48 protein-coding genes, 2 rRNA genes and 1 pseudogene (1 of these 51 running past the window's edge) are annotated in these 57,671 nt (G+C 63.0%); 19 read left to right on the top strand and 32 right to left on the bottom strand.

Features of this window, described 5'->3' with window-relative positions; translation table 11 throughout:
• Positions 1–684: the 5' portion of a 5-dehydro-4-deoxyglucarate dehydratase gene (gene kdgD, locus DOD19_RS20690; protein ID WP_024979000.1), read on the bottom strand. The gene continues 255 nt to the left of window position 1, outside the view; the window shows 684 of its 939 coding nt (coding positions 1–684); the start codon lies at positions 682–684; its stop codon lies off the left edge, out of view.
• A 183-nt stretch (positions 685–867) separates the two neighbouring features.
• Positions 868–1,929: an SMP-30/gluconolactonase/LRE family protein gene (locus DOD19_RS20685; protein WP_239498063.1), complete on the bottom strand. Its 1,062-nt coding sequence runs from the start codon at positions 1,927–1,929 to the stop codon at positions 868–870.
• Positions 1,930–2,047: 118 nt separating this feature from the next.
• On the opposite strand from DOD19_RS20685, the gene DOD19_RS20680 reads away from it, so the two are divergent.
• The 5 genes from DOD19_RS20680 to DOD19_RS20660 all read left to right on the top strand — a co-directional run bounded on the left by DOD19_RS20680 (position 2,048) and on the right by DOD19_RS20660 (position 6,966).
• A complete protein-coding gene (locus DOD19_RS20680; protein ID WP_024979002.1) occupies positions 2,048–2,944 on the top strand; it encodes a LysR substrate-binding domain-containing protein in 897 nt (298 codons plus the stop codon).
• A gap of 54 nt (positions 2,945–2,998) precedes the next feature.
• The gene (locus tag DOD19_RS20675) at positions 2,999–3,364 is read left to right on the top strand and encodes a hypothetical protein (RefSeq protein ID WP_112187961.1); all 366 of its coding nucleotides are present in this window, start codon (positions 2,999–3,001) and stop codon (positions 3,362–3,364) included.
• 256 nt (positions 3,365–3,620) lie between these two features.
• Positions 3,621–4,280 (top strand): cysteine dioxygenase, encoded by a 660-nt coding sequence (locus tag DOD19_RS20670; RefSeq protein ID WP_024979012.1) that lies wholly within the window; start codon positions 3,621–3,623, stop codon positions 4,278–4,280.
• Positions 4,277–5,917: a rhodanese-related sulfurtransferase gene (locus tag DOD19_RS20665; RefSeq protein WP_112187762.1), complete on the top strand. Its 1,641-nt coding sequence runs from the start codon at positions 4,277–4,279 to the stop codon at positions 5,915–5,917. The genes DOD19_RS20670 and DOD19_RS20665 overlap by 4 nt, the downstream gene beginning before the upstream one ends.
• 161 nt (positions 5,918–6,078) lie before the next feature.
• Complete coding sequence (locus tag DOD19_RS20660; protein ID WP_024979014.1) at positions 6,079–6,966, top strand: EamA family transporter; 888 nt, start codon at positions 6,079–6,081, stop codon at positions 6,964–6,966.
• 15 nt (positions 6,967–6,981) lie between these two features.
• On the opposite strand, the gene DOD19_RS20655 is transcribed toward DOD19_RS20660, so the two are convergent.
• From DOD19_RS20655 to DOD19_RS20640, 4 genes are all read right to left on the bottom strand, one after another.
• Positions 6,982–8,994, bottom strand: coding sequence for an EAL domain-containing protein (locus tag DOD19_RS20655; RefSeq protein ID WP_112187759.1), 2,013 nt, complete (start codon positions 8,992–8,994; stop codon positions 6,982–6,984).
• Positions 8,991–9,563: a YfiR family protein gene (locus DOD19_RS20650; protein ID WP_112187757.1), complete on the bottom strand. Its 573-nt coding sequence runs from the start codon at positions 9,561–9,563 to the stop codon at positions 8,991–8,993. Before DOD19_RS20650 ends, DOD19_RS20655 begins: the two co-directional genes overlap by 4 nt.
• Entirely contained in the window at positions 9,560–11,530 is a 1,971-nt protein-coding gene (locus DOD19_RS20645; protein WP_239498075.1) for a TonB-dependent receptor, read from the bottom strand. Before DOD19_RS20645 ends, DOD19_RS20650 begins: the two co-directional genes overlap by 4 nt.
• Before the next feature lie 300 nt (positions 11,531–11,830).
• Complete coding sequence (locus DOD19_RS20640) at positions 11,831–12,250, bottom strand: F0F1 ATP synthase subunit epsilon (RefSeq protein ID WP_045204000.1); 420 nt, start codon at positions 12,248–12,250, stop codon at positions 11,831–11,833.
• A 201-nt stretch (positions 12,251–12,451) separates the two neighbouring features.
• On the opposite strand from DOD19_RS20640, the gene DOD19_RS20635 reads away from it, so the two are divergent.
• On the top strand, positions 12,452–13,387 hold the full coding sequence (locus DOD19_RS20635; RefSeq protein ID WP_112187756.1) for a LysR substrate-binding domain-containing protein: 936 nt from the start codon (positions 12,452–12,454) through the stop codon (positions 13,385–13,387).
• 45 nt (positions 13,388–13,432) lie between these two features.
• Positions 13,433–14,116 (top strand): HAD family phosphatase, encoded by a 684-nt coding sequence (locus tag DOD19_RS20630; protein WP_112187754.1) that lies wholly within the window; start codon positions 13,433–13,435, stop codon positions 14,114–14,116.
• Between the two features lie 60 nt (positions 14,117–14,176).
• Here the strand turns inward: DOD19_RS20630 and DOD19_RS20625 are convergent, their stop codons facing one another.
• From DOD19_RS20625 to DOD19_RS20600, 6 genes are all read right to left on the bottom strand, one after another.
• Positions 14,177–15,397 carry a TIGR03364 family FAD-dependent oxidoreductase gene (locus DOD19_RS20625; RefSeq protein ID WP_112187752.1) on the bottom strand — a complete coding sequence of 407 codons (1,221 nt, stop codon included), beginning with the start codon at positions 15,395–15,397 and terminating at the stop codon, positions 14,177–14,179.
• A gap of 3 nt (positions 15,398–15,400) precedes the next feature.
• Positions 15,401–16,426 carry a putative 2-aminoethylphosphonate ABC transporter substrate-binding protein gene (locus DOD19_RS20620; protein WP_112187750.1) on the bottom strand — a complete coding sequence of 342 codons (1,026 nt, stop codon included), beginning with the start codon at positions 16,424–16,426 and terminating at the stop codon, positions 15,401–15,403.
• 55 nt (positions 16,427–16,481) lie between these two features.
• Positions 16,482–17,360: a phosphonoacetaldehyde hydrolase gene (gene phnX / locus DOD19_RS20615; protein ID WP_112187957.1), complete on the bottom strand. Its 879-nt coding sequence runs from the start codon at positions 17,358–17,360 to the stop codon at positions 16,482–16,484.
• Positions 17,361–17,423: 63 nt separating this feature from the next.
• A complete protein-coding gene (locus DOD19_RS20610; protein WP_112187955.1) occupies positions 17,424–19,196 on the bottom strand; it encodes a putative 2-aminoethylphosphonate ABC transporter permease subunit in 1,773 nt (590 codons plus the stop codon).
• Positions 19,197–19,203: 7 nt separating this feature from the next.
• Positions 19,204–20,361, bottom strand: coding sequence for a putative 2-aminoethylphosphonate ABC transporter ATP-binding protein (locus DOD19_RS20605; RefSeq protein ID WP_239498062.1), 1,158 nt, complete (start codon positions 20,359–20,361; stop codon positions 19,204–19,206).
• Positions 20,362–20,422: 61 nt separating this feature from the next.
• Positions 20,423–21,289 (bottom strand): LysR family transcriptional regulator, encoded by an 867-nt coding sequence (locus DOD19_RS20600; protein ID WP_112187748.1) that lies wholly within the window; start codon positions 21,287–21,289, stop codon positions 20,423–20,425.
• 324 nt (positions 21,290–21,613) lie between these two features.
• Here DOD19_RS20600 and DOD19_RS20595 point away from each other — a divergent pair, with 324 nt between their 5' ends.
• The gene (locus tag DOD19_RS20595) at positions 21,614–23,317 is read left to right on the top strand and encodes a hypothetical protein (RefSeq protein ID WP_112187746.1); all 1,704 of its coding nucleotides are present in this window, start codon (positions 21,614–21,616) and stop codon (positions 23,315–23,317) included.
• A 153-nt stretch (positions 23,318–23,470) separates the two neighbouring features.
• On the opposite strand, the gene acnB is transcribed toward DOD19_RS20595, so the two are convergent.
• Positions 23,471–26,056, bottom strand: coding sequence for a bifunctional aconitate hydratase 2/2-methylisocitrate dehydratase (acnB, locus tag DOD19_RS20590; protein ID WP_024979027.1), 2,586 nt, complete (start codon positions 26,054–26,056; stop codon positions 23,471–23,473).
• A gap of 276 nt (positions 26,057–26,332) precedes the next feature.
• On the opposite strand from acnB, the gene DOD19_RS27565 reads away from it, so the two are divergent.
• Entirely contained in the window at positions 26,333–26,803 is a 471-nt protein-coding gene (locus DOD19_RS27565; protein WP_162634413.1) for a hypothetical protein, read from the top strand.
• A gap of 141 nt (positions 26,804–26,944) precedes the next feature.
• Here DOD19_RS27565 and DOD19_RS20575 read toward each other — a convergent pair whose 3' ends face one another.
• Positions 26,945–27,892 carry a LysR family transcriptional regulator gene (locus tag DOD19_RS20575; RefSeq protein WP_112187740.1) on the bottom strand — a complete coding sequence of 316 codons (948 nt, stop codon included), beginning with the start codon at positions 27,890–27,892 and terminating at the stop codon, positions 26,945–26,947.
• Between the two features lie 132 nt (positions 27,893–28,024).
• Here DOD19_RS20575 and DOD19_RS20570 point away from each other — a divergent pair, with 132 nt between their 5' ends.
• A complete protein-coding gene (locus DOD19_RS20570; RefSeq protein ID WP_343226199.1) occupies positions 28,025–28,738 on the top strand; it encodes an SDR family NAD(P)-dependent oxidoreductase in 714 nt (237 codons plus the stop codon).
• Positions 28,739–28,902: 164 nt separating this feature from the next.
• On the opposite strand, the gene DOD19_RS20565 is transcribed toward DOD19_RS20570, so the two are convergent.
• Positions 28,903–29,229 carry an EthD family reductase gene (locus DOD19_RS20565; protein ID WP_024979031.1) on the bottom strand — a complete coding sequence of 109 codons (327 nt, stop codon included), beginning with the start codon at positions 29,227–29,229 and terminating at the stop codon, positions 28,903–28,905.
• A 657-nt stretch (positions 29,230–29,886) separates the two neighbouring features.
• Here DOD19_RS20565 and DOD19_RS20560 point away from each other — a divergent pair.
• Both DOD19_RS20560 and DOD19_RS20555 read left to right on the top strand, forming a co-directional pair.
• Positions 29,887–30,573, top strand: a pseudogene (locus tag DOD19_RS20560) (SOS response-associated peptidase family protein); the annotation flags it as partial.
• 820 nt (positions 30,574–31,393) lie between these two features.
• Positions 31,394–31,726 (top strand): hypothetical protein, encoded by a 333-nt coding sequence (locus DOD19_RS20555; RefSeq protein ID WP_162634412.1) that lies wholly within the window; start codon positions 31,394–31,396, stop codon positions 31,724–31,726.
• Between the two features lie 176 nt (positions 31,727–31,902).
• On the opposite strand, the gene DOD19_RS20550 is transcribed toward DOD19_RS20555, so the two are convergent.
• From DOD19_RS20550 to DOD19_RS20540, 3 genes are all read right to left on the bottom strand, one after another.
• Positions 31,903–32,313 carry a hypothetical protein gene (locus DOD19_RS20550; RefSeq protein WP_112187736.1) on the bottom strand — a complete coding sequence of 137 codons (411 nt, stop codon included), beginning with the start codon at positions 32,311–32,313 and terminating at the stop codon, positions 31,903–31,905.
• A gap of 10 nt (positions 32,314–32,323) precedes the next feature.
• A complete protein-coding gene (locus DOD19_RS20545) occupies positions 32,324–34,444 on the bottom strand; it encodes an RHS repeat domain-containing protein (RefSeq protein WP_239498061.1) in 2,121 nt (706 codons plus the stop codon).
• 724 nt (positions 34,445–35,168) lie between these two features.
• Positions 35,169–35,954, bottom strand: a complete 786-nt coding sequence (locus DOD19_RS20540) for a DNA adenine methylase (RefSeq protein WP_112187734.1) — start codon at positions 35,952–35,954, stop codon at positions 35,169–35,171.
• Positions 35,955–36,378: 424 nt separating this feature from the next.
• Between DOD19_RS20540 and DOD19_RS20535 the strand changes: the two genes are divergently transcribed.
• Both DOD19_RS20535 and DOD19_RS20530 read left to right on the top strand, forming a co-directional pair.
• Positions 36,379–36,837, top strand: a complete 459-nt coding sequence (locus DOD19_RS20535) for a lysozyme inhibitor LprI family protein (RefSeq protein WP_112187732.1) — start codon at positions 36,379–36,381, stop codon at positions 36,835–36,837.
• 79 nt (positions 36,838–36,916) lie between these two features.
• Positions 36,917–37,318, top strand: a complete 402-nt coding sequence (locus tag DOD19_RS20530) for a hypothetical protein (protein ID WP_162634410.1) — start codon at positions 36,917–36,919, stop codon at positions 37,316–37,318.
• Positions 37,319–37,531: 213 nt separating this feature from the next.
• Here the strand turns inward: DOD19_RS20530 and DOD19_RS20525 are convergent, their stop codons facing one another.
• The 5 genes from DOD19_RS20525 to DOD19_RS20505 all read right to left on the bottom strand — a co-directional run bounded on the left by DOD19_RS20525 (position 37,532) and on the right by DOD19_RS20505 (position 40,708).
• A complete protein-coding gene (locus DOD19_RS20525) occupies positions 37,532–37,990 on the bottom strand; it encodes a lysozyme inhibitor LprI family protein (protein ID WP_239498074.1) in 459 nt (152 codons plus the stop codon).
• A 19-nt stretch (positions 37,991–38,009) separates the two neighbouring features.
• Positions 38,010–38,474 (bottom strand): hypothetical protein, encoded by a 465-nt coding sequence (locus DOD19_RS20520; protein WP_162634409.1) that lies wholly within the window; start codon positions 38,472–38,474, stop codon positions 38,010–38,012.
• A gap of 61 nt (positions 38,475–38,535) precedes the next feature.
• Entirely contained in the window at positions 38,536–39,450 is a 915-nt protein-coding gene (locus DOD19_RS20515; RefSeq protein ID WP_112187724.1) for a PhzF family phenazine biosynthesis protein, read from the bottom strand.
• A 10-nt stretch (positions 39,451–39,460) separates the two neighbouring features.
• Positions 39,461–39,970, bottom strand: a complete 510-nt coding sequence (locus DOD19_RS20510) for a lysis system i-spanin subunit Rz (RefSeq protein ID WP_112187722.1) — start codon at positions 39,968–39,970, stop codon at positions 39,461–39,463.
• A gap of 264 nt (positions 39,971–40,234) precedes the next feature.
• Complete coding sequence (locus DOD19_RS20505) at positions 40,235–40,708, bottom strand: hypothetical protein (protein ID WP_112187720.1); 474 nt, start codon at positions 40,706–40,708, stop codon at positions 40,235–40,237.
• Positions 40,709–41,190: 482 nt separating this feature from the next.
• Between DOD19_RS20505 and fdxA the strand changes: the two genes are divergently transcribed.
• Positions 41,191–41,529 carry a ferredoxin FdxA gene (gene fdxA / locus DOD19_RS20500; RefSeq protein ID WP_024979044.1) on the top strand — a complete coding sequence of 113 codons (339 nt, stop codon included), beginning with the start codon at positions 41,191–41,193 and terminating at the stop codon, positions 41,527–41,529.
• Between the two features lie 30 nt (positions 41,530–41,559).
• A complete protein-coding gene (locus DOD19_RS20495) occupies positions 41,560–42,387 on the top strand; it encodes a crotonase/enoyl-CoA hydratase family protein (protein WP_112187718.1) in 828 nt (275 codons plus the stop codon).
• Between the two features lie 15 nt (positions 42,388–42,402).
• Here DOD19_RS20495 and DOD19_RS20490 read toward each other — a convergent pair whose 3' ends face one another.
• Complete coding sequence (locus DOD19_RS20490) at positions 42,403–42,936, bottom strand: Mpo1-like protein (protein ID WP_112187949.1); 534 nt, start codon at positions 42,934–42,936, stop codon at positions 42,403–42,405.
• 149 nt (positions 42,937–43,085) lie between these two features.
• On the opposite strand from DOD19_RS20490, the gene DOD19_RS20485 reads away from it, so the two are divergent.
• Together DOD19_RS20485 and fusA are read left to right on the top strand one after the other, a co-directional pair.
• Complete coding sequence (locus DOD19_RS20485) at positions 43,086–43,817, top strand: Crp/Fnr family transcriptional regulator (protein ID WP_024979047.1); 732 nt, start codon at positions 43,086–43,088, stop codon at positions 43,815–43,817.
• Positions 43,818–43,945: 128 nt separating this feature from the next.
• Positions 43,946–46,048: an elongation factor G gene (gene fusA, locus DOD19_RS20480; protein ID WP_024979048.1), complete on the top strand. Its 2,103-nt coding sequence runs from the start codon at positions 43,946–43,948 to the stop codon at positions 46,046–46,048.
• A 53-nt stretch (positions 46,049–46,101) separates the two neighbouring features.
• Here fusA and DOD19_RS20475 read toward each other — a convergent pair whose 3' ends face one another.
• On the bottom strand, positions 46,102–47,007 hold the full coding sequence (locus DOD19_RS20475) for a LysR family transcriptional regulator (protein ID WP_112187711.1): 906 nt from the start codon (positions 47,005–47,007) through the stop codon (positions 46,102–46,104).
• A gap of 129 nt (positions 47,008–47,136) precedes the next feature.
• On the opposite strand from DOD19_RS20475, the gene DOD19_RS20470 reads away from it, so the two are divergent.
• Positions 47,137–47,970 carry an aldo/keto reductase gene (locus tag DOD19_RS20470; RefSeq protein ID WP_112187709.1) on the top strand — a complete coding sequence of 278 codons (834 nt, stop codon included), beginning with the start codon at positions 47,137–47,139 and terminating at the stop codon, positions 47,968–47,970.
• Here the strand turns inward: DOD19_RS20470 and DOD19_RS20465 are convergent.
• The 7 genes from DOD19_RS20465 to DOD19_RS20435 all read right to left on the bottom strand — a co-directional run.
• Entirely contained in the window at positions 47,967–49,124 is a 1,158-nt protein-coding gene (locus tag DOD19_RS20465) for an anion transporter (protein ID WP_112187707.1), read from the bottom strand. The genes DOD19_RS20470 and DOD19_RS20465 overlap by 4 nt on opposite strands.
• Positions 49,125–49,265: 141 nt before the next feature.
• Positions 49,266–49,799: a helix-turn-helix transcriptional regulator gene (locus tag DOD19_RS20460; RefSeq protein ID WP_024979052.1), complete on the bottom strand. Its 534-nt coding sequence runs from the start codon at positions 49,797–49,799 to the stop codon at positions 49,266–49,268.
• A 525-nt stretch (positions 49,800–50,324) separates the two neighbouring features.
• Complete coding sequence (locus tag DOD19_RS20455; RefSeq protein WP_112187705.1) at positions 50,325–53,564, bottom strand: error-prone DNA polymerase; 3,240 nt, start codon at positions 53,562–53,564, stop codon at positions 50,325–50,327.
• Positions 53,565–53,571: 7 nt separating this feature from the next.
• Positions 53,572–55,152 (bottom strand): DNA polymerase Y family protein, encoded by a 1,581-nt coding sequence (locus DOD19_RS20450; protein WP_112187703.1) that lies wholly within the window; start codon positions 55,150–55,152, stop codon positions 53,572–53,574.
• A complete protein-coding gene (gene imuA, locus DOD19_RS20445) occupies positions 55,085–56,041 on the bottom strand; it encodes a translesion DNA synthesis-associated protein ImuA (protein ID WP_037032359.1) in 957 nt (318 codons plus the stop codon). The genes DOD19_RS20450 and imuA overlap by 68 nt, the downstream gene beginning before the upstream one ends.
• 321 nt (positions 56,042–56,362) lie before the next feature.
• Positions 56,363–56,475 (bottom strand): 5S ribosomal RNA (rrf, locus tag DOD19_RS20440).
• Between the two features lie 117 nt (positions 56,476–56,592).
• Positions 56,593–57,671, bottom strand: a 23S ribosomal RNA gene (locus DOD19_RS20435); the annotation flags it as partial.

Genomic DNA, 57,671 nt, shown 5'->3' with positions numbered 1-57,671 from the left:
TAGCGCGAACTTCGGCACGAAGTTGAAGATGGCCGACGAATACGTCGACACACCCATCGTCAGGTACGGCAGCGCAAAGGTCTCGGCGGTCGGCAGGCCACCCACGTACGTGAAGCGATCGCCCAGGCGGGCGTAGATGCGCGTCATCAGTTCCAGGTCGCCCACGCCGTCCTTGAAACCGACCAGGTTCGGGCAGCGGTCTGCCAGGCGTTCGAGGTGGTTCTCGTCGAGGATCTGGTTAGCGCGGTTGTAGACGATCACGCCCAGCTTGGTCGATTTGCAGACCTGCTCCACGTGCGCGGCCACGCCGTCGGCGGAGGCTTCGGTCAGGTACGGCGGCAGCAGCAGGATGCCGTCGGCGCCGGCAGCTTCAGCGGCCTTGCAGTATTCGATCGATTCGGCCGTGCCGCGGCCAGCGGGGGCGATCACCGGAATCTTGCCGGCAGTTTCAGCCACTGCGGCGCGCACCACGCGGTCGGTTTCAGCCGCGGTGAGCGAGAAGAATTCGCCCGTGCCACCGGCGGCAAACAGGCCGGCTGCATCGTGGCTGAACAGCCAGCTCAGGTTGGCGCGATACGCTGCCTCGTCGAACGACAGGTCCGACGCCTTGAAGTGCGTGACCGGGAAGGACAGCAGACCAGAGCCGATCTGTTGGGCGAATTCTTTGGGGCTGTATCGGGACATGTCTCGCTCGCGATGAATGCGTGTTGTTGATGAACGAATTCTTGCACCCGGATCGATTCAAGTCCAAGCCAACTGCTGACTCGATTAATACAGAACTTGTATTGATACAGGGTCTTCCCTAAGTCTCCGATTTCGATGCTGCAGCCGCACGTGACGGCGCGGCCGCGTCTGGTCAGTGGCGCGTCACACCGCGCCCTCGGCCTCCACGTAAAGGGCGTACAGCGAGTGCGAACTCGCCATGTAAAGGCGGTTGTTCTTCGGCCCGCCGAAGGTCAGGTTGGGGCAGCGTTCCGGCAGGTGGATGAAGCCGATCGGCTTGCCGTGCGCGTTGAAGATCTTCACGCCGTCGTAGTCGGCTGAATTGATGCCCAGGCGCCCGTCCGAGCCCCAGCCGCACCAGAGATTGCCGTCCTTGTCGACGCGAAAACCATCCAGCGCCCCCGCGCCGTTGGCGTCGATCAGCTTGGTCTTGTTGGACGCCGTGCCGTCGGGCGCGATGTCGTAGCTCCAGATGCTGCGCGACGGCGTGCCCTTCCACTCAACCACGTAGAGTTTCTTCTCGTCGGGCGAGAACGCCAGGCCGTTCGGGTTGACGAGGTCGGTGATGATCGCGCGGATGCTGCCGTTCGGGTCGATCCGATAGACGTTGGTGGTGGCCTGTTCGGGCTGCGCCTTGAAGCCCTCCCAGTTGCCGTTGATGCCGAACGTCGGGTCCGTGAACCAGATGCTGTCGTCGGACTTGACCACGATGTCGTTAGGCGCGTTCAACCGCTTGCCCTGGTATTGATCGGCCAGGACGGTGATGCTGCCGTTGAATTCGGTGCGCGTGATGCGACGCGTCACGGAGTGCTCGCACGTGACGAGGCGCCCCTGCCGGTCGCGCGTGTTGCCGTTGGCGTAGTTCGACGGCTCGCGGAACACACTGAACGCACCGTTCGTCTCGTCGTATTTCATGATGCGGTTGTTCGGAATGTCGCTCACGAGCAGGTAGCGCCCGGCGGGAAAGTAGACGGGCCCTTCGGCCCACCGCATGCCGGTGGCAAGTTGCTCCACCGAGCTGCTGTACAGGCGGTATTTCAGAAAGCTCGGGTCGAGCACTTCCACCGCCACGTCGGGGTAACGTGCGTTCGGCTTGAACCCTTCGATCTTCTGTGCGGCGGCCAAGCCGCTGGCCGCTGCAAGCCCTGCGCCTGCCACGCTCCTGAGAAACCTGCGGCGGTCAACTTCCGCGCTTTCCATGGACATACTCGTCTCCTGATGGTTGTTATTGGCCCTTCAAACCGAAGGGGCGAGCCGATTCTTGCACCGGCGATCTTTCCCATTCAAGATAAGCACTGACTCAATCCATACAGGTTTTGAATCGATGTTTGAACTCAGCCAACTCCGCTGCTTCGTTGCCGTGGCCGAAGAACTGCACTTTGGGCGCGCGGCGGAGCGTCTTCACATGACGCAGCCGCCGCTGTCACGCCAGGTGCGCCTGCTCGAACACCAGGTCGGTACGGAGCTGCTGGAGCGCAACAGCCGCTCGGTCAAGCTGACGGCTGCCGGGCGCAGTTTTCTGCCCGATGCGTCGCGCATCCTGCGCCTGGCCGATGAGGCGGCCGCCACGGCCCGACGAGTGGCGACGGGCGCTGCAGGTCAGTTGGCGATCGGCTTTACCGCATCGGTCGGCTACGGGAAGTTGCCTTCGCTGGTGAGCGCCGTGCGGGCAGCTTCACCCGGCGTGCGATTGACGCTCAAAGAAATGGTGAGCGGTGCGCAACTCTCTGCGCTGGATGCGCGCGAGATCGACGTCGGCCTGCTGCGCCCGCCGGTGGAGCACGGTGAACTGATTGCCGTGCCGTGCTCGCAGGAAGCGCTCGTCATCGCCCTGCCGGAAGCCGTGGCCGACAACTGGCCGCAACGCCCCAGCCTGCGCGATTGCGAGGGCCAGCCCCTGCTGATGTATTCCCCATACGAGGCGCGCTATTTCCATCAGATGGTGAGCAGCCTGTTCGAGCGTGCGGAGGTGCTGCCCGACATCGTTGAATACGTCAGCCAGATCCACTCGATGCTGGCGCTGGTGCGTGCAGGCATTGGCGTGGCGCTTATCCCGGCGGCGGCGGCGATGCTGCAGTTCGAGGGCGTCGTCTATCGTCCGGTGCGCACCACGCCGGCCAAGCCGGTCGAACTCTGGATGGCCTATCGCAAGGACAACGACAATCCGGTGTTCAACCTGCTCAAGACGGTGCTGCACAACTCGCTTGCCGAGGGGCGCTGAACTCACGCGGCACCGCACTTGCTGAACCATGGCGATCCCGACCAGGAGACCGCCATGCCGCAAACACGCCAGAACATTCGACGCTCCGCCATAGGGTCTGCCGCAGTGGCCATCGGTTTGACCGTGGTTGCGCTGCCGCACCCCGCCCACGGCAAGCTGCCACCGCCCACGCCGGCCGAACAAGCTGCCGCTGCCAAACAGGCCGAGACCGAGCGTGCTCAGAAAGCGCAGGAGCAGGCGCAACTGACCGAAGTGCAGGACCGTTTGGCGGCGCGCTTTGGCAAGGGCGGCAACAACGCGCCAGACGCCACCACTCCGGCCTCCAATCTGCCTAAGAACGTCGCGGAGGCGCCCGGTACCGCTGGCCCGCATGGCGGATCACGGCCGAGTGCGGAATCGCATTCTGGCAACGCTCGCTAAGCCACAAGCGGAAACCCTCGCATCAAAGGTGGAGGCTGCCCCGCGGCAATTTCGGCCATCGCCGTAATACGGCTCCCACGTTGACCAGCCACGTCTGGGGGATCGACACGACCGCGACGTGCTGTGCAGCCGAATCCTCGCTCCGCACGACGACTCCCACCTGCTTGCTGCCGGCCGCACTGCACTCGGGGTTTAGCTAGACGCCTCCGCCCAAGTCCAGCAAGATGCACCAAAACCCCACATCAGGAACTTGCCGATGAGCACGCCCGCCCGCGCTGCCGTTTCCGCTGCGTTTTCCTCTGCGGCAGCCGCACAAACCCAGTCCACCGTGCCGCTACGCGATTTCGTGACCGCACTGTCGCGCCTGCTGGATCAGCAGCCGACCGAAGCCGAGATCCTCTCGCGCGCCGGTGCCCTGCTCGGCGTGCTCGTCGCCCGCGATGACTGGCTGCCTGCTGAATACGCACAGCCCCACCCCGAGCACTTCCAGCAGTTCCTGCTGCATGCGGATTCCGGCGAGCGCTTTTCCATCGTCAGCTTTGTCTGGGGCCCTGGCCAACGCACGCCCATTCACGACCACACGACCTGGGGCCTGATCGGCATGTTGCGCGGCGCCGAATACTCGCAGCCATTCAAGCTCGACGCACAAGGCAAGCCCCAACCCGACGGTCCGGCCATCCGTCTGGAGCCCGGCGCTGTGGAGCACGTCTCGCCGCGCATAGGCGACATCCACCGCGTGCACAACGCCTTTGACGATCGCACGTCGATCAGCATCCACGTGTACGGCGGCAACATCGGCGGCATCCACCGCTCCGTCTATACGGAAGACGGCGAGCGCAAGCCCTTCGTCTCTGGTTACTCGAATACCCATCTGCCCAATCTCTGGGACCGTTCCAAGGACACACCCGCATCATGAGCAGCCCTATCGACGCCATCGAATCGCCAGTCGCTGCGCCGCTGGCCGAAACCCACGTCCCGACGCTCACGTATGCCGACGTGCGCGCCGCCCTGCTGGCCCGCAAGGAGATCGCGCTGGTCGACGTACGCGAGGAAGACCCGTACGCGCAGGCGCATCCGCTGTGGGCAGCCAACCTGCCGCTCTCCCGGCTGGAGCTGGAAGCGTGGTCGCGCATTCCACGCCGCGATACGTTGATCGTGCTGTATGGCGTGCACGATGGCGTGGACCTTGCCCCGCAAGCGGCCGCCAAGCTGGCCGAACTCGGCTATACGCGCGTGTACCTGCTCGAAGGCGGCCTCGATGGCTGGCGCGCTGCCGGTGGCGAAGTCTTCCAGGACGTGAACGTGCCCAGCAAGGCCTTTGGCGAATACGTGGAGGCGCACCGCCACACGCCGTCGTTCAGCGCGCAGGAGGTGAAGGCGCTGCTCGATGCCAAGCGCGACGTGGTCATCGTCGACGCACGCCGTTATGAAGAGTTTCAAACCATGAGCATCCCCACGGCGACGAGCGTGCCGGGAGCCGAGCTGGTGCTACGCATCCGCGAGCTGGCGCCGGACCCGAGCACGCAGGTCATCGTCAATTGCGCCGGGCGCACGCGCAGCATCATCGGCACGCAATCGCTGGTGAATGCGGGCATTCCCAACCCGGTGGCGGCACTGCGCAACGGCACCATCGGTTGGCTGCTGGCCGATCAGGTGTTGGACCATGGCGCCAGCCGCCGTCATCCGCAAGACGTTGCTGCCGACACGCGCGCACAGGCACAAGCCGATGCGCGCGCTGTGGCCGAACGCGCCAACGTCCCGCGCGTAGCACTCGCAGACGTTGCCAAGCTGGAGGCGCCCGACCGCACGCTCTACAAGCTCGACGTGCGCACGCCAGAGGAATACGCCGCCGGCCACCTGCCCGGCTTTGCCAGCGCGCCAGGCGGGCAGCTTGTGCAGGAAACCGATCACACTGCCGCCGTCCGCGGTGCCCGCATCGTCCTGGCCGATGATGATGGCGTGCGCGCCGACATGTCCGCCTCGTGGCTCGCACAAATGGGCTGGGAGGTCTATGTCGTCGATCCTGTCGACACCAGCGAGCGCAGCGCCACGGGCGCGTGGCAGACACCTGCCCCGCAACCACCCGCCGTGCGCACAGTCGACGCCCGCGCTCTGGCCGGCTGGCTGGAAGCCGGCGACACAGCCGTCATTGATGTCACGCGTAGCGCCAATTACGTCGCACGGCATATTCCGGGCGCTTGGTTTGCCGTGCGCTCCGACTTGCCCGCCGCGCTCGCGCGCATCCCGGCTGCACGCCGCTATGTGCTGACCTGTGGCTCCAGCCTGCTCGCCCGCTTTGCCGCCGCCGACCTTGCCGCGCTGACGCAAGCCGAAGTGTGGGTGCTCGACGGCGGCACCGCAGCATGGGTGGCTGCCGGCCTGCCCGTTGAAACCGGGGAGACTCGACTCGCCTCGAATCGCATCGACCGCTACCGCCGTCCGTATGAAGGCACGAGCGCCCCGCGCAAAGCCATGCAGGCCTATCTCGATTGGGAGTTCGGGCTGGTGGAGCAGTTGCGACGGGACGGAACGCACGGTTTTCGGGTGATCTGATCGCTGCCCGCCGTTCGGAACGTGGGGCCTGGCGTTTGGAACACGCCCCACGCCTTGGCTCACTTGCTTGCTAACGGCGCTCACAACGAGCGATAGCAAAACTCGTTTTGCGCGTCAGCTTCCCTTGAGTAGCATCGGGACTTCCTCGCAGAGGTTCCCTCATGTCCCCCTTCATCGCCCTGTGCCTGCTCATCACCTACGTGGTGTGGGGCACAACGTATCTCGCCATCCGCTTTGCGCTGACCGATCTGCCGCCCTTCCTGATGATGGGCTCGCGCTTTCTGGCTGCGGCATTGCTGCTCGCTCCGCTGGTCATCCTGCGCCAGCGCGGGAAGCCGGAAGATCGGCCGACCGCACGCCAGGTGCGCAACTGCGCGCTCATCGGAGCGTTCATGCTGGTGGGCGGCATGGGCATGACGGCGGTGGCGGAGCAGACCATCTCATCGGGTGCCACCACGGTGATGATCGCGTCGATGCCGCTGTTCTCAACCCTGTGGACGCTGCTGGCCGGCGGCCGCCTGCGTGCGTATGAGATTGGCGCCATTGCGCTGGGCAGCATCGGGATTGCGGTGCTGTTTCGCGGGGCGGAGTTCCAGGCCAGCACGGCAGGCGTGCTGGCACTGACCATCGCCATTGCTTCGTGGTCATTCGGCTCGCAACTCTCCAAGCGCATCGACATGCCCAAGGGCACGACGGCCTTCGTACTGGAGATGGCTTTTGGCGGCGTAGCGCTCGTGCTGCTCAGCCTGATCACCGGCGAAGCGTGGCCGAAGCACATCGGCATGCATTCCGCGCTTGCATGGGGCTACCTCGTGGTGTTCGGCTCGGCCATTGCCTTCACGGCTTACATGGCGCTGGTGGAGCGCGTGTCCACCGTGATGGCGACAAGCTATGTGTACGTGAACCCGCCCATCGCCCTGTTGATGGGCGCGTGGCTGGCCGATGAAGTGGTCGCGCCACAGACGTTGGGTGCGACGGGCATCATCCTGGCGGCGGTGGTGGTGCTGACGGCCGGGGCTACGCGGGCGGCGCGGCGGGCGGCAGCCTGAGGGCCTGCATGACCTTCAACCCGCCAACGACGACGGCAACGACGCGCTCGGCACCGCGTCCTCTTCGGCACACGCAGCGGCGCCGCTGTCCGCAGCGTTGTCCAGCCGGTTGAGCCACGCCATCAACGCGTCGGCATGCTGCGGGCGCGAGAACAGATAGCCCTGCCCCAGGTCGCATCCGGCGTTGCGCAGCAACGCGAGCTGCTCGGGGTCTTCCACGCCTTCGGCCACCACTTGCATGCGCAGGCTATGCGCCATGGCGATCACCGCGCCGGCAATGGCCTCGCCGTCGCCGGGCATGCGTTGCACGAAGCTGCGGTCGATCTTGAGCTTCTGGATCGGGAAACGCTGCAGATACGCCAGCGACGAATACCCGGTGCCGAAATCGTCAATCGACAGGCTGATGCCGGCCGCGTGCAAGGATTCGAGCAGCGCGATGTTGTCTTCGATGTCTTCCATCAGCACGCTCTCGGTAATTTCGAGTTCGAGCTGATGCGGCGGCATGCCGGTTTCGCGCAGCACGTCCATGACGTTTTCCACGAGCGCCGGGTCGCGCGTTTGCCGCGCCGACAGGTTGACGGCCACCCGCAGCGTGACGCCGTCCTCACGCATCCAGCGCACGGCTTGTTCGCACGCGGTGCGCAGCACCCACAGGCCGAGCGGCACGATCAGGCCAGTTTCTTCCGCCACGGCGATGAACTCACCGGGGCCGATCAGGCCGATCTCCGGATGGCGCCAGCGCACCAGCGCCTCCACGCCGTAGACGTTTGCTTTGCAGATCACCGAATCGTGTGCGCCTTCTGTGCACAGGCGCACCTGCGGCTGGTAGGCCAGCAACAGCTCTTCGCGGTCGAGCGCGCGGCGCAGATCGGCTTCCACACGCAGGCGGCGGCGCGCCTGCTGGTCCATCTCCGACGTGAAGCTGGCGGCCGCGTTCTTGCCGTGGTTCTTGGCGTGGTACATCGCCGTGTCGGCGTTGCGTGTGAGCACCTGCACGTCGCGTGCGTCATGCGGATACAGGCTCACGCCCACGCTCGCCGTTACGTAGATCTGATGCAGGTCGAGCGCAAACGGCGCCGCCAGCGCGGCAAGAATGCGCTTGGCCAATCCGTCGGCCAGCGTTGCCGCTTCCGTGTCGGCGATCTGCGCCCGGCCGGACAGCTCAGCGATCACCGCAAACTCATCCCCGCCGATGCGGCACAGCACGGCACGCAAGTTGGCTTGGTCGATCACGTCGTTCAGCCGCCGCGCAACTTGGCGCAGCAGTCGGTCGCCGTTGTTGTGGCCCAGCGTGTCGTTGACGACCTTGAAGTTGTCCAGATCCAGCAGGAGCAGCCCCACTGCACCCGTCTGGCCCGCGCGCTTGAGCGACACCTGCAAGCGTTCGTTGAAGGCATGCCGGTTCGGCAGCTCCGTGACCGAATCGATGTGGGCGAGGTAGTCCAGGTGCGCCTCTGCCTGCAGCACCGCGCGGCGCATGCGGGCGATCACCAGATACGCGAGGCCCATCGCGCCGATGCCCACCGACACCGTGAGCACGGCGTAGCCAAGTAGTTGCATGTACAGCTCGGTCAGGCTGGAGCGCACCACCACATAGCCGATCACGCGGCGTTCCGATTCCACGGGCTCCACCACCTCCAGCGTGGTCAGCGTGGACACATCCGACTCGCGGAGCATGGCGGCATCGGGGGCGCGCACCGGTGCGGCATCGCCGTGCTGATACAGCGCCAGCGGCTTGCGCAGCGCGCTGAAAATGCCGGCCGCACGCAGCGAAGGTGACGCTCCCAGCGCGCCCAGGGTTTCTTCCGCCGCGCGACGGTCATTGAAGAGCAGCGCGGCCACGCTGTTCGCGCCCACGATGCGCGCCTGCACATGCACGTCCCGCACCAGCGCCGCATGCAGCGCGATGAACTGGAACACGATGAGCAGGAAGCCCGCGATTGTCAGCGCCGCACCGGCACCGGCCATGTTGGCCCGCACCATGGAGTGCCCCAGGCGGGGTTGAGGGGTCGTAATGGACAAGCTCATTGCACGGTCCTAGCCAGGCGCAGCAGTTGTGAGCTGAGCTGAAGATGGGCTTGCCGCGCAGCCACTGCATCGATGTCGAAGACCACGCGATCGTCATGCAGGGCCAACGCGATCATCGGCTCCGGGTTGCCGGCTGCGCGCTGGCTCTTTGGGCTGTCGGACACTGTCAGCACGGGCGCGGCCGGATCGACGCGCACACCGTTCGGGGTACGTGCATCAAACACGAGGACATGGCAGCCGGCAACGGTGCTGTCGTTGAGCTTTCGGATTTCCAGGCGATGTCCGCGCACGGGTTTTCCTATCAGTTTTTCCAAGGCCGCCTGCAACGGATGCTGTGCGGTCACGCACACCACCATCGGGGCGTCGGCCTGCATGACATCGGCCGGCCAGTTGGTGAACAGCGCAAAGTTGTAGATGAACGCCGCCTTGACCTGCACCTCGCTGGCCTGCATCTGTGCGTGCGTGGCACCCATGCATGCCACGCACGCCAGCACGGCGCCCAGCACCGCGCATAACCTGCGCGGGCCGGATCTTCGAGCGCGTCGGACGGTGCCGTGCGGGGTGTTCATCGGAAGGTGTAGGTGAATTTCACGCGAAAGGCACGGCCATCCTGCTCGATGGACGGCTGCGGTAGCTCCGGACCAGCCGGATCCGCATAGCGCCGATCGAACAGGTTGTAGACGCTGGCCGACATCTCCAGGTTGGGCGCCAACCGTGCCGCCAGCAACGTCAGGTTGGCGATCCAGTAACCGCCCACCTGGCCTGCTGTCGTCAGCCGGTTGCTGATGTACTGCGCTTCCACCCCAGCACGCCAGTCGCTGCGCCACACAGGCGCGGTGGCGTTGACCTTGAGCATGTGACGCGGCGAGTTGCTCAGTGTCTGGCCGGTATCGACATCTTCGGAACGCTGGAAGCTGTAGCTCGTGCGCAAGCGCGTGCCGCCCGGCCAGTTCTGCTCGTAGCCGAGTTCTGCGCCGCGCGTGCGCACACGCGCTACGTTGCTGAAAAAGAGCAGCCCGGTGTTCGGGTCTTCGCTCTGGCTGATCAGGTTGGAAACGTTGTTCTGAAACACCGACAAGGTCGCTTTGCCGCCCGCGGCAACTTGTTGCTCGACCACCGTTTCATACGTACGTATGCGCTCGGCCGACAACCCATTGGTGACCTGCTGGCCGCCGGGCGCGCTGGTCTGATAGTTCAGCTCGTAATCGTTCGGCGCGCGATAGGCCATGCCGTAGATCGCCTTGACGGTGGTCGTTGGGGCGGCATGCCAGATCAGGCCCACACGCGGGCTGAAGATGCCCGATGCGAAGCTCGTGTGGTCGTAGCGCAGGCCCGTATCCAGCACCCAGTCCCGATGGAGCAGGAATTGGTCCTGCACGTATACGCCCACACGGTTGTTGCTCCGATGGTCGTCGAGGTAACTGGCATACGGCACCGTATCGAAATTGCGCATTGCATCACGGTAGTCGCGTTGCAGTTCCGTGCCGATGACCAGCGTGTGGCGTTCGATGCGGCGCGTCACGAGCTTGAGTTCGGTGCCGTACCACGCGGTGTCGAATACGTCGCGGTTGATGCCGGCCGGAGGCGGGTTGTATGCGTAATCGCCCTGCGAGACATAGCGCCCCCAGAACAGCCGTGCCGACACGTCGGTCGTGTCGTCCAGCGCGTGCTGCCAGGTGCCGTTGAACATCTGCCGCGTGTCGACAGTGCGGGAGCGCGGGTCGTTGAAGCTCTGGTCGTACGGCGCCGTCGGCACGCCCTTCGTGCGATCGACGTAGCCGAAGGTCAGCCCGAACTCGCCAAAACTGCCCTTGGCAAACAGGCGCTTGGCGCGGTCGTAATCCATGCCGCGGGCCACGCCGTCGCTCACGCCGGGCTGGTTGAACTCGGGAAAGTAGAGGTCGCGGCCGGGGGCATCGTTCACGCTGGCCGACAGCAGCCATTCGGCGCCGTTCTCCGCCCGCTTGCCCCACGTCACACGGGCATCGCGCGGATTGGCGCTGCCCGTCGATCCGCTGGCCTGCACGCCGTCAATGTCACGGCCGCGCTTGGTGATGATGTTGATCACACCAAACAGCGCGTTCGATCCGTACACCGCCGAGCCAGCTCCGGGCACGTACTCCACCCGCTCGATGAGGTCGACGTTGAGGATCGCTTCGGTGCCGACGGCCGCCTGGTCGAAGATGGGGTCGTTGGTGCGATGGCCATCAATCAGCAACAGGAAGCGGGTGTCGTAGTCGCCCGCGCGCAAGAAACCGCGTGCGCCCAGCGTGGTGTAGTTGCGGTCGTAGTTGGTGTAGAGCCCCGGCAGACTGCCCAGAATGTCGCCCAGCGTGCGCCAGCCATAGGCTTTGATGTCAGCTGCGGTGATGACCGATACGGTGGCGGGCGCCTCGTTGGCAGCTTGGGCGTACTTGGATGCACCCGTCACGACCTGCACCTGCATGAGTTGCTCGATGGGCAATGCAGTCAGGTCAGTCACGTCTGCCTGTGCCAGCGCTGCGGTGGAAAGCAACGTACCCGCCACCGCAAACATTTGCGCGCATCGCTTAGGGCCGAGCGGCGTGCGTGGCAAGCGCACAGACACTGCGATCGAGAGCGCGAAACTCGGATGTTTCCGGTAGCCCTGCGCGAGCGCACGGGCAATCACAACAAGGGGCGGCATCAGCGGAACCGGCAGAACCGATCACGTCTCTGAGGGACGTTCAGCGGGAATTCGATAGTTCTGCTTTAAAACGGAGAACCGGCGCGGTTCTTTACCCCTCCACTGCTGGGGCGACACGTCAGCGCCGTTGTGGTGTGGCGGCAGCACGTGCCATTTTGTGACGGCCAAGGCTCAGCGGCGGCGCTTGCGCAAACGTTCGATGGCGACCAGTTGCGCGACAGCTTCGGCCAGCTCCGCCTGTGCACGTGCGTAGTCGAATTTGCTCTTGCTGTTCTGCATGTGTTCCTCCGCCGCCTTGCGGGCCTGCTCGGCCTTGGCCTCATCCAGGTCGTGCGCGCGCACAGCGGTGTCTGCCAGCACGATTACCTGCTCGGGCTGCACGTCAACAAAGCCGCCCGCCACAAAGAGGATCACCTCTTCGCCGTTCTCCTGCGTGACCCGGACAGTGCCTGGACGCAGCCGCGTAAGCAGACGTTCATGGCCGGGCAGGATGCCCAGTTCACCCTCGGTGCCGGGGATGACCACAAACTTGGCGTTGCCTTCGTACAGCCGTTCTTCTGCCGTGACGACATCGACCTTCAGCACCGGCATGGTGTCTCCTCTATTACGCGCATAGGTTCACAAGGTAGCACGATGTGCGCCCGGCGCCCTCCTCGGAACTCGCTCCGATTCGGGCCAGCGCCGACGCGTGCAGCCACGGCTGACCGTAAGGTTTCACAGTATGTAACGTCACAAACGCTGCCTAGACTTGTCTGCCAGACCTTCAAAAAGACATATCAGGGAAACACAAGCATGCTGGGCGATCTATTGATGTCGTTCTTCGAGGTGGCGCGCCAAGGCAGCGTCACCTCTGCTGCCAAGCACCTGCGCCTGTCGCAGCCCACTGTGACCGGACGCATCCGCCAGTTGGAAGAGATGTACGGCGTGGAGTTGTTCCACCGCCGCGGCAGCCGGCTGGACCTATCTGATCTGGGCGTGAGCCTCATGCCCATCGTCGAGCGCCTTGCGCAGCAGGAAGGCGACGTCGATTTTCTCCTGCGCAATGCGGGCGATCTGCGCACTGGCAACCTGCGCGTGGGCGCCACGGGCCCTTACTACATCCTGCCCAGCGTGGCGGTGTTTCGCGCGCGGCATCCGACCATCGAGATCACCATCGAGTTCGGCAATTCGCAGCAGATGCTCGAAGCGCTGTCAGAGGTGCGCATCGACCTGGCTGTGTCGTCTCATGCCGTGGATGACGAGCGCCTGCATCGCATCACGCTGGCAGAAGACACCATGGTGCTGGTCGTGCCGCTGGACCACGCGCTTGCACGGCGCCCTAGCATCACGTTGGATGACGTTGCCGGCTGCCAGCTGTTGATGCGCGAACCGGGCTCCGTCACCCGCCGCGTCACCGAAGACGCGTTCGCTGCGGCCGGCATCGAGCCTGCCAGCACGAGCATCATCGGCAGCCGTGAAGCCATTTACGAGGCGATCAGCCTGGGGCTGGGCTGCAGCATCGTTCCCGCGCGTGAAGCACCGCGCCGGCCCGACGTGCGCGTGCTGCCGTTTGCAGACAACGCGCCGGTCATCCACGAATACCTGTACTTCCTGAAGGAGCGCAAGGACGCACGCCTGGTACGCGCCTTCCTTGACTGCCTGAACCCGGTGCTTGCGCAGGCGCCAAAGAAAAACGCCGATGCGTTCATCGCCAAAGTTATGGCGATGGACACAGCCGCGACGCGCTAGGGCCGTAACCTCGCGGTTTTTCAACCGCCCCTGTCCGCCCGCTGTATGCAATCGCTTGCCCTGTTCGACCTGGACCACACCCTGCTGCCCGTTGACAGCGAATACGAATGGGGCCGCTTCCTGGTCGCCCAGGGCGCCGTCGATCGAAGCGTCTTCGAGCAAGCCAACGAACGCTGGATGCGGGAATACCGCGACGGCACGCTCGACTTTGCGCGGCACGTGCGCTTCTCGCTCGGCCTGCTGGCCCAGCACCCGCGCACACGGCTCGACGCCTGGCGTGCCACGTTCCTGCGCGAAGTCATCACACCCGCCATGCTGCCGCGCGCGCGGCAACTGGTCGACACACACCTGCGCGCCGGCGACCTTTGCTGCATCGTCACCGCCACGCACCGCTACCTGACCGAGCCGATTGCCGCCGCCTTCAACGTGCCGCATCTGCTGGCGGTCGAGGGCGAGACCATCAACGGTCAGAGCGATGGCGCATTCACGGGCAACCCGCTCGGCACGGCCACGTTTGGCGCAGGCAAGATCGTACGCGTGACGGAATGGCTCGCGCAGCGCGGCCAGCGCATGACGGACTTCTCGCGCACCGTGTTCTACAGCGATTCACGCAACGACCTGCCGCTGCTCGAAGCCGTTTCGCACCCGGTGGCCGTGAGCCCCGACACCACCTTGCGGGCCGTGGCCGAGTCGCGCGGCTGGCCCATCGTCGAACTCTTTGCTGCCTGAAAACAAGAACGCCCGCGCGGCGTCAACCATGCGGGCGTCTTTGCACTGAACGAAGCTGCGTCAGGCAGCCACCGTTGCGGGCACGCTTGCCGGCGGCGTCCACTGCGGCAGTTCGGTGCCGTCGACCAGCGCATCCATATGCCGATGCGCCAGCGCCGGACCCACGCTCATACCAATGCCACTGTGCATCAGCGCGACGGTGGTGCGGTCATCGATGCGGGTGATCGAGAACGCGCCGCTGCCGGGTACACGGCACTTGGCGCCGTACACGCCCTGCCAACGCTCCACCACGCGCAACTTGCTGCCGAAGGTGTCACGCGCGAGGTCGAGCATGATGTTATCGACCGACTCGGCGTTGAACGGGCGAGCGTCCTGACCGTAGTCGTGCGAATCGCCGACGATCCAGTCGCCATAGGGTGTCGGGCTGACTAACAGGTGAATGCCATGACGCGCCAGCTCGGGGCGCTGATGCTCGATCTGCATGGCCAGCGCCTGGGCGGTCGGCAAGTCCGCAAATGCCCCGTAGTGCGTGCATGACAGCCCGGTCAGCACGGCGTGCTCCAGGCGGAAGCCATCTTCGGGTGTGACACGCAGCATCTGCAGGCGGCAAACCTGCGGTTGCAGCGCGCGAAGCTGGTCCGCACACAGCGTCTGGTAATCGTGACCGCTGCAGACGATCACACGCTGGGCGTTGCACACACCGGCGGTTGTTTCCAGCCGGCCGCCTTCAACATGGCGCACGAGCGTACCGAAATGGAAACGCACACCTTGCGTGGCAAGCCATGACGCCAGCGCCGGAATGGCTTCGCGCGAATAGAGCTGCAGATCATCAAAGCCCTGGAGCGCTGCTCGGTGGCGCATGAAGCGTCCATCGTAGAGGTTCGCCAGGTCTGCGCTGCGCAACAGCTTTACGTTGTAGCCGAAAGCCGGTGCGCGCGTCGCCATGAACTCGTCCAGCACGGCTTCTTCCGCGGCATTGCGGGCAAATAGCAGAGCACCGTTGGCGCGCGCAAAGATGCCGGCCCTATCGGCCCAGTCGAGATACAGCGCGCGGCTTTCGCGCGCGAGGTCCAGCATGATGCCGGGCGGCTGGCCGGTCACCAGCATCTGACCGAAATTGCGAATGGACGCGCCGACGGCCATATCGCTGCGCTCGAATACCGTCACGCGCAGGCCGCGTTTGACGGCAGCGGCTGCGTGCGCCAAGCCCAAAATGCCAGCCCCGACGATGGCGACGTCGGTGCTGGCATCCAGGCCCCCTTGAGTTACGGGAGCTTGCATCGCTTACTTCTTCTCCGACTTGCCGTCGTAGCGCTTCGTCCACTCAGCGAGGATACGGTCGCGGTTGCTGCTGGCCCACGTGAAGTCATTCTTGATCAGACGCTTTTCGTAGTCGGCCGGCAGCAGCGGATCCGGCTTGGAGAAGCCGGGCGTGGCGACCACGGCAAAGTTCTTCTCATACAGCGCCATTGCAGCCGGGCTTGCCGAGAAGTCAGCCAGCTTCTTGGCGGCGTCCAGGTTCTTCGTGCCCTTCATGATGCCGGTGGCTTCCACGTCCCAGCCCAGGCCTTCGGACGGCAGCACGATGTCGATGGGTGCGCCTTCCTTCTTCGATTTCACGGCACGGTATTCAAACGCGATGCCGATCGGGAATTCACCCGAGGCAGCCATCTTGCAAGGCTTGGAGCCCGAGTGCGTGTATTGGCCGATGTTCTGGTGCAGTGCGTCCATGTAGGCCCAGCCCTTCTGCTCACCCAGCATCTGCAGCCATGCGCTGACGTCCAGGTAACCCGTGCCCGACGAGGCAGGGTTCGGCATGACGATCTTGCCAGCGTAGACCGGCTTGGTCAGGTCGGCCCACGAAGTCGGCTTCGGCAGGTTCTGCTTCTGTGCTTCGACGGTGTTGAAGCAAATGGCCGCGCCCCATGCATCCATGCCGACCCATGCCGGCGGGTTGGCCTTGTCGCGGTACGTGGCGCCGATCTTCGACAGATCCGCCGGTGCGTACGGCGTCAGCATGCCTTCCTTGTCCAGGATGGCCAGGCTCGATGCGGCCAGGCCCCACACCACGTCGGCGCGCGGGTTGTTCTTCTCGGCCAGCAGCTTGGCGGTGACAACGCCAGTGGAGTCGCGCACCCACTTGATCTCGATGTCCGGATTGGCCTTCTCGAAGGCCTCCTGGTACGCCTTCACTTGGTCAGCTTCCAGCGCCGTGTATACGGTCAGCGTGGTCTTGGCAAAAGCCGACGTGGCGAAAGCCATCGCGGCCGAAGTGACTGCGGCGGCCAGCAGGGAAAGACGTGCGGTCATGGTTTCCTCGGTATGGTGTGATGCAGCGGAAAAGACAACAAACAGGACAACAAACTCAGATGCACTGCGGGCGTTCACCGCGCGCCAGACGGCGGTTGATGTCGGCCACGACTTCAGGCAGATCGGCAATCGTGTCGATCTCGTAATGCGGGCGGCAGGCGGAAAAGCCGGCCGAGATGGCGACGCGATGGCGCGCACGCTCGTCCGCAGACAGTGCGCTGTATTGCTCGTACGGCAGGCCCAAGGCGTTACCCGACATGAGCAGCGCAACGGTCCACATGCCGGCGCGGCGGCCCTCTTCGATTCCGGGCACGGTGTCGTCGACCTTCACGCAGGCCGCCACATCCCCAATCGCAAGGTCCACCACGCAGCGCAGTGCCTGCGCAGGCCACGGGCGGGCACGCGGCACTTCATCGCAAGCGACCACGCAGTCGGGTGTATAGCCGGCACTGGCAGCCAGGTCGACCACACGATCCATCACCACGCGCGGGTAGCCCGAGCACGTGCCGACCTTCAACCCCGCTTCGCGCAGTGCGGCGATGGTGTCGAGCGCGCCCGGGATCATTGCGGAATGCGCACCCACCTTTTCGATCTGCAGCGGCATGAAGCGGTTGTAGATGGCAGTGACATCGTCATCGGTGGGCATGCGCCCGTGCGCGAGCGAGAAACGCGCGGCAATCGCACCGTCGTTGCACAGCGTGCGGATGTGGTCCCACTTGCCCAAGCCCATCGGGCCGCGTGCTTCGTCCAGCGTGATGGCCACGCCAAATTCTGCAAACGCTTCCACGAAGATCTGCGTGGGGGCAAACGAGCCGAAATCGACCACGGTACCGGCCCAGTCGAGCACAGCGGCCTCCAGGCGCAACGGCGTGCCGCCCGGGTTGAGGCGGTCTGCGCCGGCCTGGCGTGCCGAGATTGGGGAGGAGTCACCCATGTTCATGCTTCCTTTCTGTTTTTTGCTGCTTGTTGCTGCTTGTTGTTATTAGGGACGACGAATTCAATGCGCCGCCGTGCGCCACGCCTGCGTACGCCGCACGATGCCGCGCGTGGCCAGTTCCAGCAGCAGAGATACGACGATCGATGTGACGAGAATGAGCGTGGACATGGCCGCAGCGGGGCCGATGTCGCCTGCGTCGTCCATGTTCAGCACGGCCACGGAAGCGAGCACGGTGTCGGGGCTGTAGAGGAAGATCACTGCCGACACGGTCGTCATGGCCGATACGAACAAATAGCGCGCGCACGACAGCACGGCCGGCACACACATCGGCAGCGTCACGCGCCAATACGTGCGCAGCGCAGACACCTTGAGCGAGGCCGACACCGCCTCGAACACCGGATCGAGCTGCCCCAGCGACGCCACCGACGTGAGGTGTGCTGCCGTGGCGCAATGCATGATCGTGCAGAGCACCATCAGCGCCATGCCGCCATACAGGCCGTTGAGCGGATTGGCCGGATGGTTGAAGAAGAACACGTAGCCCAGACCGAGCACGAGGCCCGGCACCGCCATCGGCAGCAGCACGGCAAAGCGGATGGCCGAATGCAAGCCGGATTGCAACCATCCTGCAGCGCGTGTTTTCTCAACCAGCCATGCGCCGGTGAAGATCAGTGCGGTACCGAACACGGTGGTGAGTGCAGCCAACTTCAGACTGTTGCGATACGCCAGCCAGCCACCGCCATCCATGTTGTCGAAGTCGTAATTGCGCAGCGACAGTTCGAGGTTGTACGGCCAGAGCTTCACCAGCGATGCGCCAACGGCGGTGGCAAGCATCAGCAGAATCCCGCCGACCACCAGCACGCTCAGCAGCAGGAAAAGCCCATCACGCAGGCGATCCGGCCGCGGGTGATATGGCTGTGCGCGGCTGGCCAGCGCGGCGTGCTGGCGGCGCTGCACGAGGCGCTCTACCGCAAAGGTCAGCAGCGCGGGCAGCAGCAGCATCAAACCGATGACGGCACCGCGCGCAAACTGCTGTTGGCCTACCACGGCCTTGTAGGCCTCCACGGCCAACACCTGGTAGCTGCCGCCCACCACGGTCGGCACGCCAAAGTCGGTCGCGACCAGCGTGAAGACCAACGCGAAGGCGCCGAACAACCCGTAGCGCGCACCGGGCAGCGTGACCGTGCGGAACGTGCGCCACGGGCTCGCGCCCATGGCACGGGCGGCGTCATACAGCCGGCCGTCTGCCAGCGTGAGCGTCGCCAGCAACAGCATCAACGCATACGGGAACGTGTAGAACACCTCGCCCAGCACGATGCCCCAGAAGCCGTAGATGTTGTTGCCGCTCATCCATGCCTTGAACAAGCCCTGGTTGCCAAACAGGTAAACCAGCGCAATGCCCGGCAGCAGCGACGGCGCAAACAGCGGCAGCATCGCCAGCGTGCGCATCGTGCCGCGCAACGGCATGCGGGTGCGTTGCACCGCGTAAGCCAGGGCAAATGCCAGCGGCACCACAATGGCGGCCACCGCACCGGATACCGCGAGGGTACGGCCAACCATGGCAAGAAAATTCGGCGCCTGCACCACATGGGCAACCAGCGCCAGGCCGTGCTCGTCTGTGCTGCGCACACTGGCAACCAGGCCCGTGGCCTGCAACAACATCATCGCCGTGGGCAGCAGCAAGCCGATGGCGAGCAACAGCAGCCAGCCGAGCTTCATGCCCGTCAGCACAGGCGCATCGGTACGCCAGAACGGCGTGCCCGCGGCGCGAGCCGGTTTGGATGCGGCGGATTGGGTGGCCGCAACCACGTTGGCCTCAGGGGGCAGCATCGACATGGCGGCCTCAGGCATACACACGCAGGCCGTCGCGCTCCAGCGCGATCCACAGCTTGCTGTCGCCCAGGCCATTGCGGCCGGTTTGCAGCGCGCTCGATGCCACTTCGGCCACCAGCGGTGCATCGGCCAGGCCATCGATCGACAGCGTCACGCGCGTTCGGCTGCCCAGGTAGATCTGGTCGACCACGCGGGCGAGATGGCGATTGGGTGCGTCGTCGTCGGGATGCAGCGTGACGGCTTCGGGGCGGCAGAACAGACGGCCCTGAAACGCCCCACTATCGGCGAAAACCGGATCGAGCAGCAGCGGTTGGCCGGCCAGCGTGGGCGTGCCATCTTCCGCGCGTTCCAGCGGCAGCCAGTTGGCTTGGCCGACAAACCCGGCGACAAACCCGGTGGCCGGGCGCGAATAGATTTCCGCCGGCGAGCCGGTCTGCTCGATGCGGCCGTTGGACATGACGGCGATGCGATCAGCCATCGCCATGGCTTCGTCCTGGTCGTGCGTGACCATCAACGTAGTGACGTTCAGCTTGCGCTGCAGGCGGCGCAGCTCGATGCGCAGGTGCTCGCGCACCTGGGCGTCCAGCGCCGACATTGGCTCATCCAGCAGCAACAGCGATGGCGCGGGTGCCAGTGCGCGGGCCAGTGCCACACGCTGCTGTTGGCCGCCCGACAGTTGCGACGGGTACTTCGCCTCGCTGCCGGCCAGGTCAACCAGCGCGAGCATCTCCGAGACCCGCTCCTGCATGCGCGCACGGTTGCCGCTACTGGCGTCCAGCCCGTAGCCAACGTTCTGCGCGACCGTCAGGTTGGGAAACAGCGCATACGACTGGAAGACGATGCCGTAGTCACGCTCACGCGGGGGCAGATTGGAAATATCGCGGCCACCGGCGACGATCTGGCCGCCGTCGTGCGCCTCCAGCCCGGCAATGATGCGCAGCAGAGTCGTCTTGCCGCAGCCCGACGGGCCCAGCAGGCAGACGAATTCGCCTTGCGCCACATCCAGCGACACCCCGTCAAGCGCCGTGAACGCGCCAAATCGGCGTGAGATTTGCCGCACCGACAGGAACGGTGTGGCGGAACCCGAGGTCGGGTTGGTAACAGGCTGAGAGATGGGCACAGGGCGCAGACAGTGGCAAAAACGATCGCCACTGTAGCCAGCCGACATGTACCCCTTGTGGCAGTTACCCCAAAAACGCCAATGCGCGCATTTCCGGATTTTGGTTCGTCTATGACGAGACCGGCCGGACTTCGCTCAGGAAGGCGGCAATCAACCGCGCCTCACGCCGATCCTGCAGGCAATACAGGTATTCGCTCAGCTCCGGCGCGCCACCCTCAAAGGGCAGCACACGCAGATCGGCGTGGCTCGGCACTTCCTGGCGGGCGATGACACTGACACCCAGGTTGCGCGTGATGGCCTCCCGGATGGACTCCCGGCTGCCGATTTCCACCGTGGAAGCCGGCGTCACGCCAGCCTGCGCCATCATCGTTTCGGTCATGGCGCGCGTGGTCGATCCCACCTCGCGCACCAGCAAGCGGCATTGCGACAGCACATGCACCGGCACGCTCGTCTGGCCGGCGAGCGCGTGGCTGCGATGCACCACGAGCACAAGCGGATCGCGCGCCAGTTCAATGCGCAGAAAACGCGCGTCGTCCACGCGCTGCGACGACGATGCCACGTCCACCCGGTACTCCTGCAGCGCTTCGAGCATCTGCACCGAATTGCCGGCTTCGATGCTGACGTCGATGCCGGGATGGCTTTTGCAGAAGCGATCAACGATGTCGAGTACGTAATACGGCGCCGTCGCGCCGATGCGCAGGTGGCCCGATCCCATGTCACCGGAGTTGCGCAGGAAGAAGTCGATCTCGGTTTCCTGGCGCACGAGCTGGTCCACCAGGGGCATCAGCCGCACGCCCGCGTCCGACAAGGAGAGCCGGCGCCCGCCCCGGTAGAACAGCTCCACGCCGTAGGCCTCTTCCAGGGCGCGGATCTGCGAAGTCACGGTCGGCTGCGACAGGCCGAGCTGCTTGGCTGCCAGCGTGATGCTGCCCAGGCGGGCAACCATGAAGAACGATTTGAGCTGCGCAACGAGCATCGGCGGGTGACGTATTGAGCGCGTTTGCGGCGCGGTGAATGAGCGGGCGGCCCATTCTAGCGGACGGCTCCGTCGCCAAAGTGGCGCCAGGCGCCCTCCTCCGTTTTCTGCATCTACATCCCGGAGCTACGACTTTTTCAACCTTTTCGACAACGCAAACTTTGCGTACCCCCACATCGGGGGGAATTGGCGCCTGTGAGGCCGTCATTTCCACAAATCGAATCCGCCACTTCGCCTTGAGAATCCGTTCGCATGTTGCGCTTGAGGCAGTCACGAGCCGCCCTCGCGCAGGCTTCTGGTATGTGCGGATTTGGAGAGAAGTGGATGGAACGCAGCAGCAACAACGTGCGCGGCACGAAGCAATGGACCATCGCGATGATGGTGGCAGCAGCAGGCACCCTGGCCGCATGTGGTGGAGGCGGTGGCGGCGGGGGTTCGGGGGCCACCCCGGCAGCCACGCAAGGCTCGTCCGCCAATATCACCGTGGCGGCGGCGTGCAGCGGGTCGAACTGCGGCGCACTGGGCAATACCTACGCCGGCTCCGGGGTGGGCGTATGGCAAGCGACCAATACGGGCGGAGCGGCCGGCTCGGTGCCGGTGTCGATCGCGGGGCTGACTGGCCAGAGCGTGACGCTCATCTACACCAACCAGAGTGCGGCGGCTCAGCCGATGCCGTCCATCTCGCTCACGGGCCTGGGGCTGCTGAACGCCACGGGCACGCCGGTCCCGAAGACTGCCGCAGACGTGGCGGGCAATGACGCCAACGCAGCGTTCGATCGCCAGCTCTCCGATTTCAACATCCATGCGCTGGATGGATACGCCACTGGCGGCGCCCCGCTCAAGACGCAAGGCGCTTCCAACGACACGGTGCTGCGTCCACAGTCGGTCGCCAGCGTCGGCACACAGCGTACGTGGAACCATCAACAGCCGGATGGCACCGCCACCGTGCGTACGGCCACGCTGCGCCAGCAAGCCACGGCCACGGACGGCCGCATCGTCAACCTGTGGGTGGAAAACACCGAATACGACACCAGCAAGATCACCGACGGCATCATCAACACGCTCATCAGCAAATTTGCTTCGGGCACGCAGTCTGTCTACGCACTGGCCACTTCGCTGGTCGGCCAGCCGTGGGGCAGCTACTCCAGCTCCGCCAGCTTGATCGATCCGAACCAGGCGCTCGATGTCGTGGTGCTGAACATCCAGCCGGATAGCCAGCCCTATGGCCGCGTTGGCTATTTCTGGGCGCGCAACAACTTCACCACCAGCTCGCAGCCGCTGTCGAACCAGTCGCTGTCGCTCTATGTGGATTCGGAAACGATCTACCTGGGTGGCACGGACGGGCTGAACACCGTCATCTCGACGCTCGGCCATGAGTTCACGCACATGGCCAACTTCTACCAGCGCGGCGTGCTGCACGGCTCGCAGTACATGTACGGCACGTGGCTGGAAGAAATGACAGCGATGACGATGGAAGACGTGCTCTCCAGCCAGATCGACCCAAGCTTCAACAACGTGCGCGACAGCCGCTTCCCGGCTTGGCTGCAAAGCGCGTACGACTGCTCGCTGACGGCGTTCGATCCGTCGCTGTCGTCGTCATGCCCGGGGTATCCGATTTCGGGCAGCCTGGGCGGCTTCCTGCTGCGCCAGTACGGCATTGCGTACTACACGAACCTGCTGCAGAACTTCTCGTCGACGGATTCGGCTGCGGTAATCAACAGCGCCATCCAAGCCGGCGGCGGCGCAGGGCTGGGCGATGCAACGGGCCGCTGGGGCACGGCGGTTGCGCTGCTGCCGGTGCCGGGCAGCCCGTCGGGATTTGCGTATCCGGCTCGCTCGGACAGCGGCTTTTCGATCCCGGCGCTGAACGGCCCGAACTACAGCAGCCAGCGCACCATGCCGACGTCGGTACCGGCCACGCTGCAAAGCTTCGGCCAGTTCCCGGTCGCACGCGGCACGAAGGCTGGCACGTACAGCGAGACGATCACGGTGCCGGCATATTCAACGGTGTCGATCATCATCCATTGACAATGCGCGGCTGAGGGAGCGTGCTCCCTTTTGGTTTCGGCCAGCGCCGGAACCTTGAGAAGGACCAAAAGAAAAGGCGCCGAGGGTTGAATGCCCTCGGCGCCTTTTCACTTGACTACGGCAGGAACGACCCGCCGTAGCCTCACCGCGTGCTTACATCTGCACGGTGTCGGCCACTTCCTTGAAGTCTTCGATCTGATCGAAGTTCATGTACTGGTAGATCTTGTCGCCGTTGGCGGTGAGCACGCCCATGTCGGCCATGTACTCGTCCTTGGTCGGGATCTTGCCCAGACGCGAGCAGATCGCCGCCAGTTCCGCCGAGCCGAGGTACACGTTCGTGTTCTTGCCCAGGCGGTTCGGGAAGTTGCGGGTGGACGTCGACATGACCGTCGCGCCTTCGCGCACCTGTGCCTGGTTGCCCATGCACAGCGAGCAGCCCGGCATTTCGGTGCGGGCACCGGCCGTGCCGAACACGCCGTAGTGGCCCTCTTCCGTCAGTTGCTTCTGGTCCATCTTGGTCGGCGGCGCAACCCAGAGCTTGACCGGAATGTCGCGCTTGCCTTCCAGCAGCTTCGACGCCGCACGGAAGTGGCCGATGTTGGTCATGCACGAGCCGATAAACACCTCGTCGATCTTGGCGCCGGCCACGTCGGACAGCGTCTTCACGTCGTCCGGATCGTTCGGGCAGGCAACGATCGGCTCATGGATGTCGGCCAGGTCGATCTCGATGACGGCGGCGTACTCGGCGTCGGCATCCGGCTGCAGCAGTTGCGGATCGGCCAGCCACTGCTCCATCGCCTTGATGCGGCGTTGCAGGCTGCGCGGGTCTTGGTAGCCCTGCGCGATCATCCACTTGAGCAGCGTGATGTTGCTGTTCAGGTACTCGATGATCGGGTCCTTGTTCAGGTGCACCGTGCAACCGGCGGCCGAACGCTCAGCCGACGCATCCGACAGTTCGAACGCTTGCTCGACCTTCAGGTCAGGCAGGCCCTCGATTTCGAGGATGCGGCCCGAGAAGATGTTCTTCTTGCCTTGCTTGGCGACCGTCAGCATGCCTTGCTTGATCGCGTACAGCGGAATCGCGTTGACCAGGTCACGCAGCGTGACGCCCGGCTGCATCTTGCCCTTGAAGCGAACCAGCACCGATTCCGGCATGTCCAGCGGCATCGTGCCGGTGGCGGCCGCGAATGCGACCAGGCCCGAGCCTGCCGGGAAGCTGATGCCGATCGGGAAGCGCGTGTGCGAGTCGCCGCCGGTGCCGACGGTGTCGGGCAGCAGCATGCGGTTCAGCCACGAGTGGATCACGCCATCGCCCGGGCGCAGCGCAATGCCGCCACGCGTGCTGATGAAGTTCGGCAGCGTCTGGTGCGTCTTCACGTCCACCGGCTTCGGATACGCGGCGGTGTGGCAGAACGACTGCATGACGAGGTCGGCCGAGAAGCCGAGGCACGCCAGATCCTTCAGTTCGTCGCGGGTCATCGGGCCCGTGGTGTCCTGTGAGCCGACCGAGGTCATCTTCGGTTCGCAGTACGTGCCCGGGCGAATGCCCTGGCCTTCCGGCAGACCGCACGCGCGGCCGACCATCTTCTGCGCGAGCGAGAAACCCTTGCCGCTGTCGGCCGGCTGGTGCGGCAGGCGGAACAGCGTCGACGGTGCGAGGCCCAGCGCTTCACGCGCCTTGGCGGTCAGGCCGCGGCCGATGATCAGCGGAATGCGGCCACCGGCGCGCACTTCGTCGAACAGCACGTCCGACTTGACCTGGAATTCGGCGATAACCTTGCCGTCCTTCAGCGCCTTGCCTTCGTACGGGCGCAGTTCAACCACGTCGCCCATTTCCATCTGCGACACGTCGAGTTCGATCGGCAGCGCGCCGGCATCTTCCATCGTGTTGTAGAAGATCGGAGCGATCTTGCCGCCCAGGCACACGCCGCCGAAACGCTTGTTCGGAACGTAGGGGATATCTTCGCCCGTGAACCACAGCACCGAGTTGGTGGCCGACTTGCGCGAGGAACCGGTGCCGACCACGTCGCCCACGTAGGCGACCAGGTGGCCCTTTTCCTTAAGCGATTCGATGAACTTGACCGGGCCGCGCTTGCCGTCTTCTTCCGGCGTGATGCCGGGGCGCGCGTTCTTCAGCATCGCCAGCGCGTGCATCGGGATGTCCGGGCGGGTGGTGGCGTCCGGTGCCGGCGACAGGTCGTCGGTGTTGGTTTCGCCCGTCACCTTGAACACGGTGATGGTCAGGCTTTCCGGCACTTCCGGACGGCTCGTGAACCATTCGGCGTCGGCCCAGCTCTGCAGCACAGCCTTTGCGTGCACGTTGCCCTTGTCGGCGAGTTCCTTCACATCATGGAACTGGTCGAACATCAGCAGCGTTTTCTTCAGCGCCTCTGCGGCGGTGGCGCCGACTTCGGCGTCAGACAGCAGCTCGATCAGCGGCTGGATGTTGTAGCCGCCCAGCATCGTGCCGAGCAGTTCGGTGGCGCGGGCACGCGAAATCAGCGCGCAAGCGGTCTCACCCTTGGCGACAGCAGCCAGGAAGCCTGCTTTCACGCGGGCGGCTTCGTCCACGCCAGCGGGTACGCGATGGGTGATCAGGTCGAGCAGCGTTTGCTCTTCACCCGCGGGCGGGTTCGTCAGCAGTTCGACCAGTTCGGCGGTCTGCTGAGCCGTCAACGGCAGGGGAGGAATACCGAGCGCGGCGCGGGCGGCCACGTGAGCGCGAAAGTTTTCAAGCATGGGAAACCTGCTGAGATGACGTTACAGGGGGATCTTTTCAGGCGCCCCGAGGCTGGTCCGGGCGCCGCTTGGGCGCGATTCTAATCGCAATACCCCACACGGTCAAATGTCTTATATCTTATATAAGAGTCGACCGCGCGACCTGCCGCCTTCAGCCGTTCAATGCTGCCCTTCCCCCTCTCCTCCAGGCACACAGCCCCCCCTGCGTGCCTCTTCAAGTTCCAAGCGAACGTGCCGAAAAAGATTCCGATGTAGAGCGGCGAGCACATCCCCGGTTTGCCGACATTCAAACAAAAAGAATCAGCTATGCGAGTCGATCCCCCTCTCACGACCAACGCGCTGCCGCCTGCGGCGAGCCGTCCATCCCGCGTTTCAGTTGGGAATGAAGCGGCATCCCCATCCGCGTCGAAAGGCAACGACATCGGCTCGAGCACCGACGAAGCGCGATCATCGACTGGCCTGAATCCATCATCGGGCGACGCAGGGGCGTCAAGCGACAGCCCCGTGGTCAAGCAGTTGAAAGCGCAGATCAACGCGCTGCGGCAGCGGCTTTCAGCGTTGCAGCGGCAGATGGAAGCCGAATCGAAACAGGCCACCATCGACAAGGAGGCAGCTGCCAAACTTCAGGCGCTGTCGACGGAAGCAAGCTCGGTATCCGCGGCACTTGAAACTGCAATAGGCCAACTTGCCCAGGCGCAGCAAGCGGAAGGCAAGAGCTCGGGAGGCCTGCTCTCCACGACAGCCTGAGAAGACGGCAATACCGCAATTGCTCCAGTCGGCCCGCGCGTCGTCAAAACCGAGGCGATACCGGTGCCGCCCCGCCGGCAAACCAGCCCGCTACGACGCGCAGGTTCCGCCAACTATTCAGCAATAACAGCCTACCTGCCGTCAGCGCGCATGTTGCGGAGGATTCTGCGGATATGCCGCCCGGCAAAGCTCTAGCACTTCAGTGCGAAACCATTGATGCGCCGGATCGTGATCGAGGCGCGGATGCCAGATCTCTGAAATGGTGAAAGCGGGTATGGCCAGCGGTAGTTCGAAATACTGCAGCCCGTTGGCAGCCGCGTAATCCGTTACAAAGGCATTACCCAGGCAGGAGTACGGAACGGCGGCCAATAAGTCCGAATGTCGGGCCAGTTGCATAGCGCTCATATAAGACGGCACCACGATTACTACCTTTCGCCGAAGGTTTGGCAGCTCCAGTGCCACGTCGATCGCATTTTCCGTTTCGCCTGTACGCGAAACCATGACGTGGCCACATGCTGCCCATTGCTCCAGGCTGATGCGAGCGTCGCCCAGGAAAGGATGGCCCACGCGACACACCCCGACATAGCGATCGCGGAAAAGCAGCCGTGTCCGGACCTCAGGGGCAGCCGTGCGGACAATACCGATCTCCAGATCAATCGCGCCGTCCCGCAACGGCTGCGCGTTCCAGTCCGGCTTGGGCGTGAAGCGAACTTGCACGCCGGGCGCCGCGCCAAGAATGCGATCCATCAAGGCCGCGCCAAGCAGATCGACGAAGCCTTCACCCGCGCGCACGGTGAAGCATTGCTCAAGGGTGGCCACGTCGAACCGAAGTTCAGCACGGCTGAGCGCCGCCTCCGCTTCACGGGCCAGTGCGGGAATACGCTGGCTCAGTTGCTCGGCGTAAGGCGTCAGCACCAGCGCGCGGCCAGCTTGCAACAGCAAGCGATCGCCCGTCGCGATGCGCAGGCGCGAAAGTGTGCGGCTCATAGCGGAGACGCTGAGATTCAGACGCCGGGCCGCACCGGTGACGCTACGTTCACTGAGCAATGCATCCAGCGCGGTCAGGAGGTTGAGATCGACGCGTGACATGCGGCCAGAATAATCGAAAACGCATCTAGCCATGGCGTCTGGTGCAATCGTGGATTGTCGGCCAGGCGTCTGGTGCAAAACGCGGGCTCTTCTGACAATACGCAGCATCCCCTGCGCACAACGGAGAATGCCTTGCCCAACGCTCCCATCCACACGCCCACCGTCTTGCTGATCGGCGCCTCACGGGGCCTTGGTTATGCCATGGCGGCCGAGTTTCTCAAGAAGGGATGGAATGTCGTGGGCACGGTCCGCGCCGGCAACGACCGGACGCTCTTGCACGATCTCGCCAATGCGCATCCGGACAGGGTCGCCATCGAAACGCTGGACATCACGCAGCCCGAGCAGATCCAGGCCCTGCGCGAACGACTGTCCGGCCGGACGTTCGATGTTCTGTTCGTCAATGCGGGGACCACCAATCCGGATCCAACGCAGACCATCGGCGAGGTCTCCACTGAGGATTTTGTGGCGCTCATGATGACCAATGCGCTCAGCCCAATGCGCGTGGTCGAAAGCATGGCGGACCTTGTTCCGCCGGCCGGCCTGATCGGAATCATGTCGTCCGGGCAAGGCAGCATTGCCGACAACGAATCCGGCCAGCGCGAACTCTATCGTGGCAGCAAGGCGGCACTGAACCAGTTCATGCGCAGTTTCGCAGCGCGCCAGGCTCACACGCCCTTGGCCATGCTGCTGATCGCCCCCGGCTGGGTACGCACCGATCTCGGCGGCCCCGAGGGACGATTGTCAATCGAGGAGAGTGTTCCAGGCGTCGTGAACGTGATTCTGAACAAACTGGGGCGACCTGGCCTTGAGTATCTCGACTACCGCGGCAGGACTGTCCGCTGGTGATTCGGATGGGCTGGTATGGAGAAAACGGCATTGCACGTGCTCGCCGCACGATGCTAGAGCCGTGGTCGCCGCGACCGGGAGTTGGGCTGCGGACATCGGTGTCCGCTGGCCAGGACTTCCGCGCTTGATCCGCACGGCAGCGTATGACTCGCGATCGGGCGCGCTCAACGATCCGACCGCTCGACGACGACCTCGCTGACCTGAACCACCGGGGCGATGTCGGTATAGTTGGCAATGTCGCCCAGGATCTCGGCGCCGTGCTCTCGCATGGCGGCCTGGAAGCCTTCGGCCGAATCACAGATGAACGCGCACATCGCCACGAAGGCAGGCGGTGTATCAGGCGCTCCACCGGCCAAGCCTTTTTCGACGGTGTAGTAGGCGCAGGCACTCCCCAACCTAGCCTTCACCATCGGCATGTGCCGGTCGCGGTAATAGGCGTGGTCGAAACGCGCGCCTTCGGTGTACGGGTACATCACGGTGACCTTGATCATGCGGTTCTCCTTGCCATCATTGGCGTCGTCGCCCAGCGATTCTCGTGAGTGCCGACGATCATACCGTCCTGCAGTCGAGGGAGTGTGAGACTTCCGTTCCGGACGACCAGACACATCAATGGGTTAAGCCGGAGTTTTGGCACAGAATCCCGATGAACTGCGATTCGAATGTGGGCAATTTGCGGGCAAAGTCACGGAAGATCAGCGGCGCGATAAGCCAAGCGCCACCACCTGTGGGAAATCCGCGCTCTCCACGAAGTCGGGTACTTCGCCTGGCGCGTAGAAGTCGAACAGTATTTCGTCTACCCCGACTCCCCGTTTGGCGCCGCAAAAGGAGAGCTGGCTGCCAGGGATGATCGTCAAGATCAGAGGCGAGCGACCGCCAGCCCACCGGTGGTGACCGCTTGCAATACACGGCCGGAAACTCCCCCTTCTTGGTGGTTTGGTTTCTGTTCTGATCACCGATAATGAACATACGCAGGATGCTCAATGGTCCCTACTTTGCGTCTCCTGCGTTTTATGACGGCTCATCAGGGGGGGAGCGTCACGCCCGCGTGTGCAGGGCGCTTTTTTTGGTTCGCAGCAAACGTTTTACGCGAATGAGCGAATCGATACGCCCCTCGGAGCGCCTTCCAATATGCGCCCGTGCTGATCGAACAAACGGAGCGGCTGGAGAAAGCCCAGCAGGCCCTCGCCACCAAGACCACCAAGAAAGCCGCCGAAGACGTCCGCATCGCCACCAACAAGATCGCGGCGGCCAAGGGCAAACTCGAAGAGATCAAGAGCACCGAGCTGAAGCCGCGCGACTCGCGCATCTTCCCTGGCTGGTACGCGCCCGTGATGGTCATGGAGAACGGCCGGCGCGTCGTCAAACCGATGCGCTACCAGTGCCGCCCCGCCGGCAAACCGGCCATCTACGACGAACAGTATCCCGGCACCTACAACGCCCGCCGCGGCAACTTGCGCGGCTTCTGGAAAGGCCAGTACGGCCACACGCACGGCCTGGTCCTGGTCGACGCGTTCTATGAGAACATGACCGGACCAGACGGCAAAAACGTCGTGCTCGAATTCCGCCCCGACCCGCCGCAGACGCTGCTCGTCGCCTGCGTGTGGTCACACTGGCGCGCGACCAAGCCCGGCGAAAAGGATCTGCTGTCGTTCGCCATCATCACCGACGATCCGCCGCCGGAGATTGCAGAGGCCGGGCACGACCGCTGCCCGATACCGATCAAGCCGGAGAACATTGATGCGTGGTTGAACCCGGAGCCGCGCAGCCTCGATGCGGTAGATGCGATTCTTGAGGACAAGCTGCGTCCGTACTACACGCATCGCAATGCGACGTAAGGGGTCCTCCTCAGTGCAGTTTGCCCGGATTTGATCCGCGCCGAGAAGCGGGCCATTTAGCTCCGGGCGCCACTACGACTTCGTCCGCCGACCAGCCGTAGTTTGGGAGTCCATCTTGGGAGCCACCGAAGCTATCGAATTTTCGCCCTCGATAGAAAGAATTTTTCTGAAGGGCGAGTCATTGCGCACCCACACATAGCGCGTCATACCGCGGCCGCCAGCGGTCCTCGGCGGCTTTCGGCGCACGAAAAGAACTGCATTTCGATCGCAAAAACCCCCAACCGCCGCCAGCTGTCAAGGCTTGATCGGAGCGATGGTTCCGATATGCTAGGCACAAGTCACCCGCGCACTGCCACGTCAGCGCCCGGTCTGAATGAGCCGGTCCCAGGAGTCGGTGAATGCGGTATTCCTGACCGTTCTTGTGAACTCGAACAGCGCCGCTATCATTAGGTCATGGGCGGTCCACGACCACTACAGGTTGTGGCGCGAACAGGAGATGTATCGTGAGATAGGGATAGGTGTCCGGTCGCCCGTGCCATACCGGACGCCGCAAAGAATAGGCCCGAAGTGCGCATGTCCCCTAGCAAGGAAACGCACCCGGGCCTGAGGCACAGACTGAAAGGCTGAACCTGAAGACAGGCATCAACGCTGTTAGCGCAGCGCCGATGTGTTACACACCGTCAAATTTGCCGCCGAAAATTTCGGCTCCAAAACTGTTAGGTGTTAGTAACGGTCTTCAGGATCGATTGTACGTAATGCGCCGGCGAACTGAGAAAAATTTTTGCATCAGTTTCGCTGCGTCGATTTCGGATTCACAATCATGATCCAATCCAACTATCTAGTACTCGTCGCCGTTCGCGACGGCGCTACCGACGACTATGATCGCGTCGTAGCGCGTCTTGCAGCAATCGGCTGTCACCAACGCGTCGTCGGCGACAACGGCAAGCGCTTCGCACTCCACGATATGTCTTTCGTGATTGCAACGCCACTCGACAACGATGCGCTGACCGATTTGGTCATCGATACCGTTCGCCGAGCGACGCTGCACTTGCCTCCGCCGCAGGTTGCGGTGTTCCGTTTCGATCGTGCTTCGTGGAAGCTGCGCGAGGTCGAACATCGGGATGAGCAAGATCCGCCACAATTGAACGGTTGATGGCTGCGTAACGCGGGCGGCGGGCGCTTGCGCTCGCCGTTTTCGTCGGTTGTTGCCCTTGGTTACGCAGTACATCCGATCGCAGATTCGCCCGCAATTCTCATCGCAGGCATGATCGGTATGCCATGCATGTCTGATCGCTCACGCTTGTTTTTGCTGCCGCCCCCTGGCAGGCACTAGCCGTGCACCGCATTCGCTGCGAACGCCCTCACATAGTCATCGACCGTTGCGAGAGAGGCGATGTCGACCTCCTTACCCTGAAGCGCTGCGCGTTTCGCTGCCAACTCGCCCAACGTATCCAGCTCTTCGCTCGTGATTGACCAGGCGCCAACGTCGGCTCCGAACTTGTCAGTCGGACGCAGCTTGTCGGCCGGCACCCGTAGCGTCTCGGCAATCTCGTTCCAGACGGAACGCACGGCCGCCTCGTCGAATTTGTCGCCGGCGTAGAACTGTTTGTAGATCTCAATATCGCTGAGCGACTCTCGACTAGCGAGCGCCCGTAGATTGTTTCGGCGGCGGCTCTTCCGCAGCAGTACCGCTCCACCACCGAGTGCGATTGCAAGAGCAGCGATCAGAATAGGATTCATAACGTAGATATCAATGTGCGCACTTGTTTGAACTGCAGGATGCGAGAGAGTAAGTCTCCATCCCAGCCAGATACACCCCATAGCCAATCCAGATCGGCGAAACCACTCGCCCAAGCGTGCGGGCGGCGCCTCCCACAGTTCGCGCGCCGCCGCCACCAAGAGCATGCGCCACAGCGCTAGGCACGGTCGTCATCGAACTTGCTCCGCCGAGGCCACGAGGCAGTCCGACCAGAGCTTTCGGGAACGTGCCACCGAGGCCGGTCAGAGTCGCCTTGAACTCATCGCTGAGCGGGTCATACGCGGTAATGCAGTTGGCCGTACAACTCAGGAAACTCTGCTCACACTCCCCATTGCTGCACCCGCCGCCCTGTGGTGGGGGCAACCCAGCGTTGGGTACCGGAATACGAGTCATACTGTCGCCAGCATGTGCAGAACCCACAAGCATGCTGATCCACCGCTTTATCGCGCGCCAAATTCTCGACCAGGTTGTTTGCCCTTGATGAGCGCTCTCACTGACGACACTCTGCGAAAAGGGCGATGTGCTGACAGACTTCAACTGCATCGATTCCTGAGCGCCTCCCACCGCCGGCACCAGTAGTGCCGTGAGGCGATGTGTTGCATCGTACTCGTAGCCGATATAGACGCCATCCTGACCAGATACCGACGTCAGAAAACCGAGCGCATTGTAGGTATAGCTGATCGTCTGGCCGTCGACTTGCAGGCTTGCCAACGAACCTCGCGCGGTATAGGTGTAAGTCACCCGCCTTCCATCAGGATCGACCGCCTCGAGCAGGCGATCACCAGCGTCATAACTCAACGCGCGGCCCACTGTGCCTTGCGGGGTCGTGACTGTGGCCAGTCGTCCCACTGCATCGTAAGTGAAGGCCCATTTGGCGGTAACAGTGCTATCGATCGACTCCACGGTTGAAGCCAACTGCCCCGCGTCGTTGTACGTCCAGTCGACAATCTTTGTACTACCGCTCGGGCTAGCACCGAAACCACTGACGCCACTGACGTCCGAGGTCGGGTACCAGAGATACCGTTTGGCGCGCCCTTGTTCGTCATACTCAACAACATCCACACGCCCAGGCGAAGCTACGCGGCTCGGCAGACCGGTGGCCGAGTCCCACTCAGTGGTGGTTGTCCGAGCATTTGATGTACCGGCGCCTTCGATACGTTGCGTCTCCCGTCCCTGCGCATCGTAGATATACGTCGTAGCCGACCCGTCATAGCCCACCCTGCGCGTCGCGTTGCCGGCGGCGTCGTAATCCGCGCTCTGCGACGTGCTCCCACACAGCGGACACGGCGCACTCACCCCAGTCGGCAACAACACACCGTTCTGCTTCAGGAAGCTATACACGCTGCTCCCGCCATCCGGCGTCAGCACCGTCGTCTGCCCGTTCGCCTGATACTGGAACTGATACCGATCCGCCCCGGCGGTCAATTCACTGGTGATCGCCCGCCCCTGATCGTCATAGGCATAGGTGGCATTCCGCACGCCGGCTTCGTCGATGACGCCCGTGAGGGCCGTGGGGAATCGGGTGTCTTCATACACGTACTGCCGCATGGTGTTGTCTGGCCACGTGACGGTGGTCAGCATGCTGTTCGCATTGTAGGCGTACTTGGTGACGGCGCCATCGGGCGCGGTGATGCTGGAGACGCGGCCTTGGGCGTCGTACGCAAAGGTCAGGCTTCGCCCGCTAGGGGCGGTGACTTGCACGAGCTGACTCTGCGCGTTGTAAGTCAGCGTTGTCGTTCTACCATTGCGTTGGCGGACGGATTGCAGCTTCCCCGTCGCACCATAGGTCTCGGTGGCGCCTGTGCTCTTAACGTGATACAGCCAACTCGATACTGCACCCGTATCGCTGGTCTGGGGCTCCAATGTGTCCTCGGTACCGTCCGCACTCCACGAGCTTCCGCTCTGACGGAATACCAACATCGAACCATCTTCTCTGAGGACCGAAATCTGGGGATCCACATACCGGAAGAGTCTTGGATCGATCTGCCGCTGCCAATTGAAGAGCCAGTTAAACGGCAACTGATTGGCACCACCGCTCGCACGAAAAATGTCAAACGAATGATAGGAGCGCGTTACCGGAAGATCTGCAGCACCGTCGTTGTCACTTTCCAAAAGAATCTTAGTGCCCGTCCCGGGAATGACTGGATGGCTGACCGCACATGCCTGAACCGGGGGGCGAGCAGGTAGCGCCTTGCAAGTTCCGTCAGGCTGCAGGGCATAACCGCCCACACAACCGCTCTCCTGCCAAGCGGCGTACTGGTCCGAAGAGGCGCTAGGGACACCATGTGATGTAAAAGTCAGCTTGCAAATTGCTCGTGTGTCGTACTCCATCGAGCAGGAGACGTTTTGAAACGAGACACCTTGGACGGCTTCAATGTTCTGACCGAGTGCCGCGCACGCTGCCACTGGGCCATTCCCGTAAATCTCGCCGCCCCAACATTGCCAACGATGTCCATTGGCCGCGGGATCGACCGCCTGTGCGTTAGAAAACGCAGGCATTCCAATGAACAGGACCGCAGCCGCGAAGGCAAATCGCAGGCCCCTTGCCACATACACCCACGCCCTTGCGCTGCCTGCCAGCGTGGACGCAGGCCAAACTGCCCCCAATTGCTTCATCCCTTCCCCGGTGCTGTCATTTTGTTGGAAACCAGACTCTCAGCACTCTTCCCGCGCTACGCAAGTTAGAACATTTTCAATGTGAGTTGAGCCGTACTTTTATCGGCCGGCACTGCACTATCGCCACCGCAGCCAGCCGTACGTCTCCGAGGTTGCGTGCTTCAACCGAGCATAAGACGGGCGCCCGAGGCGGCACAGGCCGCCCCGAATGCCGCTGCCGCTAAAACAACCCCACCGGCTCCACCGCCCGATCCCAGCTGTAAATAATCACCTCCCGCCGCGCCACCCCCTGCCCACCGCCCACGGTGTAGTTGATCTCCACCGCCTCCATCTCGAACCCCGCAAAACACCTGCGGATATCCGGATGGTCGTTCAGGCTGACGAGGGCCTTGCCCTTCAAGCCGCGCATGAGCGCTGCCATTCGCTCGTACTCGCTGAACGGGAAATCCACCCCATACCCCTCGGTCTCCCAATACGGCGGGTCGAGGTAGAACAGCGTATGCGGGCGGTCGTAGCGCTCGATGCAGTCGGCCCAGTTCAGGTTCTCGATGTACGTGCCGGCCAGGCGCAGGTGTGCGGCGCTCAATGACTCCTCGATGCGCAGCAGGTTTGGCGCCGGCGCCGTCGTGGCGGTGCCGAACGTCTGCCCTTCCAGCTTGGCGCCGAAGCACGTGTGCTGCAGGTGGTAGAAGCGCGCGGCGCGCTGGATGTCTGTGAGCGTGTGCGGCGGTGTGTCTTGCAGGATGCGGAACATGTCGCGGCTGGTCAGCAGCCACTTGAAGTGCCGCACGAACTCTTCAAGGTGATGCTGCACAACGCGGTACAGGTTCACCAGATCGCCATTGATGTCGTTGATAACCTCCACGTTGGCAGCGGGCCGCAGGAAGTACAGCGCCGCGCCGCCGGCAAAAACTTCGACGTAGCACTTGTGGGCGGGAAAGCGGGAAAGCAGGAGATCCGCGAGGCGGCGCTTGCCGCCGATCCACGGAATGATCGGTGTTGCCATTGGTATCAATTGAGCCTAAGTGCTTTGCTAGAATCGCCGCGCCTCCTAGGAAGGTAGGCGGGCCTTGGCTTGGCTCACTGGCGCTACCAGTGGGTCCGGCGGCCATGATGGTGTTGCTGCACCATCGCGGTCGCCCGTCTTTACGGCTGGATGTGGATACCAGCCGATTCAAGCGTGCGCAGGCTGGTTGCTGCGCACGTTTGATTTCTCTCTGGGTGGGCCGAGCATGAGGGCTCATGCCCTGCCGGTTCCTGGGTCCGGTCTGCCAACGTGTTCGGTCTGCCCACCTCTTCCGAGCCACGTCCTTTGTACTGTCGCTTATGATGGGCCGAGAGGGTGCGTCCCCTCGGGAGCTTGGCCTGCTGGGTCCCGTGCGCTAACCTTGCTTTGACCCACCGCCTACACGCCAATCAGGTTCATCTCGATGCGACTCACCATTGTGCTTCCGCTCGTTCTTCTCGCGTCGGCCTCATTTGCTGCGGATCGCGAGTCATGCGCAAGGGAGGAATCCCCAGACCGCATCATCGAATGCATCGAAACGGGTATTTTCAACCCATGCGATTGGGGCGGAGGACCCCATAGCTTTTCTAGCGCTCAGTGTGCTCGAGCATCGCTGGAGATCGCAAACAGAGAACTCCGCGCGACTGAACATCGCGTCGAAGATCGCCTGCGCCAAAGCAGTAGCACCGAGGCTCAAGCCAGGTTCGCGCTCACTCAGCAGCAGTGGAACACATTTCGCGAGAGTTACTGCCACTTCGTAGAAAGCCTCGATCCCCATGAGACCTCTTCCGATTGGCGCACGCTAAATACCAGCGCTTGCGAAGAGCGTCTCGCAAAAGAGAGAAACAAGGAACTCAAAGTTCTGCTCGACGCAGACTACTGACATTCCGCTAGCCGCGCCGCACCCCTCCATCAAGATCAATTGTTAAACCGCCGCCGACATGCGACCCGCTCCCCTAATCTTGCTCCTTGCCGTCGCCCCAGCAGTAGCCCAAGTAGGCTTCTACAAGCGATCAGATCCGCCCGGCGTGGCACGGCAGTGGGGCGAGCTATGTATTCAAAAAGGGGCCGAAGGCGCGTTGAAGGTGAGCCTATTCGGCGGGTACTGCCCGACCGTGGGGAGTGACTGCGCCAACATGCGCTTTGATGAAATCGACTTCGAAGCAGAACCCAAGAAAGGCGTCCTGCTCCATCAAACTGATGTGTGCAAGCTCAAGGTTGTGCTCCGTAAGAACGGAGCCAGCGTTACCCAAAAAGGGCACTGTAGCGATTACGACCTGCTGGCTGGTACCTATGCTAAGCGCGCTTCAGAAGTCTGGGAAAACGACTGCAGTCCGCTTGGGCCGGATGAGCATCATGAATGACCGCGATGGTCCCTTTTCTTATCCCAGTGTTGCCGGTACAGCAACCCGAGTTTTCGCAGCATTTATCGCCCCAAGGCCGCCATGCTGCATTCTTTTTAGGATTTGAGCGTAGATCTCTCCAGCATCAAGGTTTGCCGTGTCGCGTTGGCCAGCTGGTCAGCGCGTTCCTTTGTAAGTTGTTCTTTGCACTAGGGGACCTATATCTCCTCGCCGCTACTGGCGGTAGTCCTTGCTGGCGGAAATGTCGTACGTGGTGACTAAGTTTTCCAACTCGGCCACGCGCGCGGACGATAACCTGCTCTCGCAAGCGGCGACTGCAATACCTGGTTGGTCGCCCCTACTCGGGTTGCCATTGCGAACAACAAGCTCCTCGACATGACACGACTGGCGACGAAAGTTCAGCCATGCACGTTGTGCTGCCGCGAAGCTTTCGGCTGCGTGCAACGGCGGGCGATTGGGGTATGAGTGACTGTATTCCTTGTCGACCTTCCTGAGGCCTATGAGAACTTGCGAATAGACAGCACCCAACTTTCGCTCAATTACCAAACTCTCTCGGTCAGCACATTGCGCGACATCGGCCGACGTAACAGGATTGCCGCAATCGGTACTTGCATAAGCCACGCCACCCCATGCTAGGAGCGAAGCAGTCAGCAACAAGGGAGCTCTGATCATCATCGGCTCTTCTGAGGTCTCAGTTCCGAGTGGCTACGGCCGCTGCTTTCTCGATGTCTCTCCGGACAATGTGAATCGCTGCGACGGCTCCAGAAAGCGCAATGCTGGCGAGCCAAACGTAGTAGCCGAAGCGCACCTCGTATGGGTATTCGCCCGAGTCTCCCACTGCAATTGTCTTTCCGGCAAGGAACGTGAGAGCCACAGCTAACGCAACAACAGCTGCGGTAACGGCAGCATAAAAATGGCCCATCTGAAGTGCAATCCACGAACTCCACAGTATTGGGTTCGCCAGCCATGAAAAGTGACCGGCGAAGAGTCCGATAGGCCCAAGCAATAGAGCTGCCCAGCCGTAGTAAACCCCGGCTTCGGCATAACCTATTGCGGGATGATATGCGGGCGTAGCCAAGCAAACGATGTATAGGATTCCGCTAAGCATTGCGAGCGCACGTTCAACCTTCCGCTGCCTTACCTTCATAAGTTCCACACTCTCTCTATCGGTGTCGATGACCGCTCTTGGCCGGAAGCGGACGGCGACTGCCGCATATTCAGTGCAACACCGGCAGCCAGAAAGACCCCTCCATGACGGCGACGCATTTTCCGCCGACTCGCACTGTCGATGTGCCCCCTCTTATTTCGCAAGAAGCGAGGAGCGTGCTCGGGCGCCCCATGTCGACGCCTTGTCGCACACGTAACGTCAACTCCGACACCGAGCGGGCTGCTGCCAGAAGCGCTACGGTTGCGCCTGTTGCACTACCGGTAGCGGGGTCTTCTGTCATGCGCGGGGTAAACATGCGCGACTGTAAATCACAGCCTGCCTGGATGCCGTCGTCTCCCACATCTTGCGTGTACGCATAAACAGACACGGCGCCATCAAGCGGTAAGGTTGCCTTGTACGCAACCGGGTTCGGCACGCAGCGGCGCAATGCGTCTCTCGACCGAACCTCAACAATGACGAAGGGCAGCCCCACCGACGCGACTATCGGCGGGTGGACGGCAACTCGAATGTCATCGGCATCAAGCGAGAGGCATGCGGCAACACTCTCGACAGGAACCTTGGAACGCAGAGACAACTGCTCTGGCGCAACAAGTTCGCCGCCAACAACAGCAGCGCCTTCCATGAGCTGTCGGACAGGAACAACTCCGCCCGCCTCATCAAAGACCAGAGTGTTCGGCAACGCCTTGCCGGCTTCTGCGGCTTTCGTGGCAAGCACAAAGGCAGTCCCAATATTCGGGTGGCCCGCAAACGGAATTTCCCGCAACGGCGTGAATACCCGTACCCAGGCAGTGTGTGACGGGTCTCGGGGCGGGAAGACGAAGGTAGTCTCGCTGTAACCGAATTCAGCGGCGATGGACTGCATTTGCTCCGTCGACAAGCCCTCGCAATCCAGCACCACCGCGACTGGATTGCCCTGGAGAGGGACATCGGTGAACACATCGGCTGTCACGTAGCGGCGCTTCATGGTTGCTCTTCTATGTGGGATTGTTGGCCAGCGCGCGTTCGCGCCCCTGCAAGTATCTCAGTTTCTCCGCATCCCGCTCGGCCCCGGCGAAGAGATCGACAAGATCCGCCGCATCCTCTCCAGATAGCTCACATCGGCCGGCGGCTCCATCGCCCAGGCCGGCGCCGGGCCGATCTTCACCTGCGCCGGCACTGGCGTCGGGCTGGCAACGGGCGCGCACTGACATCCGTACATCGCCAGCAGCAAGAGCACGCTGCAGGCGCGCGTTTTCAGCGGTGGCACGTTGCATCTCCGAGAAATGGGTACGGTCGAGCGCGTCGAGCTGGTCGGTAAGCTGCCGGTGTTTGTCGATGGCAGCCCGCAGCGCCGTCACGACGGTATCGACGGCGGCCTGGCGCTCGATGGCGTGGTCGCGTTGCATCTGCGCGATGGTCTTGTCGTAGCGGTTGGCCTGCCAGCCCCACGCGGCTGCTGCAGCCACTGCCACCACTGCCACCAGGCGGATCATTGCGAAGTTCATTGGCTTTGCCTTGTCGGATGATGTGGGTGACCCACAGGCCCGCCACCGCCAGCGCGCAATGCAGTTGGACGGTGGCGATGTCGTGATTGGCGCCAAGCGCGGTGGAGGCGCTGCCGAGCGCGCACAGGGCGACTGCGCACAGCAGCAGCGCGCCGCGCAGCCCGTGCGGAATGGCCTGCGTGAGGGCAGACCAGGCCGCGCCCGCGCAGATGCCCACGAGCGCCACGATGTCGATGGCGGTGAGCACGTCGTTTTGGCTGATCGTCATTCTTTGCGGCCTCCCATCCAGCGTTGGGCTGCCTGCTGCAGCCAGTCGTGCACCAGGCGCCGCAGCGCCGGAAGTTCGCCGTATGCGTAGCCGACGATGGTCAGCCCGAATACGCCGGCGATGAACTTGATGGCGTCGGACTCAAGCCCCGCCGGCACGTGCCACAAGGCAATCACGCCGTTGCCGAGGTAATGCGCGCAGGCAATGCCCAGCAGCAGCGCTGCCACGCGCTGCACCGGCGTGCCCGGAATGAACCGCAACGACACCAGCGCACCAGCTGGGGCGTAGTTGAAGGATTCCGTTACGCGCGCAAAGCCGCCGGACTCATGCCCGATCTGCGCGATAAAGGCGGCTTGCTGCGCGGGCGTGAAGATGCCAAAGCGCTTGCACGTGGCCTCGATGTGCAGCCACCAGCGATCCGCAAGCGCGGGCGGCAAGGCGGCGGCCTTGCTGAAGGTATCTTTGTTCATGGCTTGGAAATGAAAAAGCCCGCCGGGTGGCGGGCTGTTTGGGATGCGGCCGCAGTTGCGAGCGTGTGGGTCTTGTTACTTGGGCGGTGCGGGAATAGCCAGGTTGGTGACCTCGGCCGCCTTCTTCGGCTTGCCCTGCCCCGCCTTGGCCTTGCCGGTGCTGCCGCCGTTGAGGCTCACGTTCACGAGCCAGCTTTTGTTGGCGTAGATGTGCGTGACCGTCTCGGCCAGGTAGTCGCCGTCGGCTTGGGCTTTGAAGCCTTGCAGGCGCAGCGTTTTCTCGGCGACGATGCACCCTCATTTCACGAAATCCAATCACTGTGAAAGCGGACGTATCTCGAGCAAGGGCTCGTCGACACAAAAACTCCGACGAAATGGCAGTCCCCCCGTGCAACCTCCAGAGGTGTGCCCCTGTCAGGGTTCAGCTTGATGCAGCATAATTTCAAACGTTTTTCAGTTGGGCTCCAAACCCTCGCACCACAATGCCTTACGTCGTTACCGAATCCTGCATCCAGTGCAAATACACAGACTGCGTCGCCGTCTGCCCTATGGACTGCTTCCACGCCGGCCCGAATTTCCTGGTGATCGATCCGGATGAATGCATCGATTGCTCGATCTGCGTGCCGGAGTGCCCGGTGGGCGCGATCTATCCGGCGGCTGAAGTCCCAGCGGATCAGCAGGACTTCATCGCCTTGAACGCAAAACTCTCGCGCCGCGCCGACTGGCCCCGCCTGACCAAAGTGCAGCCGCCGCTGCCCGATCATGCGCACTGGGCGCAGGTGAAGGACAAGCGCGATGTTTTGGTCATCGCTCCCGACTGATTCGACGCTTACCTCGCACAGGACATCTCCATGACTGAACGCATCCTGCTCACCATTGACGCTGGCGTGGCCGAAGTCCGGCTCAACCGCCCCGAGAAGATGAACGCCATCGACCCGGCCATGTTCGAAGCGCTCGTCACCGTTGGTGAACGCCTGATGAACGAGGCGGATCTACGCGCCGTGGTGCTGTCCGGTGAGGGGCGCGCCTTCTGCGCAGGGCTGGACATGGGCAGCATGGCGAGCCTCGGCAGCAACGATGCGGATTCGGATGTCAGCGCTGGCCGTCTTGCCAAGCGCACGCATGGGGCGGCCAATCTGCCGCAGTACGCCTGCACGGTATGGCGCGATCTGCCGGTGCCGGTGCTGGCTGCGGTGCATGGTGTCGCTTACGGCGGCGGCCTGCAGATCGCGCTGGGCGCAGACGTGCGCTACGTAGCCGCCGACACGCGCCTATCGGTCATGGAAATCAAATGGGGCTTGGTGCCCGACATGGGCGGCATGGCGCTCACGCGCGGTCTGGTTCGCCCGGATCGACTGCGCGAACTGATCTACAGCGGCCGCGTCGTCAATGGCGAAGAAGCCTGCGCCCTGGGGCTGGCGACGCACGTCGTGGACGATCCGCGCGCTGCGGCGCTGGCGGCAGCGCACGACATTGCGCAGAAGAGCCCCGATGCCATCCGCGCCGGCAAGCGCTTGATGCGTGTTGTGGAAGACGGCGACACAGCCACCATTCTGCTGGCCGAGTCGATCGAGCAAGATCGGCTGATCGGCGTGGCCAATCAGCGCGAGGCGGTGCTGGCCGGTATGCAAAATCGCGCGCCGGTCTTTCAGCCGGCCGCGAAATATGAAGGGAAATAGTCCGACGCGAGCAACTCAGGCGGCGGCGTGCTTGCCGCCCATCGAGGCGCGCATGGCGTGCGAACGGCTGACCACCTCATCGCGCAACTTCGCGCGCAAACCCAGGGCAAATGCCGTCTCGGCCACGAGGAACAGCGGGCCGATCACCAGGCCCGCCAGGTCGTCAACAAACGCCGGCTTGCGTCCTTCGTAGTAGTGACCGACAAACTGGATGATCCAGCCGATCACGAACAGGCCGATGCCCACTGACAACCAAGCCGCCGTCGAATGCGCGGCCACATGGTTGCCCGCCCACACGCACGCAGCGATCAACGCGAACATCACCACGCCGAAGATCGCGTCCAAGCGCAGGTAGAACAGCGTCGTGAGGGCCAGCAAGACCAGCGCGGGTGTCACGGGCACGCCTGACAGGTCAGCCAGCACGGGCCGCGACAGCAACACCGCGACCGCCAGCACAATCGCCGGGATGCCGACAAAGTGCGTGGCGATATTGCGACCGTCCAGGTGATAGGCGGCGTAGTTGGAAAGGTGGTCAGACAGGGTCCGCATGAGGGCCTCCGAATTTTTGTGCGTTTGCAGCATGGACGCTCCAGCCGCACGCTCGTTATGATCGTTTCATCCTAGTCAGTGGATAGCACGCCGCTCTGTCGCGTAGCCGACAAATTCCACGTTTCCGAAGCGTTCCTTAGTCGCCCCTCATGGACCACCCCGTCGCCACATCCGGCGCGCTGGATGCCCCCTCGTACCGCGAACGCCTGCACGCCAGCAGTTGGTTCGGCACGCTGGACGCGGCCTTGCAGGACGCATTGATCGACATTGCGGCGGTGCGTCGCCTGGGCGCCGGCGAGATCCTCTTTCAGCGTGGCGACGCGCCCGACGGCCTGTACTGCGTGGTGGAAGGCACCATCCGCATCGGCGCGACGAGTGCGGACGGTCGCGAAGCCCTGCTGGCCGTGCTGGAACCCGTCAACTGGTTTGGCGAGATCGGAGTGTTCGACCGCCAGCCCCGCACGCATGACGCCCGCGCCGACGGCAATACGGCGTTGCTCCACATGCCACAAGCGGCGCTGATTGCGTTGCTGGATAGCTCACCCGCGCTGCTGCATGCGTTTGCCTTGCTACTGACCCACAAGCTGCGCCTGACCTTCATCGTGCTCGAAGAGACCGCCCTGCTGCCGGCCCCCGTGCGTGTGGCGCGGCGCCTGCTACTGATGGCCGACGGCTACGGCGACCTGCGCCTGGGCACGCGGCGTGTGCTGCACGTGCCACAAGAGCAGCTTGCGCAATTGTTGGCACTGTCCCGCCAGACCGTGAACCAGGTTTTGAAGGATTTCCAGGCGCGCGGCATCCTCAGGCTGGCTTACGGAGAAATCGAACTGCTGGACTTTGCGGGCCTGCACCAACTCGCATATGAGGTGGCAAGGGGATGAAATTTCATCCAATACCCCTACATGCGATGGGATAGGACCGATCCTATAATGTGTTCCCACTCGCACATTCGCCCTTCGCATGGTGCGGAGTCGGCGATGCGAGTGTCCTTCAACGGAAGAGAAACATCATGCCCCGCCAGACCCCCATCGAGCGCTATCGCAACATCGGCATCTCGGCGCACATCGACGCCGGTAAAACCACCACGACCGAGCGCATCCTGTTCTACACAGGGGTCAATCACAAGATAGGCGAGGTGCATGACGGCGCGGCCACGATGGACTGGATGGAGCAGGAGCAGGAGCGCGGCATCACCATCACGTCGGCGGCGACGCACTGCATGTGGCGCGGCATGGCAGGGGACCGCCAGGAATATCGCATCAACATCATCGACACCCCGGGCCACGTCGATTTCACCATCGAGGTGGAGCGCTCCATGCGCGTGCTCGACGGCGCGTGCATGGTCTACGACTCCGTGGGCGGCGTGCAGCCGCAGTCCGAAACCGTCTGGCGCCAGGCCAACAAGTACAAGGTGCCGCGCATTGCGTTCGTCAACAAGATGGACCGCATCGGTGCGGATTTCTTCCGCGTCGAGCGCCAGATGCGCGACCGCCTGAAAGGCAATCCGGTGCCGATCCAGATTCCCGTTGGCGCGGAAGATCATTTCCGCGGCGTGGTCGACCTCGTCAAGATGAAGGCCATCGTCTGGGATGACGCGAGTCAGGGGGTCAAGTTCGAGTACGTCGACATTCCCGAAGAGCTGAAGGCTACCGCGCAGGAGTGGCACGACAAGATGGTCGAAGCCGCAGCCGAGGCCGATGAAGCCCTGCTGGACAAATACCTTGGCGGCGAAACGTTGTCCGAGGAAGAGATCAAGCGCGCCCTGCGCCAGCGCACCATCGCCGGCGAGATCGTACCGATGCTGTGTGGCTCTGCGTTCAAGAACAAGGGCGTGCAGGCGATGCTCGATGCGGTGGTCGACTACCTGCCCTCGCCGGTGGACATTCCGTCCATCCAGGGCCACGGCGAGAAGGACGAACCGCTTGAGCGCCATGCCAGCGACAGCGAGCCCTTCGCTGCCCTCGCCTTCAAGATCATGACCGACCCGTTCGTCGGCCAGCTCGCGTTCTTCCGCGTGTATTCGGGCAAGATCAATTCGGGCGACACGGTCTACAACTCGGTCAAGGGCAAGCGCGAGCGCCTGGGCCGGATCCTGCAGATGCATGCCAACCAGCGCGAAGAGATCAAGGAAGTGCTGGCCGGTGACATCGCCGCCGCGGTGGGCCTGAAAGATGTGACGACGGGCGAAACGCTGTGCGATCCGGAGCACGTCATTGTGCTGGAGCGCATGGAGTTCCCTGAGCCCGTGATCAGCCAGGCTGTCGAGCCCAAGACCAAGGCCGACCAGGAAAAGATGGGTATCGCCCTGAACCGCCTGGCACAGGAAGACCCGTCGTTCCGTGTGAAGACGGATGAGGAATCCGGCCAGACCATCATTTCGGGCATGGGCGAATTGCACCTGGAAATTCTGGTTGATCGCATGAAGCGCGAGTTTGGCGTGGAAGCAACGGTCGGCAAGCCGCAGGTGGCTTACCGCGAAACCATCAAGAAGGCCGCTGAAGACGTCGAAGGCAAGTTCGTCAAGCAATCTGGCGGACGGGGCCAATACGGCCATGCGGTCATCACGCTGGAGCCGAACGACGGCAAGGGCTACGAGTTCGTCGACGAGATCAAGGGCGGCGTGATTCCGCGTGAATTCATCCCGGCGGTGGACAAAGGCATCCGGGACACGCTCAACACGGGCGTGCTGGCGGGCTACCCGGTGGTCGACGTCAAGGTGCGCCTGACCTTCGGCTCATACCACGACGTGGACTCGAACGAAAATGCGTTCCGCATGGCCGGCTCGATGGCCTTCAAGGACGCCATGCGCAAAGCCGGCCCCATCCTGCTTGAACCGATGATGGCCGTGGAAGTGGAAACGCCGGAAGACTACATGGGCAACGTGATCGGCGATCTGTCGTCGCGGCGCGGCATGGTGCAAGGCACGGAAGACATTCCGGGTGGCGGCGGCAAGGTCGTGCATGCCGAGGTGCCGCTGGCTGAAATGTTCGGCTACTCCACCAACCTGCGTTCGCTCAGCCAGGGCCGTGCAACGTACACGATGGAGTTCAAGCACTACGCTGAAGCACCGCGCAACGTGTCGGAAGCCGTAATGTCGGCCAAGAAAGTCTGACTTTTTGCTTCATCCGCTTGCGGCCGCCCAGTGCGGCCGCAGTGCTTTACGGCCTAGCCTGCCGGCAGGTTCTCGACGCAGAAATCGATGAATGCATGCACCTTGGCCGGCAGGTAGCGACGCGATGGATACAACGCGTACAGCGCAAAGCGCTCATCCGGCCAATCCGGGAACAGGTCGACCAGTTGACCGCTACGCCGCAGCTCTTCTGTACCGAGCGCCATCACCTGGGCAATGCCCGCGCCCGCCACGCATGCCGCGTGCATCGTGCGCACGTCCGACACCGTCAGCCGCCCGGCGGGCCGGATCTCGATGCGCTCGGTCTGGCGCCAGAACTCCCACTCGTACGGGCGCCCCGTCACCGGGTTGTAGAACAGGATGCGTTCGTGTGAGGGCACATCACGAGGATGCGCCGGCTTCCCGCGGCGCGCGATGTAATCCGGCGATGCCACGGTCACGATGCGCGTCTCGACCAGCTTGCGCGCCACGAACGAGCCCACGGGCGGCGGCCCAAAGCGGATGGCCAAATCAAAGCCATCGGCCACCAGATCACCCACGTCGTCCCGCATGATCAGTTCGAGCGATAAGTCCGGATGGCGTTCGAGAAAACCCGCCACTGGTGTCGCCAGTGCCATCCGCGAAAAAAACGGATCGACATTCACCCGCAAACGCCCCTGCACCGCGCCAACTGCACCCGAGGCCATCGCTGCGGCATCGGCGATGCCCGTCAGATGCGGGCTGACCTGTTCGTAGAGACGGCGGCCTTCATCAGTCAGCGTGAGTGAACGCGTGGTCCGCTCAATCAGCCGCACACCGATGCGCGCTTCCAACCGGCTGACCGCGCGGCTGACTCCGGACGGCGACAACCCGAGCGCATCGGCCGCGCGCACGAAGCTGCCGCTTTCCGCCACCGCCGCCAGCAGCGTGATGCCGGAGAACAATTGCCCATCGAACGTCATGCAATCCTTTTCATCCCGCAGCCATTTCGGGAGTTTTTTCACGAATGATTTGTATGGTACGCACTTTATTCAAAGATCGGCAATCGGCACCATGCCGTCCATCGTTCATGGCAACCGAAGGAGCCACACATGCAACTAACGTTGAAGACGCAGGGTGTTTCCATTCCCCGGCTGGGCCTCGGCACATTCCGCGTGGCGAGCAACGTATGCCAACCTGTCGTCGAGAGCGCGCTGGCGCTGGGGTATCGGCACATCGACACCGCCGCGATGTATGGCAACGAAGATGCCGTCGGCGCGGCCATCGCTGCCTCGGGCCTGCCGCGCGAAGAAGTGTTCGTCACCACCAAGGTCTGGCATGACCAGCTCGCACCGCGCGCCATTCCACTGGCATTGGAGCAGAGCCTTGCCAAGCTGAAACTCGATTACGTCGACTTGTACCTCGTGCATTGGCCATCACCCCACATGGATATGGCGGCAACGATGGAAGCGATGATGGCGCTGCGTGACAGCGGCCGCGTGCGGGCCATTGGTGTGTGTAATTTCAACCTGCCGATGCTCAAGACCGCCATCGACACGATCGGCGCGCCCCTCGCTTGCGTGCAGGTGGAATACCACCCGCTCTTGGATCAGTCGGCGCTGCTGGCCTACCTGGGCAGCAATGGCATTCCGCTCACCGCCCATGCACCGCTCGCACAAGGGCGCGCGGCAGAAGACGCCACGTTGCAGGCGATCGGCCGCAAGCACGGCGCATCAGCCTCTCAGGTGGCCATTGCATGGTTGCTGGAGCAACCTAACGTGATCGCCATCCCTAAGGCCCAGCGGCGTGAAAACCAGCAGGCGAACCTTGATGCGCTGCGCCTGCGCCTGGACGACGCAGACCGTGCCGCCATTGACGCCTTGCCAAAGACGCTGCGTTACGTACAGCCAGCCTTCGCGCCCGATTGGGATGCCGTGCCTGCCTAACGCAGCCACATCAGCCACGCGTACACGATGCCCGCCGCAGCCAAGAGAAACGGCATCGAGTACGCGTGAAACGCCCACCAGGCACGCCGGTCGCCCAGCATGCGCAACGCAATCAGGTTGGCCAGCGACCCGATGAGCGTGCCAAATCCGCCCACGCTGACCGCAAAGGCAATCATCGGCCAGTCATGCGAATACTCGGCTAGCAGGATTGCCGCCGGCACGTTGCTGATGATCTGCGACACGCCAATGCCAGCCCAGTACAGATGCATTGGATCGCTCAACGCCAGTGCGTCCAGCGCCTGCCGGACGATGCCAAGCTGCGCCACCAGCCGGAGGTCAATGAACATCAGCATGAACACGAGCAGGAGGCCCCAGTCCACCCGGGCCAGCACATAGCGCGCACCGATCAGGTACAGCATGATCAACCCGGCCGCCGCCACCAGCGGATGGCCCAGATCGGTCAGCACCAGAAACGGCACGTACAGCACGAGCGCCGGCACCAACAGGCGCTTGTGCAATTCCACGTCGCCGGTTTCAGCATGCAGATGGATTTCGTGCGAGGCAAACGCCAGCCACGTCACCAGCAGGAGCAAGGCCATCAGCAACACGACCATCGGCGTCATCTGCCAGACAAATGAACCAAACGACAGCCCGGATTGATGCCACAGAAAGAGATTCTGCGGATTGCCGATCGGCGTGAGCGCGGAACCCGCGTTGACCGCCAGTGCCTCGAATATCACCAGACGCGCCACCGGCAGCCTGGCGACCTGCCGCAAACCGACGGTGAGCGGCACGATCACGAACAGCGCCACATCGTTGGTCAATACGGTTGACAGCACCGCCGAAGCCCCGACCAGGCTGAGTGCCAGCGCACGCTCGCTGCTGACCACTTCGACCAGGCGCCGGCCGAGCAACTGAAGCATGCCGCTGGCCTCAACCGCCTTGGTCAGGATGAGCAGACCGGCCAATGCGGCAATGGTGTGCCAGTCAATCAGGCCCGGATATTCAACGATGCGCTTGGGGGCTGCGAGCGTCAGTCCACCACAAATGGCCAGCAGCGCCCAGAAGAAAACGTCTTGTTTGAGGTTGTGCCAGAACGGCGGGTGTTGCGGTACGGCTTGCGCCATGTGCGTGCTTGGCGGATCGCCGTGCATAGGAAAGGAGAAGGAAACGTTAGCGCAAACGCGCACAAACCAACCGGGCGCGGTTTGCCCGGCCGATTGTAGTGCGACTGCTTCCTGCGCTCAATCGCAAGCCGGGCGCTTGCGTGCCCGGCCTGTACGAGATGGATCCGCTTACGACTCGCGCGAACCCGAACCACCCGGACGATCTGAGCCGCCCGACGAACCGCCTGCACCGGGGCGGTCCGAAGACGCCATGCGCGAGCGATCCTCCGCGCTGCCGCCCGCATGCGGTGCACCTTGCTGGCCAGCTTGGCTGTGCGAGGCACCCGGATGATAGGCGGACTGCGGATGGCGCTCCGGCCCGCGATACTGGCCTGCCAGGCCATGACCGCCGCCCGTGCCACCCATCGTGCCCTGCTCCGAACGCTCGTGGCCAGCTTCCGTGCCGCCGCCCGCTTGCGTTGGCTGAGTCGGATGATTGGCAATCACGCGCTCGATCTCGGCAACGGCTTCTCGCGGCGCCAGAACGACCTCCAGCCCCAGCGCGCCGGCCACGGCCATCAGCGTCGACAGGCGGGGATCGGCACGACCGGATTCCGCGCGCAAATACGCTTCGCGAGAGATACCGGCCATCTTGGCGACATCTTCCTGTTTGAGCTTGCGCGACTTGCGCAGACTGTGTAATTGCTTGAAAGGCTGTTCCATCTGTTCGCTCCTGCACCTGAGATGGGAAACACCGCCGGGTCTGGACCCGAACGATGGGCTGAAAATATGCGGGTCGGGTGGCTGCACCTTCATCCGCGGTCATGCACAACACGGCAACAGCGGCGATTCATCTATGCACGCCGTTGCACACGTTTTTGGGGGCGGCCTCCGTGATGTGTTTTCTACAGAGTAGACGTAATTTCGACTGCACCCAATATCGACGCGTGATGAAAGCGCATCTCATCGACCGTGTTTATGGTGACAAGGCGCCTTGAGGGTCAGTTCCCTCACAGATGCCGCTTTCTTCGCTTGGTAGGCAGTTTTTGTGACGCCTCAAGCGCAAATCCTTGCACCCGCACTGCATTTCGTCGATCCGCGCTTGCCCTATCCACCAATTGGAGGGTGCTCTGCGGGAAAGAACCGCCTGAGCCTCCTGTGGCACCGTCGGGCGACTGCGCGTGCTTCTCGTCACGCAATTGCCGTGCCGGAGGTGACGCGGCGGTCAGTTGGGCGATTGGACAAGAATTAATGGAAATCGCGGCTGGAAGTGGCAAGGCGCCCCAGAAGTGGGGTCAGATCCACCAGATGCTGGGCGACAAGATGTCGGGGCTCACGCTCACATTGCCATTTGCCGTAGACGCCCAGCAACTGGGCGTTCAGCACTTCGCGTCGCTGACGCTCGATCAAGTGCGGCCAGAGGATGACGTTGAGGGCGCCCGTCTCATCTTCAATGGAAACGAAGATGGTGCCGTTGGCTGTGCCCGGCCGCTGCCGCACCGTGACAATGCCGCAAGCGCGCGCCAGTTGGCCGTTGCGATAGCCGGCCAGCGTGGCGGCAGTGGCAAAACGCATGCGTTCGAGCCGTGCGCGCAGCAGCCCTACCGGATGGCTCTGCAGCGACAACCCCAGGCTGCCGTAATCCGCCATCACCTCCTCACCAATGGGCGGCGCTGGCAGCTCGAGCGGCGCCTCCACCGGCCGGGCCTGGCGCAGCAGCGCATGATCGTGGCCGGGCTCCTGCAGTGCGAGCGTTTGCCATAGCGCCTGACGGCGGTGGCCGGCCAGGGGCTTGAGCGCATTGGCTGCGGCCAGCACGTTCAGGTCGTGGCGGTCGAGCGCGGCGCGATGGGCTAGATCCTCCACGCTAGTAAATGGCGCTTGGGCGCGAGCCGCTTCGATGCGCTCGGCAGCTGGCTTGCGCATGCCCCGAATGCGATTCAATCCGAGGCGGATGTCGGGCTGCACCACGCCACCGTCACCGGCATCGTCATCGGTGCGGGGATGCAGCGTGCTGTCCCATACGCTGGTCGTTACGTCCGCTGGCAGCACGCGCACATGGCTGCGCCGCGCCTCCTGCACCAGTTGCGACGGTGAATAGAACCCCATCGGCTGGCTGTTGAGCAACGCCGCAAAAAACGCCGCCGGCTCGTGGCATTTCAGGAAGCTGCTGACGTAGGCCAGTTTGGCAAAACCTGCCGCATGGCTTTCGGGGAAGCCGTATTCGGCAAAGCCTTCCATCTGCTTGCACAGCGCTTCGACAAAAGCGGGGTCGTAGCCCCTCTTCTCGACCATCGCATGCACCAAGCGCTCCTGATGCTGTGTGAGATTGCCCTTGCGCTTCCAGGCAGCCATGTCGCGGCGTAAGCGGTCAGCATCATCCGGACTGAAATCGCCGGCCTTCATGGCGATCTCCATCACCTGCTCCTGGAAGATCGGCACACCCAGCGTGCGTTCAAGCACGGCTTTTACCTCGGGCCCGGGGTATGTCACGCAATCGGTGTTGCCATTGCGCTTGGCCTCGCGCCGCTGCAGATACGGGTGCACCATGCCGCCCTGGATCGGCCCGGGCCGTACGATGGCCACCTGGATCACCAAGTCGTAGTACTCGCGTGGACGCAGACGCGGCAGCATCGACTGCTGCGCACGGGATTCGATCTGGAACACGCCGATGGTTTCTGCGCGGCAAATCATGTCATAGGTTTCCGTGTCGTCATCGCGCATATCCTGCATGGCAAGCTTGCCGGTTGCGCCGTAATGCTCGCGCCGTCCGGGCAGCGCATCCACCATATCGAGCGTGCGACGGATAGCCGTCAGCATGCCCAGCGCCAGTACGTCCACCTTCAGCAGGCGCAACGATTCGAGATCATCTTTATCCCACTGGATGACGCGACGGTTTTCCATCGCCGCATTCTCGATTGGCACCAGGCGCGAAAGCTTGCCCTGCGCAATCACGAACCCGCCCACGTGCTGTGACAGATGGCGCGGAAAACCACGTAACTGATCCACCAGTTGCGCCCAGCGCAGCACCAACGGCGATTCCGGGTCCAGACCCTGCTGGCCCGCGCGCTGGGCAAATTCCTTGCGGCTATCCCACCACGCCTGGCCCTTGGCCACCTGCTCGATAATGCCGAGATCAATACCCAACGCGCGACCTACGTCACGCAGTGCGCTACGCGTGCGGTACGTAATGAGCGCCGCCGCCAGCGCGGTACGTGTCACGCCGTACTTGTTGTAGATGTACTGGATGACCTCTTCGCGGCGCTGATGCTCGAAATCGACATCGATGTCGGGGGGCTCATTGCGCGCGCGCGAAAGAAAGCGCGCGAACAGCGTGTTGCCACTGTCCGGGTTCACCTCGGTAATCTGCAGGCAATAGCACACCGCCGAATTAGCCGCCGACCCACGTCCCTGGCAGAGAATTCCCTGGCTGCGCGCAAACTTCACCACGTCATAGACGGTCAGGAAGAACGGCTCGTAACCCAGTTCGGCAATTAGTCCGAGTTCCTCCTGGATCTGCTCGCACACCTTCTCCGGCACGCCGTTTGGATAACGCTTTGCGGCACCGGCCAACGTTTCCGCACGCAGGTATTCGGCCGGTGTCATACCTTCAGGCACGACTTCGCTCGGATATTCGTACTCGATCTCGTTGAGGGAAAAATTGCACAACGCCGCCAACTCCACCGTCCGGCGCAGGATCTTGGCACCGCGCTTGCCTTGATAGAGAAACGCGAGCTGCATGCGCGTGCGCATCGCTTGTTCAGCGCTGGGTGCAAGTTCCAGGCCGCATTCAGCAAGCGGCTTGGACAAACGGATGGCGGTCAGCACGTCGTGCAGCGGCTTGCGTTGGCGCGTGTGCATCTGCACGCCGCCGGTCGCGACCATGGGCACATCGATCTGCTCCGACACCGCCGCGACCATGCCGCGATGGCGGTCATCCGCGTACCGTAGCGGCAACTCCAGCGCAATCGATAGCCGATCACCAAACACGCGTTGGCACCACCACGCCTGAGCCAGCAGTTGCTGCGGGTCGGGATCGTAATCAGGCAGCAGAATCGCCAGGCAATCGGGCACGCCGCGCAGGTGAGCGAGCTCACCTTGGGGCGCGGCCAAATCGTCAGCCAGCAAACGGTATTCGCCCTTGGGTGCTGCCAGCCGCGCGTGCGTGATGATCTCGCTCAGGTTGCCGTAACCCTCGATGTTCTGCGCCAGCAGCACCAGCCGCAGCCAGGGTTCGCCATCGGCATTGCGCACCGTAAAGCGGCTGCCGATGATGAGCTTCAGTTCATGTTCCCTGGAAGCCACAAGCGCTCTCGCGGTGCCCGCCACAGAGCATTCGTCGGTCAGCGCCAGCGCTTGATAACCATACAGCTTGGCGCGCTCCACCAGTTCGTGCGGATGCGACGCGCCGGTCAGGAACGTGAAGTTGCTGATGCAATGCAGCTCGGCATAGTCGGGCAGAACAGGGAGTGGCGTGGTCGAAGTCATGACGTGCTTAGCCGAACAAGCCGTGCAGATACCAGCGGGCGTCCTCATCTCCCGCGTTGGCCTTGCTTGCGGAAACGCGCTCGCGATACACCCAGTAACGCTCGCCTTTTTCTCCCTCGACGATGAAGTAATCGCGCTTGATGAGGTCGTCGTCCCACCAGCCGGATTCAATGCGCTCGGGCATCGACACCAGCCGCAACAGCCCGCGGTAATACGGATAGTGCTGACGTGTCAGCAGCGGAATCGGCTTCTCCAGCAGCCACAGCGGGCGCTCCGGCTGCTGAGCGTGCCACTGCGCCAATGCTTGTCGCGCGGCAGCACGGCTCTGCGCGGTGGTTGCAGCATTCACCTCGACCCAGTGGTTGGCGCGCTCGGGACGATGATCGGCACACGGCTGCGGATGACGCACGTTCTCAGCACCCAGCCGGGCGATCAGCGTGTCGATCAGACGTGCAGCATCTTCAGCGCGACCACCGGGTTCGGGAAACAACGATTCCGTAGGCGGCGCGAGCGGCGTAGCGTCGGTCACCGTCAGGCGCAGTTCGACCACCGGGGCGATCAGCGTGAGCCGATGCACGCGCTCATGCAGCACCCGCGACAAGTGCGCCAGCGTGCGAACCGGCTGTGCCAGCGCGATCTCCACCGGCGTGGACGAAGCGGCATCCTCACTGCTCCGGCCGCGCCGGCGTTCGTGCTCCAGCGTGAGTCGATACGTCTTGGCGCCCAACTGAAGCGCCGACAGCCAGCCGACCAACTGCAACAACAATTGCTCCGAGGCCGCCAGCACACCTTCCGCGTTATCGATACGGCCTGGCAATTCCAGCGGCACATCGAAGCGCAACGGGGCGGTAAACCACGTGAAACTCTCGTGCCCGTTGCCATAAGCGGCGTCGAGCGTATCCACCAGCAACGGCCCGCAGCGCCGCCGCAGGCCGCTACGCGGCAACTCGCGCAAATCGGCCAGTGTGCGGCAGCCGAGGCCTTCAAGCCAATCGGGCCGCGTGAGTCGCGCCACCGCATCGACCGGCAATTGATCAAGCAACGCCGACAACCGCTTCTGCCGCACCGCCCTCCGCACACGCCCTTGACGTACTGCCGTGCGACGGCCACGTACCGGCATCGGTTGCGCACTGGCAAGCCATGCCGCACCGCGTGCCGTCGGTCCGGTGCCAAGCTGCGGCATGGCGCCCAACCGAACCGCGCAATACTTCACCGCCCGACACAGCGCACGATGTCCGCCGAACAAGCGCAAGCTGGCCTTGACCTCCAACAACACCGTCGCCTCATCCACCACATCCAACGTGACATGCGGCGTGAATGCCAGCAGCGCCAGCGCCAGCGATTGCAGCAACCGTGCCTCGGCCGACACGTCACGATCAAGCTGTACAGCATGCGGTACCAACGCCTGCGCGCCCGCCTGGCGCAGGCCTGCATGTACGCCTTCGCGCATCGCCAAGCGATTGGCCGACACCACGCGCCCCTGCTCCAGCACGACGACCGGCAAAGGCAGCGCGGCCGGGTCAGACCATCGGGGTCGAAGCGCGTCGAGTGGGAGACGGGGCAGATGCACCGCGATCCAGAACGGCATGATCGGAAGTGTGATGATCGGAAACGTCCGACAAAGCGTTGAACGCAACAGAAGACGAAGGAGACGAAAGCGCGGCCAGCAATTTCGCCGTGGCCGGATCCATGATGAACGGCTCTACCAACGGCACAGGCAACGGACGCACGGAAGCGCGACCGGCCCGAAGCGGATCCGCCAACGGCAGCAGCAACGGAGATTCACGCAACGGCCCACGCCGCTTGTGGAAGAGGATGGACAGCGCATCGGCGCCAGCCGGCTCCAGCCCCAGCCGCAGCACCGCCGGCGACGACTCACGCTGCGCCTGAGCCGGCCGGAACACCCAGATGGCGCTCTCTCCCGCCTGGGCCAACACTTGCAGCCTGCGCAACTCTCCTGGGCGTGCCCGGTTAAGCCAGATCAGCACACCATCGAAAGCCTTGCAGCGTAGAACCTGCTCGGCTGCCCACAGAAGATCAGCCGGCTTGTCAGCGCGCACCCAGACGATTTGTTCAGGAGAGAAATCCCAGCCCACCAGCCTCACTGCATTCGGCAGATGCGGCGGAGCAATCAGCGCGATGCGCCCTGCGCCCGTGCACAGCGTAGACAATGCCGGACGCAGCAACCGGCATTCACCAATACCGGATTGCGGGCACAGCAGCTCGATCAATCCGCCGAGGGGCCAGCCACCACCGGGCAATTCGGCATTCAGCGAGTCATACCCAGTGGTCAAAACGCGCCCGTCGCTTCGCGCCAGACGGCCTGCGCTCCACAATGCCGGATGTAGCGTTTCAGGTGATGGCACCGTCGAGGCTTTCGGCACAGGCGAACGCAACCCTGACATCGCGCGTCCAGCAGGAACAGGGCACTCCGCCACATCTTCGGCGATAAAAAGAGACGGGGACAACGCAAACATGGGAAACGCCAAAGCAAGCCGATGAATACTGTATAAATATACAGTATCACAGCTTTCCTTCAACGCGGTTTAGTTTTGCGTGTGCGTTGCAAGAGGGCGATAGCAGCCTCGAAGCACTGGAGTCGAGAAACTCACGAAGCTAATCAGTCTTGCAGGGGAGTCCGCGGACGTCTCCGTTGGGAGGCGTTTTGTTTTTGGGGAGAGGCGGAGGGGAATGTTGCTGGGATCTGGCTGGGATCAATGCAGCAAGCCGGGTGCGAGCCGATTGCGCAAAGGCAAACACCCCAGCTCTAAGGTAGAGCTGGGGTGTTGTATGGGAGAGCCTGGCGATGACCTACTTTCACACGGGAATCCGCACTATCATCGGCGCGGAGTCGTTTCACGGTCCTGTTCGGGATGGGAAGGGGTGGTACCGACTCGCTATGGTCACCAGGCTATGACTTGTCGTCCCGTTGACGAGGTCAACGGGACCAATATGGGAATGTAGATTTTGGGTTGTGAGTTGTGTGTATCAGGCACAAGGCGGACCCAGCCGGAAACATACCGGTTATAGGATCAAGCCGCACGGGCAATTAGTACTGGTTAGCTGAACGCATTACTGCGCTTCCACACCCAGCCTATCAACGTCCTGGTCTCGAACGACCCTTCAGGGAGATCAAGTCTCCAGGGAATCCTCATCTTCAGGCAAGTTTCCCGCTTAGATGCTTTCAGCGGTTATCTCTTCCGTACATAGCTACCCTGCGATGCCTCTGGCGAGACAACAGGTACACCAGCGGTACGTCCACTCCGGTCCTCTCGTACTAGGAGCAGCCCCCGTCAAGATTCCAACGCCCACGGCAGATAGGGACCAAACTGTCTCACGACGTTTTAAACCCAGCTCACGTACCTCTTTAAATGGCGAACAGCCATACCCTTGGGACCGGCTACAGCCCCAGGATGAGATGAGCCGACATCGAGGTGCCAAACACCGCCGTCGATATGAACTCTTGGGCGGTATCAGCCTGTTATCCCCAGAGTACCTTTTATCCGTTGAGCGATGGCCCTTCCATACAGAACCACCGGATCACTATGTCCTGCTTTCGCACCTGCTCGACTTGTCGGTCTCGCAGTTAAGCACGCTTTTGCCATTGCACTTTAGGTACGATGTCCGACCGTACCAAGCGTACCTTCGAACTCCTCCGTTACACTTTGGGAGGAGACCGCCCCAGTCAAACTGCCTACCATGCACTGTCCCCGACCCGGATTCACGGGCCAAGGTTAGAACCTCAAACAAACCAGGGTGGTATTTCAAGGTCGGCTCCACCGAAACTAGCGTCCCGGTTTCAAAGCCTCCCACCTATCCTACACAGATCGGTTCAAAGTCCAATGCAAAGCTACAGTAAAGGTTCATGGGGTCTTTCCGTCTAGCCGCGGGGAGATTGCATCATCACAAACACTTCAACTTCGCTGAGTCTCGGGAGGAGACAGTGTGGCCATCGTTACGCCATTCGTGCAGGTCGGAACTTACCCGACAAGGAATTTCGCTACCTTAGGACCGTTATAGTTACGGCCGCCGTTTACCGGGACTTCAATCAAGAGCTTGCACCCCATCATTTAATCTTCCGGCACCGGGCAGGCGTCACACCCTATA

The organism is Ralstonia sp. GX3-BWBA (genome assembly GCF_003290055.1).
Lineage (GTDB): Bacteria > Pseudomonadota > Gammaproteobacteria > Burkholderiales > Burkholderiaceae > Ralstonia > Ralstonia holmesii.
The sequence above is the reverse complement of the archived record's forward strand: the minus strand, read 5'-3'. Positions and strand labels throughout refer to the sequence as shown.

Bases quoted from the DNA above. Each gene is read 5' to 3' on its own strand.
- DOD19_RS20595 (WP_112187746.1), top strand. From the start codon at position 21,614: ATGGAACGCAGCAGCAACAACGTGCGCGGCACGAAGCAATGGACCATC.
- DOD19_RS20550 (WP_112187736.1), bottom strand. From the start codon at position 32,313: ATGAATCCTATTCTGATCGCTGCTCTTGCAATCGCACTCGGTGGTGGA.
- DOD19_RS20650 (WP_112187757.1), bottom strand. From the start codon at position 9,563: ATGAACACCCCGCACGGCACCGTCCGACGCGCTCGAAGATCCGGCCCG.
- DOD19_RS20565 (WP_024979031.1), bottom strand. From the start codon at position 29,229: ATGATCAAGGTCACCGTGATGTACCCGTACACCGAAGGCGCGCGTTTC.
- DOD19_RS20630 (WP_112187754.1), top strand. From the start codon at position 13,433: ATGCAATCGCTTGCCCTGTTCGACCTGGACCACACCCTGCTGCCCGTT.
- fusA (WP_024979048.1), top strand. From the start codon at position 43,946: ATGCCCCGCCAGACCCCCATCGAGCGCTATCGCAACATCGGCATCTCG.
- DOD19_RS20535 (WP_112187732.1), top strand. From the start codon at position 36,379: ATGCGACTCACCATTGTGCTTCCGCTCGTTCTTCTCGCGTCGGCCTCA.
- DOD19_RS20640 (WP_045204000.1), bottom strand. From the start codon at position 12,250: ATGCCGGTGCTGAAGGTCGATGTCGTCACGGCAGAAGAACGGCTGTAC.
- fdxA (WP_024979044.1), top strand. From the start codon at position 41,191: ATGCCTTACGTCGTTACCGAATCCTGCATCCAGTGCAAATACACAGAC.
- DOD19_RS20555 (WP_162634412.1), top strand. From the start codon at position 31,394: ATGATCCAATCCAACTATCTAGTACTCGTCGCCGTTCGCGACGGCGCT.
- DOD19_RS20675 (WP_112187961.1), top strand. From the start codon at position 2,999: ATGCCGCAAACACGCCAGAACATTCGACGCTCCGCCATAGGGTCTGCC.
- acnB (WP_024979027.1), bottom strand. From the start codon at position 26,056: ATGCTTGAAAACTTTCGCGCTCACGTGGCCGCCCGCGCCGCGCTCGGT.
- DOD19_RS20600 (WP_112187748.1), bottom strand. From the start codon at position 21,289: ATGCTCGTTGCGCAGCTCAAATCGTTCTTCATGGTTGCCCGCCTGGGC.
- DOD19_RS20660 (WP_024979014.1), top strand. From the start codon at position 6,079: ATGTCCCCCTTCATCGCCCTGTGCCTGCTCATCACCTACGTGGTGTGG.
- DOD19_RS20525 (WP_239498074.1), bottom strand. From the start codon at position 37,990: ATGATCAGAGCTCCCTTGTTGCTGACTGCTTCGCTCCTAGCATGGGGT.
- DOD19_RS20515 (WP_112187724.1), bottom strand. From the start codon at position 39,450: ATGAAGCGCCGCTACGTGACAGCCGATGTGTTCACCGATGTCCCTCTC.
- DOD19_RS20510 (WP_112187722.1), bottom strand. From the start codon at position 39,970: ATGAACTTCGCAATGATCCGCCTGGTGGCAGTGGTGGCAGTGGCTGCA.
- DOD19_RS20495 (WP_112187718.1), top strand. From the start codon at position 41,560: ATGACTGAACGCATCCTGCTCACCATTGACGCTGGCGTGGCCGAAGTC.
- DOD19_RS20450 (WP_112187703.1), bottom strand. From the start codon at position 55,152: ATGCCGTTCTGGATCGCGGTGCATCTGCCCCGTCTCCCACTCGACGCG.
- DOD19_RS20620 (WP_112187750.1), bottom strand. From the start codon at position 16,426: ATGACCGCACGTCTTTCCCTGCTGGCCGCCGCAGTCACTTCGGCCGCG.
- phnX (WP_112187957.1), bottom strand. From the start codon at position 17,360: ATGGGTGACTCCTCCCCAATCTCGGCACGCCAGGCCGGCGCAGACCGC.
- DOD19_RS20470 (WP_112187709.1), top strand. From the start codon at position 47,137: ATGCAACTAACGTTGAAGACGCAGGGTGTTTCCATTCCCCGGCTGGGC.
- DOD19_RS20610 (WP_112187955.1), bottom strand. From the start codon at position 19,196: ATGTCGATGCTGCCCCCTGAGGCCAACGTGGTTGCGGCCACCCAATCC.
- DOD19_RS20680 (WP_024979002.1), top strand. From the start codon at position 2,048: ATGTTTGAACTCAGCCAACTCCGCTGCTTCGTTGCCGTGGCCGAAGAA.
- DOD19_RS20575 (WP_112187740.1), bottom strand. From the start codon at position 27,892: ATGTCACGCGTCGATCTCAACCTCCTGACCGCGCTGGATGCATTGCTC.
- DOD19_RS20455 (WP_112187705.1), bottom strand. From the start codon at position 53,564: ATGACTTCGACCACGCCACTCCCTGTTCTGCCCGACTATGCCGAGCTG.
- DOD19_RS20685 (WP_239498063.1), bottom strand. From the start codon at position 1,929: ATGTCCATGGAAAGCGCGGAAGTTGACCGCCGCAGGTTTCTCAGGAGC.
- DOD19_RS20540 (WP_112187734.1), bottom strand. From the start codon at position 35,954: ATGGCAACACCGATCATTCCGTGGATCGGCGGCAAGCGCCGCCTCGCG.
- DOD19_RS20635 (WP_112187756.1), top strand. From the start codon at position 12,452: ATGCTGGGCGATCTATTGATGTCGTTCTTCGAGGTGGCGCGCCAAGGC.
- DOD19_RS20625 (WP_112187752.1), bottom strand. From the start codon at position 15,397: ATGCAAGCTCCCGTAACTCAAGGGGGCCTGGATGCCAGCACCGACGTC.
- imuA (WP_037032359.1), bottom strand. From the start codon at position 56,041: ATGTTTGCGTTGTCCCCGTCTCTTTTTATCGCCGAAGATGTGGCGGAG.
- DOD19_RS20505 (WP_112187720.1), bottom strand. From the start codon at position 40,708: ATGAACAAAGATACCTTCAGCAAGGCCGCCGCCTTGCCGCCCGCGCTT.
- DOD19_RS20490 (WP_112187949.1), bottom strand. From the start codon at position 42,936: ATGCGGACCCTGTCTGACCACCTTTCCAACTACGCCGCCTATCACCTG.
- DOD19_RS20655 (WP_112187759.1), bottom strand. From the start codon at position 8,994: ATGAGCTTGTCCATTACGACCCCTCAACCCCGCCTGGGGCACTCCATG.
- DOD19_RS20605 (WP_239498062.1), bottom strand. From the start codon at position 20,361: ATGTCGGCTGGCTACAGTGGCGATCGTTTTTGCCACTGTCTGCGCCCT.
- DOD19_RS20485 (WP_024979047.1), top strand. From the start codon at position 43,086: ATGGACCACCCCGTCGCCACATCCGGCGCGCTGGATGCCCCCTCGTAC.
- DOD19_RS20460 (WP_024979052.1), bottom strand. From the start codon at position 49,799: ATGGAACAGCCTTTCAAGCAATTACACAGTCTGCGCAAGTCGCGCAAG.
- DOD19_RS20475 (WP_112187711.1), bottom strand. From the start codon at position 47,007: ATGACGTTCGATGGGCAATTGTTCTCCGGCATCACGCTGCTGGCGGCG.
- DOD19_RS20665 (WP_112187762.1), top strand. From the start codon at position 4,277: ATGAGCAGCCCTATCGACGCCATCGAATCGCCAGTCGCTGCGCCGCTG.
- DOD19_RS20465 (WP_112187707.1), bottom strand. From the start codon at position 49,124: ATGCACGGCGATCCGCCAAGCACGCACATGGCGCAAGCCGTACCGCAA.
- DOD19_RS20670 (WP_024979012.1), top strand. From the start codon at position 3,621: ATGAGCACGCCCGCCCGCGCTGCCGTTTCCGCTGCGTTTTCCTCTGCG.
- DOD19_RS20645 (WP_239498075.1), bottom strand. From the start codon at position 11,530: ATGTTTGCGGTGGCGGGTACGTTGCTTTCCACCGCAGCGCTGGCACAG.